Consider the following 57671-nt stretch of genomic DNA (forward strand, 5'->3'; position numbering starts at 1 on the left):
CCCCAAGCCGACCGGAGCATGCGACAAGGGCCCGGGCTACCGCACGCACAGCCTGTTCCAGGCGTTCTGGCAGATGCTCAACGGCCAGCGCTGCGAACCCACGCCTCCGTTCGCCTGCGTCTCGGTGGGCTGGGCGCCGGGCGTGACGCCCATGGTCGCGGCCACCGAGGCGCTGCTCTACGCGATGCGAGTCAACGCGCTCACGTACGAGCAGCTCACCGGCGCGATGGCCACCTACGTGTCGTGCAACTACGGCCAGGCCGCGTATGACGACTTCAACGCCGTGGCGTGTGCCCACGGGCTCCGCGACTGCGCCGCGCCGGCTCCAATGATCTGCGAAGCGTGTGGCAACGGCGTACGCGAGGGCAGCGAGACGTGCGATGGCACCGAGTGGCTGTACGCGAGTTGCGACGCGATGCCCGAGTACGTGGGCGGAACACTGAGCTGCGATCAGGACGCATGCCTCCTCGACGTCTCGGAGTGCACGATGCCCGCCCTCGATACCACCGCGGGGACCTTCGAGCCTCAGGAGTCCTCGACGAGCCCGGCCGACACCGAGACGGCCGGCGTGCATGTCGATCCCGACGGCTGCGACTGCCAAGCCACGGCCTCCCGCGGCGGCTGTCTCACCCTCTTGTCGTTGTTGCTGCTTGGCGCGAGGCGCCGAAGGAGAGCTGCATGACCCCTCGTTCACTCACCCCGATCCTCCTGGCGCTCGCCTCACCCGTCGGCTGCCAGTGCGCCGACGCAGACATCGTCGAGATCGACGCCGACGCATCCTCGGGCTCAGCTGGGGAGTCATCCTCCGCCTCGAGTAGCGGAAGCGACAGGACCACCGGCGATCCGTTCGACGCCTCGCGCTGGATCGATCGCTATCACTTCGAACATCCCTATCTCCCGTTCGGAGAGCGTGGCGATCCACTGGGGACGTATGTGCTCGTGAATTTCGAGGTATTCCCCGATGCCCGCGCATCGATGTTCTATGACGGGTGCGGGTTGAGCGAGGGCTTCACCATTGCCTATCGATGGTCACCTTCCGAGAATGGCTGGCTGAGCCTACGACCCGGTGAAGGCGAGACCACGTTGCGCTTCCTCAGCGACCATGACGTCGACACGCTTCGCGTCCGGTTGACCGAGCCCTGCCGAGAGCTGAGGTTCGAGGTCGACGGAGAGCTCAACCCCTCGTTCGCCTTCTTCCCCGGCGCATCGTGCTGGGTCGACCGCTGCACGACCCCCGGGATCATGCAGGTCGACTACTGCGACGGCGAGGAGCCCACGGAACCATGCGACTGACGGAGATTTGCACGACTCCGCGTCCGATCAGCTTCGCGAGCCCGGCTGGACCATCCGGCACAGAAGCTCGACGTCGAGCGGCTTGGCGAAGTGGCCGACGAATCCCGCGGACTCGGCCTGGGTGCGCACCTCCTCGGAGTCGAGGCTGCTCAGCGACAGCAGCACGGGGGGCGCCTCACCACGGCGGATGAGCTCCCTGGCCAGAGCGAAGCCGCTCGTGCCAGGCATCATCAGGTCGCACACCACGACCTCGAAGCGCTCCTCCTCGACCCGCGCGAGCGCGGCAGCGGCATCCGGGACGGCGACGATCTCGGCCCCCTCGCGGCGTAGCATCCGGGATGTCACGTCTCGCGTGTCGGCATCGTCGTCGACCACCAGGATCCGAACCCCCTGGAGCCGCCCCGGGGCCGGCTCCCGCGAGCCCGTGCTGCGCTCGTGGGGGGCGCAGTGGATCGGGAGCTCCACGCAGAACGTGCTGCCCCGGCCCGCACCCTCGCTGCGAACCCACACCCGGCCATCGTGCAGCTCGACGAGCGACTTGGTGATGGCCAACCCGAGACCGAGGCCACCATGGCGAGCCTCACGCTCCTTCGACTGGCGGAACGACTCGAACACATTGGGCAGGAGCTCGGGCTCGATGCCCACTCCGGTGTCCGCCACGGAGACTCTGGCCCAGGAGCCCCGCCGCCGGAGTCTCACCTGCACTCTCCCTCCCTTCGGCGTGAACTTGAGCGCGTTGCCGATGAGGTTGTGGAGCACCTGCTCGATCCGCGAGGCGTCGCCGAGGATCGTCACCGCACCGTCGGCGTCGACGGACAGCTCGATTCCATCGGCCTGCTCCACGACGGCGAGCCCCTCGACCACCGAGCGCACCAGCGTGCTCAGCTCGAGCTCCGCACGCTCGATGCGCAGCTTGCCCGAGGCGTGGCGCGCCACGTCGAGGATGTCGTCGAGCAGCTTGGTCTGGAGCCGCACGTTGCGCTCGATCGCATCGAGCGCCTTGCGGGTCATCGGGTCGAGCGAGGCCTCGTGCGCGCGCAGCAGTGCGGTCCACCCCGAGACGACGTGCAAGGGAGAGCGGAGATCGTGACTGACGGCGGCGAGGATGCGGTCCTTGGCGAGACTCTCGGCCTCCGCAAGCTTCCGCGCCGCACGAAGCGCCCGGATCCGCTCGCGCTCGCCGAGGTCGGTGACGACGATGTTGATTCGAAGATCGTGACCGTGGCCAGAGGCCGTCAGCGCGAGCTGAACGGGAATGGTGCGTCCCTGGGTATCGACGAGCTCGGAGGGCACGCGCACGCCATCACCGCCATGGAGCACGAGCGCCTGCTCGAAGGCAGCCTGCGCGTGCGGGACGACGAATTCTCGGAATGGCGTCCCCATCACGGCTCCGCGAGGGCGGCCGACCAGCTCGGCCAGGAAGCGGTTGCAGTACACCACGCTCCCCGAGCCGTCGAGCGACACGGCGCCCTCGCCCATGTGCTCGAGGAAGTGGCGGTACGGGAGGTCGACGCGCTCGAGCAGGAAGATGCGGTCGCGATCGTCATCGCCCGCCACCACGACCGCATCCACCAGCCCTCCTCGAATCGCGGCGATCGTGGCCTCGGCTTCTTCGAGGCGGGCGAGCAACGACTCGAGGCCACGGTCGAGCACGTCACCGGTGGGCTCGGAAGCAGCACTCATGACACACCGGGCGGAATTCTGGCGCTCGCACGTTCGATGGTCGAGGAAGACCGGGGCTCATGGCTTGCCCGGAGTCGAGCACGAGAGATCGAGTGCGACCAGCGCCTTGTCGGCGTTGGAGAGGTCGCCGATGATGCGCCGCATCGGCTCGGGGAGCTTCCGAACGAGCGTCGGGATCGCGACGATTTGGTGATCCCGGGCGAGCACCGGATCCTTGATCAGGTCCACGACCTCGATCTCGTACCGCCCCGGGAGGTACTGCTCGCAGAGCTGCTCGAGGTTCGCGAGCGCGGCCCGTGAGTTGGGCGAGTCGCCAGCGATGTACAGGCGCAGGTTCCACTTGTCGGTCGAGTCGTTGGTCGATCCGCCCTGGGTCTCGGTTGCGGTTGGCGTCATCACGATTCCTCACTGGGGACACGGTCGGCCTTGCGTGCCAATGCCATCCTCCGCCGGTCGGCCCGCGCCGCCTCGGCACGCTGTCGACTCTCCATGAGCTTGCGCTCGAGCTCGACGGTCTCGGCGGTGAGCTCGGCCTCGAGCCTCGCGAGCTGCTCGCGATGGAGGGCCTTGCGCCGCTCGAGCAGCCGCTGCACGTGCTCGCGCTCGAGCGCCTCACGGTGCGCCTCGTCACGCTCGCGCGCCTCCTGGGCGAGCCGTGCCGAGCCCGTCACCACCCCCTCGGGACCGACGTATACGTCGAGCAAGGAGACGCCGCCCGCGCCGATGACGAACTCTCGCACCTGGTTGGAGTGGGCCATCCCGCGGGACTTCAACACGTAGAGCCCACGATTGCGCTCGCCGTCAACCTCGATCGACTTGACGAGCAGCCACGTGTCCACCATCGACGAGACCTGCACCTCGGTCGCCTCGGGCGCCAGCTTCGGGGAGGTCAGGCTCGTGAGCAGCGCCGTGATGCCCGAGCCCTTCAATGCATCGATCAACCGCACGAGCATGTCGTGGGCGTCGGCGCTGGCCCCGGCATCGACGAACGTGCTGATCGGATCCAGCACGACCGCGCTCGGCTGGTGCTCGCGGACGAGACGGTGGATCACCACGAGGTGCGTCTCCAGCCCCCACGCCGTGGGGCGAGCGGCGGCGAAGCGCAGCAGCCCCGCAGCCTGGTGAGCGGCGAGCTCGATGCCGATGGTATGCATGTTGCGGAGGATCTGCGCGGGGGCCTCCTCGAACGACATGTAGAGCACGCGCTCGCCCTGCGAGCACGTGGCATCGACGAAGTGGGCGGCCAGCGTGCTCTTGCCCACTCCCGCCGTGCCCGACACCAGCACGGTGCTGCCACGGTAGTACCCCTGGCCGCCGAGCATCGCGTCGAGGCGAGCGACGCCGCTCGAGACCCGCTCATCGGAAACCTCATGAGCGAGCCCCGCGCCCGTGATTGGCAGCACGGTGATGCCGTCACGGTCGATGAGGAAGGGGTACTCGTTGGTGCCGTGCGTCGAGCCGCGATACTTCACGACGCGCAGGCGCCTCGTCGAGATCTGCTCGAGCACGCGGTGATCGAGGACGATGACGCAATCGGAGACGTACTCCTCGAGGCCATGCCGCGTGAGCCTGCCCTCGCCGCGCTCGGCGGTGATGATGGCGCTGACACCACGCTCCTTGAGCCAGGCGAACAGGCGCCGGAGCTCCGCACGTAGGATCCCGTAGTTGCTCAGCCCGCCCAACAGCACCTCGAGCGTGTCGATGACGACGCGCTTGGCCCCGACCGTGTCGATGGCGAGCCCGAGGCGGAGGAACAGGCCCTGGAGGTCGTACTCGCCGCTCTCGACGATCTCGTGGGGCTCGACGCGGATGTGGTCGATCGCCAGCAGCCCCCTGGCCTGGAGGTCGTCGAGCTCGATGCCGAGCGAGGCCACGTTGGCCGCGAGATCCTCCGGACGCTCCTCGAACGCGATGAACACCCCCGGCTCACCGTGAAGCAGCGCCCCGCGCACCAGGAACTGCATCCCAAACAAGGTCTTGCCGCAACCCGCCCCGCCGCAGACCAAGGTGGGTCGCCCGCTGGGCAGCCCACCGTCGAGAACCTCGTCGAGCCCATCGATTCCGGTCGGGACCTTGTCGAGCCCACGCTCCGACGGACCCCCGCCTGTCCACTTCGCCATGTGGCGGCGCAAGGTAGCACGCCGGATCCATGCCCCGAGGAGGCCGGACATCCGGTCGAGGTCGGCGTTTCCCTTCGCCTTCGCCCCGCGGTGCCGTAACCCTCACCGACGCCGACGCACCACGCCCACACCCGCCGCGAGCACCACCATCCACAGCGCCGTCGACCCGGCGCCTTGCGGATCCACCGAGCAGCTCGCCGCCGCCGGCTCCACGTCGGACACGGGCGGTGCCACCGGGGCCGGTCCCGCCACCGGAGCGGCCTGCGGCACCTCGCAGATCCGCTCGATCTGCTCGTAGCACGACTCCTCGAGCGCTTCCTCGCCGAGGCCCACCAGCGCGTCGACGTGCTCCTCTTCCTCGCTGCCCGCGAGGCAGTCGCAGATCGCCAGCCCCTCCGCATTGACCTCGCAGCTGCCCAGCTGAGGGTCGTCGCACTCGGCCGTGATCTTCCACGGCGCACACGACATCGTCCACGCGTCCCAGCACGCCCGCATCAGCTCGCTGTCGTCGACCGCCTGCAGCTCGTCGTTGCGCAGCTCGTGCTCGCCGTCGAGGCAGAAGCACTCGATGCGGCCGGTGTCACGGGTCGCCCGGCAGAAGCTGCCCTCGGGATGCTCGCAGACCGCTTGCCGCGCAGCCAGCGCGGTACCCGGCGCAAGCAGCACCGAAACGATGATCGTGGCGGCCAAACCGGTCGTGGCGATGATCCTGTCGAGCATTGGCGTCCCCTCGCGTGTTCGGAAGGTAAGACACCACAACACACGGTCTTACGGGTCGGGATCGAAAAAATGTCGGGAGGACGAACCTTTGATCCGCGCAAGGAACGCTTTCTCACCCCTGCGGATCACTCGGTCGACGCTTCGGCCATGCTCGCCATGGTGAAGCGCTCGGTCAACGATCCGTGCCCCTGTGGCAGCAACGCCAAGCTCAAGCACTGCTGCGGTCGGATCCACGGGGGCCGTCCCCCCTCACCTCCCGAGCTGGTGCGGGCTCGCTACACCGCATTCGTGCTCGGCAAGGTCCGCTTCATCATCGACACCACGCACCCCAGCGCACCGCACTGGAACGACGACCGCACGGCGTGGCGGGCCGAGCTCGTCGACTACTGCCGACGCGTGAGCTTCTCGGGCCTGCAGCTCCACGAGCACGAGCTCGACGAGGCCCGCGGCGAGGCCCACGTGACGTTCACGGTGGCGATGGAGCTCGACGGACGCGACGCGAGCTTTCGCGAGCGCAGCCGCTTCCTCGAGGACGGCAACCGCTGGCGCTACGTGGACGGCGAGCTCGATCCCTCGAGGTAGCAGGGACCGAGCTCGTGCCGCGCTCCTACTCGAGCTACGGGCAGGTGTAGCCCGTGACCTCGATGTCGTCGACGTTCCACTGCGAGACCGTGAACACGCCCGCGCTGCCGATGTTGAACCCGAAGCGGATCTGCATGTTGGGATTGGCATACGCGCTGATGTCGTAGACGATGTTGGTCCACGCCGCGTCCTGGACCCCCGGCGATCCCCCGCTCTGCCACACGGTCTGCCAGGTCGCCCCGTCGTACACGTCCACCCGATTTTGCATGTAGCGCGTGTAGTCGCTGTTGAGCCAGCGCCAGAAGCCGAGCTGCTGCGCCCCTGCGCCGTTGAACACGGGGCTGGTCAGGAAATAGAAGTCGTGGAGGCCGGCGGTCGAGGCATTGCCGCCGAGCACCACGCCGGCGACCCCGTTGTCGGCCGTGGGCGTGTGATCCGTGCCGGGATCGGGGTTGCCGTACGACTGACCCGCCGACGCCACCGCCGGCCCGATCGCCCACTCGGTCCCCAGGGTCCAGCCCGCCGAGTTGTCGGAGAAGTCCTCGGTGAAGAACACGCCGACCGGACACGGCACGCAGCCCGGCAGGCAGGCCACGCCGGTGTTGCCGTCGTCGCAGGTCTCGCCGGCGGTGAGGTTCAGCACCCCGTCGCCGCACGAGGACACGGTGCAGTTGCCGTTGCAGGCCGCCGACTCGCCGCCGTCGTCACACTGCTCGAGGGCGACCGCATTGACGTAGCCATCACCGCACACGGCGGTGGTGCAGTCCACGTCGCAGGCCGCCGACTCGCCCGCGGTGTCGCACTGCTCGGCAGCGCTCGGGTTGGTATAGCCGTCGCCGCACGACACCGGGGTGCAATCGCCGTCGCACGTCACGGTGTTGCCGCCCTCGTCGCAGACCTCCCCCGCGGTCACGTTGACCACCCCGTCGCCACACGCGGCCAGCGTGCAATCGACGTTGCACATCGCGGTCTCGCCTCCGCCGTCGCACTCCTCGCCCGAGAGCCCATTGGGGTAGGCATCGCCGCACTCGGCCGGGGTGCAGTCGAGATCGCAGACCGCCGTCTGCATGCCATCGTCGCAGATCTCGCCCGCCGCCTCGTTGAGCACCCCGTCCTGGCACTGCGCCGGGGTGCAATCGTCGTCGCAGGTGGCCGAGCCCCGCACGCCATCGTCGCACTGCTCGCCCGCGTTGGGGTTCTCCACCCCGTCGCCGCACTCGGCGTAGGTGCAGTCGTCGTCGCAGCCGGCCGAGAACCCGCCGTCGTCGCACTCCTCGCCGGCCTCCGCGTTGACGATGCCGTCGCCGCAGCCCACGGCCGTACAGTCCGCGTTGCAGGTGTCGCTTCGGCCCATGTCGTCGCAGGTCTCGCCTGCCATGCCGTTGACCACCCCGTCGCCGCACATGGCCGCGGTGCAGTCGGCGTTGCACTCGGGAGACTCGCCCCCGTCGTCGCACGCCTCGCCCGCGGCGGCGTTGACCACCCCGTCGCCGCACATGGCCGCGGTGCAATCGGCGTTGCAGCTGGCGGACTCTCCCGCGTCGTCACACGCCTCGTCGCCCTCGACCACCCCGTCGCCGCACTCGGCCGGACCACCGTCGCTGCTCGACTCCCCTGCGGTGTCGGTCGCTTCGGTGGCGGTCGCGGGTGGTTTCGTCACCGGTCCCGTGCTCTCGTCGGCGCCTCCCGAGCTGCTGTCCCCCTGGGACGCGGGGATCGTGTCCTCGATACAGCCCGGTAGAGCAAGGATCGCCGCGAGCACGGAGCCCGACACCCATGGAAAGTCAACTGTCCGCATGCACGGGATCGTCGCATGCTCGCGTCGCTCGAGGGAACCCGAAGGTTCCCGTGGAGCACCCCCGGAGCCTCTTGCTATCGTCCCGCTCGAGGATCTCCACCGTGCCGCTGACCTCCGCCCCCGATCTCCCGGGTTGGATCTCTGCCATGCTCCCCGTCCAACGCGGGGCCTACTTGCTCGAGCAAGGCCCCGACGCGGGCCGGCGCATCGCCTACATCGATCACGGCGAGCCCGACGCACCCGCGGTGGTGATGCTGCACGGCAATCCCACGTGGAGCTTCTTGTGGCGCAAGGTGATCGCCGCCCTCCCCCGCCGCCGCTGCGTGGCGCCCGATCTCCTGGGCCTGGGGCTGTCGTCGATCCTGCCCCGGCTGCACGACCACACGATCGATCGCCACGCGGACGCGCTGGTCGAGCTGCTCGATGCGCTCCGGCTGCCGCGCTACGTGCTGGTGGCACAGGACTGGGGCGGCCCGATGGCCACCGCGATCGGCGTGCGGCGGCCCGATCGCGTCGCCGGGATCGTGCTGGCCAACACCTCGGTGCTCTTGCCCTCGCACCCGCGCGGCACCGCGTTCCACCGCTTCTCGCGGATCCCCGTGATCTCCGACCTGGTGTTTCGCGGGCTCGGCTTTCCGCAGTCGCTGCTGTGGGCGGTGCAGGGCGATCGCCGATCGATGCTCCAGCGCAAGGTCGCCGCGGCCTACCGCTGGCCGCTGCGCAGCCGCGGGGATCGCATCGCTCCGCTCGCGCTCGCCCGCATGGTGCCCGATGGCCCCGACCACCCCTCGGTGGCTCCGCTGCGACGCGGTCAGGCGTGGTTGCAGGCATTCGAGGGACCGATGGCGCTGGTGTGGGGCACGCGAGATCCGATCCTCGCCCGTGCCCTGCCCCGACACGAGCGGGCCTTCCCGCGCGCGCCCGTGACCACCACCACCGCGGGGCACTTCCTGCAGGAGGAGGTGCCACGAGCGCTCGCTGCGGCCGTCGAGGACGTGCTCGCGCGCGGGTGAGCGCGCGTCGAGTCCGCCCGCCCACGCCCCACCGTCCTGCCGCCACGGCACGAACCAAGTGGTCGCGGTGACATCCTGTCATCCCGGCATTCGCCCCGAATCGCCGGATCTCCACCACATCGACGACAGGCCGCCGTGGCATTATCGTTGCAGCGCCCCCGCCGTCGCGGCCGCTCGGACCGAGCATCCAGTCCCTTCCGTCCTTCCCCTGCCAGCCGCGCGGCCGCGACGACCGTCATGCCCCTTCGCACTCCCAACCCTCGGTGGCCCTTCCCCGCGCTCGTGCTCGTGGGTGCGCTCGCGTGGCCGGGCGCGGCCCGGGCCGACTTCGAGATCACCTACGTGTTCGTCGACGAAGATGGCAATGCGCTCGTCAACGACAAGCTGAACGGCACCGAGATGAACAACTACGTCAATCGAGCCACCTGCCAGTGCGGCGAGCGGCTCGGGGCACGGGTGTTCCTCAACCAGACGGTCGGCACTCCATATCCCGGAAGCACGCAGGTACGCACCTACGTGGGGTTCAACTGCAACTCGGGCCAGGAGGGCGTGGGCATCGACCGCCCCTGCGTGTTGCTGCACGACGGCCAAGCCAACGACTACGACGATGGCGGCCGCGTCATCACCTTCGAGCAGATGTGGCTGTCGTCACGCTCGGAGACCACGAACACGCCTCCGGACGACGCCACGCCGATCCTGCCCTGCGGATCGTCGCAGGTCGGCAACGCCGGGATCTGGGTGTGCGTGGAGAGCAACGACGAGCCCGGCTGCCAGTCCGAGGAATTCGTGGTGCAGGCCGACACGAGCACCAACGGAGGAGGCACTACCACGCCCACCGATCCCACGATGGGCGGAGAATCGACCGGCAACAACGTACGCTTCGACTACGTCCCCCCACAGGACGAGTTCTCCGGGTTTACGGCCAGCCCCGGGGATACGCGGATCGTGATCTCCTGGGACAAGGACGAGGTGGCCGACACCGTCGGTTTCCGGGTGCTGTGCGCCGACATCGACGGCAATCCTCCGTTCACGAAGATCAGCGGGGTCCCCACCGGCCAGTCGCGAACCAACGGCAAGCTCTACTATGAGGCCGAGAGCCTGTGCCCGGACGAGGTGGTCTACGGCGGCGAGACGGACACGACGGGCAGCGGGACCTTCGGCGATACCGGGGACGTGGGCACCAGCACCGGCGACGGGCTCACCACCACCGGCGACGGGCTCACCACCACCGGCGACGGGCTCACCACCACGTCGGGAAGCGCGAGCACCACCTCGGGCGGCATGGGCACGACCGGGGGCGACCCGTTGGACTCCCCGCTCTCCTCCCTCGATTGGCGGTACGTCTGCTCCGAGCACATCTCGGGCACCGGGACCACCGCCGAGATCAGCGGACTCGAGAACGGCCAGACCTACGAGTTCCTCGTGGTCGCCTACGACGCGGCCGGCAATCCCAAGGTCGTCTCCGAAGTGCTCACGGCCACCCCCATCGAGACCCGTGACTTCTGGGAGCAGTGCGAGCAGCAGGGCGACCTGTGCGGGGACGGAGGCTTTTGCAGCTGCCGCACCGACGGGGGCTCGCCCCTGGCGGCATGGCTGGGCACGGGGCTCTTGCTCCTGGGCGTGGCGGCACGGCGTCGGAGGTGCGGATGAGCGGCTCGTTGCTGTGGCTCACGGCGCCCCTTTGGACCCTTGCGACCGCGTGGGCCCCTCCCCCGCCGCCCGACCCCGAGGACGACGACCTCGTGCTCGAGGACGAGCTCGTCGACGAGGATGCGGATGCGCCGACCACCGAGCTGTCGGACGACGAGCCCATCGATGATGGCGAGGGGGACGACGACGACCCCACCGAGGGGACCGCACCGCCGCCGCCGCCCGCCCCCAAACCCCCGGGGGTGATCCCGACCGAGGGCCCCACCAAGCCTCCGCCTTCGAGCGAGGCGCTTCGCCGCGACGACCCGCTGGCCCAGCCCGACCCCGAGCGCCGCGATCGGGCCGGTCGCACCGGATCGCCCCAGCGCTTCGCCCTGGAATTCAAGATGGGCCCGTACCTGCCCAACGTGGACCGCGAGTACTCCGGCTCCGGCCTTGGCCCCTACGCCACCGTCTTCGGCGAGACCGACGACACCGGCGCCGCGATCGACCAGCCCAAGGCCTTCCCCATGCCTGCGATCGCGTTCGACTGGCAGTTCCTCTATCTCGCGGGGCCGCTGGGGATCGGCACGCAGATCGGGCTGTTCCGCGACGGAGCCCAGGCCCTCATCGCCAACCCGGCGGAGGGCGAGAACCTGCGCAGCCTGGCCGACCGCACCACCTTCACCATGCTCCCGCTGTCGGTGCTGCTCTCGTACCGCTTCGAGCTGCTCGCCGATCGCCTGCGCGTGCCGCTGGTGCCCTACGGCAAGGCCGGCCTCGGCTACCACCTCTATTGGGTCAAGGCCGGGACCGGGAGCGTGGCCCGCAACAGCCAAGGCGAGGCCGGGCGCGGCGGCGTGCTGGGCTGGCAGCTCAATGCCGGCGGCATGCTACGGCTCGACTTCATCGAGCCCGGCACCGCCAAGAAGCTCGACATCGTCACCGGCATCAACCACACCTACGTGTTCGGCGAATTCCAGTACAGTCGCATCGACAACTTCGGGGTGGGTCGCTCGATCAGCCTGGGCGATGCGACGTGGTTTGTGGGGCTGGCCATCGAATTCTGACCAACCCCGCCGCGCCGCCCCTCGCCGCCTTGGCTACGAGCAGCCGCCACCGGAGCAGCTGGCCTTGCAGTTGCCCTCGGCGCACGACGTGCGCTTGCAGCCACCGCCGCTGCAGCTGAGCTCGCACCCCTTGGACCCGGCCGCGCAGATCTGGGTGCAGCCACCGCCGCTGCAGCTGAGGTCGCACTCCGCCCCGTCCTTGCACTCCTGGGTGCACCCCCCACCGCTGCACCGGGCCGAGCAGGACTGGCCGGCGTCGCACACCTGAGAGCAGCCCTCGTCGCTGCACTCGAGCGCCACCTTGCCGTCCGCCACCTCGACCTCGCCCCCGCCTCCCGCGACCTGGACCGATCCGCCGGCGCCGACCTGCACGCCGCTGCCGTTGGCACCCCCGACCTGCACGCCGTTGGCATCGACCTTCACCCCACCATCGGCGCCACCGACCTTCACTCCGTTCTCGGTGACCTCGACCCCGCCATCGGCACCACCGACCTTCACTCCGTTCTCGGTGACCTCGACCCCGCCATCGGCGCCACCGACTTTCACCCCGTCCTTGGTGACCTCGATGCCATCCTTGCCTCCGACCTTGACCTCGCCATCCTTGGCGTCACAAGCGATCGAGAGGACGAGCCCCAGTGCCAGCAGCAGCGTGCGTTGCATGGCCGGACTGTACCCGAAAACCCGTGCCGTCCAACCCCTGCGGTGAGCCGAGTCCGTCGAGGCGCCGACGTGCGAACATCGGGCGGTGTCCGGCCACGACACCGAAGAGTCCCCGACCCGCGTCTCGGCCCCCGGGGTGCCCTCCCCCGATCCCACGCTCCCCGATGCGGGCCCCACCGGGAAGCCCCGCGCGATTCCGCAGCGCTTCGACGACCGCTACGAGCTGCTGGGCGAGCTGGGCCGGGGCGGCATGGGGATGATCCAGACGTACCTCGACCAGCAGCTCGGCCGTCGGATCGCCCTCAAGACGCTCCACCCCCAGCTCCAGCTCGACGCCACCGCGCCCATGGGCGAGCCCATGGAGTCGAGCTTCGTCGATCGCTTCATCGACGAGGCACGGCTCCAGGCCCAGCTCGAGCATCCGTCGGTGGTGCCCGTGTACGAGCTGGGGGTCGACCCGCAGCAGCGGATCTACTTCACGATGAAGCGGGTCCGCGGCATCACCCTGCGCGCCGTGCTCGAGCAGCTGGCCCGATCCGACCGCGACACGGTGGCCCGGTGGACGCGACGTCGGCGGCTCAACGCGTTCACGCAGGTGTGCCTGGCCGTGCAATTCGCCCATGAGCACGGCGTGCTGCACCGCGACCTCAAGCCGGCCAACGTGATGCTGGGCGAGCACGGCGAGGTCTACGTGCTCGACTGGGGCATCGCCTCACGGCTCGTGCCGCTCGACGGCGCACGCCCGCGCCGCGACCGCGCCGGAACCCCGGGCTACATGCCCCCCGAGCAGGCGCGCGGTGACGTGCTGGGCCCCACCGCCGATGTCCATGCGCTGGGGGTGATGCTGCGCGAGCTGCTGACGCTCGAGCGTCCCGACGAGGAGCCATCCCCGCTCGCTCCCGACGCGATGCCACCCGAGCTGGCGGCGATCTGCGAGCGCGCCACGAACACCGCACCACGCGAGCGTCATCCGTCCGTGCAGGCCATGCTCGACGAGCTCGAGCGCTTCCTCGAGGGCGAGCGCGACTCGGAGCGACGCGCCACCATGGCCGAGCGTCACGCCGCGGCGGCCGAGGCGGCCGTCGAGCGGGCCGCCGGCGACGATCCGGGCAGTCCCGCCGCCCTTCGGGCCCGTCGCGAAGCCATGGCCGAGATCGGGCGCGCGCTCGCGTTGCAGCCCGAGCACCCGGCCGCGATGGCGAGCCTCTTGCGGCTCTTGTCCCATCCACCCACCCGCCTGCCGCCCGAGGCCGCCGAGGCGCTCGAGCAGCGCCGTGCCGCCACCCGGGCGTGGGCCGGAGGCGTGGCCTCGTGGGCCTACGGCAGCGTGCTCGGATACTGGCCGCTCTTGTGGTGGGCGGGCGTGCGCGAGCCGGTGCCGCTGTGCATCCTCAGCGTGCTGGCCGTGCTCTCGTCGCTCTTGGCGCGCCGCGTGGCCAAGCATCCCCGTCCGGGTCCCAACGACATCGTGCCGACCATGGTGGTCAGCAGCCTGCTCATGGGCAGCACCGCGGCGATCTTCGGCCCGCTGGTGCTCACCCCCACGCTGGTGGCCGTCAACGCCGCCCCCTACGCGCTGATCCTGCGGGGCTGGCATCGCTGGCTGACGGCGCTCGTCGGTGCCCTGGTGATCGTGGCCCCGCTCCTGTTGATGACGGTGGGGGCGTGGCCGGTGACCTATGCGCTCGGTCCCGAGGGCATGCTGGTGCGCCCCTACGGGCTCGAGCTCTCGGGACACGGGGCCATCACCCTCCTGATCGTCTCCAGCATCGCCGCCGTGCTCACGGCCATGGTGTCGGTGGCCAAGGTCCGCCACGACCTCGACCAGGCCCAGCGCGCGCTCGAGCTCTACGGCTGGCACTTCCGCCAGCTCTTGCCGTCCTCGCGATCCTCGGGCTGAGGCCCACGTGATCGGCGAGGCGGTCCGATGCTACGGTGGGGATCACCATGATCGCCTCTCCACGCGAGCTCTTGGGCCGTCCTCGCGAGAATCGCCGCGGGCGTCGCCGGCCTCCGGGTCCGCCCGCGCTGCCGTGGCTGGGCGCGATGCCATCGTTCGCCCCCGATCTCCTCGGCGCCATGGTCCGCTTTCGCGACCGCTACGGCGACGTGGTCCACATGCCCCTGCCGGGTGCGCACCACACCTATCTGCTCAATCACCCCGATGACGTACAGGCGGTGCTGGTCGGCGAGCACGCCCACGTGATGAAGGACGAGGTCACCCGCGACCTCTCGCGGATGTTGGGCCAGGGCCTGCTCACCAGCGAGGGCGAGACATGGAAGCGACACCGCAAGCTCGCCGCCCCTTCGTTCCAGCCCCGCACCATCGCCCGCTTCGGCGACACCATGGTGGAGCGCACCCGAAGGCTCCTCGACCAGCTCCCCGCCCGATCGGTCCGCGACGTCCATCGCGACATGATGCGCATCACCCTCGAGATCGTGCTCGACACCATGTTCGGGGCCGACACCGTGCGCGACATCGACACGGTGGGCGACCTGGTGAGCACGCTGCTCGAGGGCTACGCCGAGGTCGCCCTCACCTGGCGGGCGCTGCTGCCCCGGTTCATGCGCGCGCGGACCGAGGACCGCATCGATCGAGCGATCGAGCGCATCGACGCCATCCTCTACGAGCTCATCGCGGCTCGCCGCCAGGCCCCGGTGCCCGGCGACGCCTTGCTCGACCGCTTGCTCGCGGCCCAGGACGACGAGGGCCAGGGCATGACCGATCGCCAGCTCCGCGACGAGGTCGCCACCGTGTTCCTGGCCGGGCACGAGACCACCGCGCTCGCGCTCTCGTATGCGCTGCACCTCTTGGCCGCGCATCCCGAGGTTGCCGGACGCCTACGGACGGAGATCGACCAGGTGCTGGGCGAGCGCGCCGCAACGGTGGACGACGTGCCGCGGCTGCGGCTGTGCGACGCCGTGCTGCGCGAGTCGATGCGGCTCCATCCACCCGCGTATCTGGTGGGCCGCGAGCTGCTCGAGGAGCGCGAGATCGCCGGCTACCCCATGCCGGCCGGCAGCCAGGTGCTGATGGCCCAGTGGGTCGTGCACCGCGACCCCCGCTGGTACGAGGCCCCCGAGGTGTTCTGGCCCGATCGCTGGCTGCACGGCCAGGCCCAGCGCCTGCATCGCTTCGCCTACTTTCCGTTCGGGGGCGGGCCGAGGATCTGCGTGGGCAACCACTTCGCCATGCTCGAGGGCCTCCTGGTGCTCGCCACGCTGGTGCAGGCGATCGAGGTGCGACCACGGGTGCCCCCACACCCGCTGCGACCGTCGACCGCGGTCACGCTGCGACCGGTGGGCGGGGTCTGGCTCGACGTCCGGCGAAGGTAGGCCGGGCGGGCACGACGCAGGAGGGCCACCCGCCAGCCTGTGTCGAGCCCACGCAGCCTCGACCTTGGCCGAGACGCGGATTGCAGCGGACGCCGGGACCCCCGCGCACCATCCGCACTTCGCGGTCGACGTCATCGAGCCTCCGTGGCTAGGATTCGACCTCATACATGAGCCGTGACCGCATCACCCAACTCAGGATCTCGGGCCTGCGCGCCATCGAGGACCTGACTCTCGCGCTGCACGGACTCACGGTGCTCATCGGTGACAATGGTACGGGGAAGAGCTCGATCCTCGAGGCACTGGAGCTGCTTCGGCTGGCGGCCAAGCCCATCTCGTTCGTGCAGGACGTGGTGAGCAGGGGCCACGGGGGAATGCCGGCGCTGCTGCGACGCGGTGCGAACGAGCTGAAGCTCGGGGTGACGATCGAAGGCGCCGGCCCCCCCCTGGTCTACGAAATCGAGCTTGGCCTCGAGAGCAACGCTCAGGTACGACTGAGCGAGCGGCTCGGAGTGTACGACGAGTCCCCCGGCAAAGATCCGTCCATCTTGCTCCTCAGCAATCCCACGACCTTCCTGATCTCCAGCGGCGCGGGCCTCTCCAACACCGGTCGACGACCCGGGCCGGGTGAGCTAGCGCTCCCACGGCTCGGCGATGGCACGTCCCCGATGTTTCAACGTGCCATCGATGCACTCGAGGGAATCGAGATCCACGTTCCGTTCGAAACGCGACCAACGTGGCAGCAGCGGGAGTTCGACATCCGCAAGGGACCCCGATGGCCGTCGGAGGTCGAACCCACGGACCAACTACAACGCTACGCCCTCAACCTCCCAAACGCCTTTCAACAGCTCCGCAACCTCGGCGGCGAGGTCTGGGACCGCGTCATCGTGCGAGCGCGCCTCGGCCTTGGCGACGATGTGCGTGATTTTCGCCTCAGCCCATCTGGTCGCGGCAACATCGAGCTCGAGCTCGTGCTGGGCAGCGCGCCGGATCAGCCTCTACCCGCCGAGTACCTCTCGGAGGGGCAGCTCGCCTACCTCGCGTTCATCGCCCTCGTCGAGCTCGACGAACGACGCTCGGTCCTTGCGTTCGACGAGCCCGAGCTCCACCTCCACCCCGCTTTGCTCGCTCGCGTGATCTTCATGCTCGAGGACGCAGCCGAACGCGCACCCGTCATCCTGGCCACTCACTCCGATCGCCTGCTGGATGCCCTCGGGACCCCCGAGCGAAGCGTCGTGCTCTGCGACCTCGACGAGCACCGTACCGTACGCCTACGCCGTCCCAACGAAGACAAGCTTGCCGAGTGGCTGGAGGACTATCGCGGCTTGGGCAGCCTCCGTGCCGAAGGCTACGACACCTACGTCTTCGATTCGCCAGCAGAACCCGAGGAAGGCGAGTCATCGTGAGGATCACCGTGCTCTGGGAGGATCGGCGCGGCGTCCAGACCAAGGGCTTCGGTCCCCACGAATTGCTACTGGCATGCCTGGTCGACGACCTCGGCGCCGATCGCAACGCTCTGAAGGAATGCATCCAATCGCACCCCCGCAAGGGCAACGGCAGCCTTCGCAAGGCGCTCATCCACGAGATCGATCGATTTCCCGGACCAGTGATCGCAGTCGTCGATCGCGATCAACTCCACGATCTTTGGCCTCCAACACCGTCGCCTCCCACCTGCACTTCGGGCCTTGCGACGCGCTTTCGCCAAGACGCACCCGGCGACTACGACCTCGTGCTCTTCGAGCGCAACATGGAATCCCTCGTCGAAGCCGTCTGCGGAGTTCTTGGTCGGGCTCTGCCTCCATCGAAGCCCCGCCCCGATCAACGAGACCAACTACTGTTGCCCGCCGTCTGGGCCGCTCCGCCCGTCCGGCACGCAATCCGGGCCAACTGCCCTAGCTTCGACCGAATCGTGATCCGCATCGCCCGGCTCCTGCATCCCGAGTAGGCAGTCGCCCGGAGGGGCCGCTTCGCCCCCTGACCTACCCCGACAGCACCCCCATCAGCGCCAGCTCGATCTGCCGCCGCTCGATGCTCGCGTCGATCACCTCCACGATCACCCGATCCCCGACCTTGAGCTCGCGCTTGCTGCGAGTCCCCCGCAGCCGCGCGCCGAGCTCGTCGAGTTCCCAGCGCTCGCGCGCTTCCTTCTCGAGCCGCGCTCGCTTGACCATGCCGTCCACCGGCGGCGCATCGAGGGTCACGTAGACGCCCCCGGCCGAGACCCCGGAGATCGAGCCCTCGAAGCGATCGCCGATCCGATCGCGCATGAACGCCGCGGTGAACAGCGCCTTGGCGTCGCGCTCGGCCTGCACCGTGGCGCGCTCGCGATCGTTGGCGCGCTCGGCCTGCTCGCGGCTCTGCCTCACCGGCGGCATCCGGGGCACGGGCGCGGGTCCAGCCGGCCCGCGACGGCGGTTGAGCCACGCCTTGAGCACCCGGTGGTTGATGAGATCGGGATACCGCCGAATCGGGCTGGTGAAGTGCAGGTAGGCGGGGCTGGCCAGCGCGAAGTGCCCGATGTTGTGGGTGCTGTACTCGGCCTGGGCCAGGGTCCGCAGGCACAGCTGGTGGAGCGCTTCCCTCCGGGGATGCTCGGCGATCCGCTTGAGGAACCCGCGAAAGCCCTTGGGCGTGCGCAGCCGCTCGGGATCCACCTCGACCCCCAGGAGCCCTGCCACCGCCACGTAGCGCTCGATCCGCTCGTCCTCGGGCACGTCGTGCACGCGATAGACCACGGGCAGGCGGTGCTTGACGGCCAGCCGCGCCACCCCCTCGTTGGCCGCGACCATGAGCTCCTCGATGAGGTTGTAGGCGCGCGCCATCTCCGGGGTGGCCCGCGAGGCCTGTACGTCACGGATCCGACCGGGGTCGTCCTCGTCGAGCAGCACCTTGATCTCCGGTAGATCGAGCTCGAGCGCCCCTCGCCGCCGGCGCGCACGCTGCAGCCGATCGGCCGCCTCGCGCAGCACTGCGATTCGATTGCGCATCACCTGCGGGAGCTTGGCGTGCCCGGCCAGGTCGTCGGCCACCTGTCCGTAGGTCAGCCGCGCCTTGCTGTGGATCACGGCGGCCCGTACCTCGGCCTCGCCGACCTTGCCGGCCTCGTCGACCACGAAGCTGACCACCATCGCGAGGCGATCCTTGTGGGGCACCAGCGAGCAGATGTTGGCCGAGAGCGGCTCGGCCAGCATGGGGACCGCGCGGTCGGGCAGGTAGCAGGTGAAGCAGCGCAGCGTGGCCTCGTCGTCGAAGCAGTGGCCCTCGCGCACGTAGTGCGAGACGTCGGCCACCGCCACGTGCACGCGCATCGGGACGCGGCCGACCGAGCGCTTGCCCGCGCGCCCCAGCACCTCCACGCACACCGCGTCGTCGAAGTCGCGGGCGTCGGGGGGATCGATGGTCATGAAGTCGAGCGCGCGCAGATCCTCGCGGTTCTCGTGCTCGCGACGCAGCACCCGGGTCGGCACCTTGGCCGCCGCCGCCATCACGGGCGGGGGCAGCAAGGGGTCGATGCCATGCTCGATGAGGATCTTGGCCTCCTCGGTCGCGAGCGTCCCCGGCTCGCCGAGCGCCCGCTCGACCTGCACCGTGAGGTCGTCGCCCCAGGGCCCGGGATAGTCGATGATCCGGGCCACCACCACCTGGCCGATCCTCCCTTCCTTGGGCTCGCCCACCACGTCGGCCCGACCGAGCACGCGCGGGTCGTCGGGCTCGACGATCCACGGCTTGCCCTGCCGCCGCAGGATCCCGGTGATGCGGGTGCGGGCGCGCCGGGTCACCGAGCGCACCGTGCCCTCGGCCCCACGCGGGCCCGGCCACCACGCCACCACCGCCTCGTCGCCGTCCATCGCCCCGCCTCGTCCCGGCGGCGCGATGAAGATCGACCCCTCGCCATCGAGCCGCTCGCCAAAGGCAAACCCAGCCGGGTTGACCATCACGCGGCAGCTGGCCACCCGGGGCGTGCCATCGCGCGTGGCCATGGGCTCGGGCCGGGGCTCCGGCAGGGCCGGCGCCCCATCGAAGGCACGACCCGGTCGCTTGCGCTTGCCCGAGGACCCACGGGACGCCTGGCGTTTGTCGGCTCGCTTGCGACTCATCGGGGCGCACCCTGGCACGGCCGATCGACGCCGTCCACCCATGGCGCCCGAGCAGGCGCCGCTCGCTGTTCTTGGCGGGCCCCTTCGGAAGCGTCGCCTACCGGCGCCGCGGGCTATCTCAACCCCCGCAGCACCCCATCATCACACCCCACCACCAACGTGCCCCCCGGTGACAGCGCGACGGCCCCGTCGAGCTGGGCGGGCATCTCGAGGGTCCAGTACACATGACCCTCGAGGTCGAGGGCATAGAGCTGCTCGTCGCGGCTACCCACGAAGATCCGCCCGGCGGGATCGATCGTGGCGGGCGCATGGATCTCTGCGCCGGTCGGCAATCGCCAGCGCACGCCCCCATCGGGCTCGACCGCGTAGAGGATCCCGTCGTACGCCCCGAACACCACCACCCCATCCGAACCCACCGCCGCCCGAGCCCGGATCGGCGCGCCGACCTTGGCGCTCCAGGCAATCGTCCCATCGGGACGGATCGCATGCAGAGCCCCCTCGTCCACCCCCACGTAGATGGTTCCGTCGCGACCGAGCACCGGCGAACCATCGACGTCGGCCTTGAACGTCACCGACCACCGTCGCCGACCCTCGTGATCGAGCGCAACCACCTCCTTGCCCTGGTTTCCGAACACCACCCCCTCGGCCGTCACCAGCGGCGTGGTGGCCACGTGGGCTCCCGGTCCTTCCTCCTCCGGAGGGTAGTGCCACCGGATCGTCCCATCACCGGCCACCCGATAGAGACCATCGGCCCCGGCGTAGAGATCGCCGCCAGGGCCCAGGGACGGCCCCCCATCCACGTCGCACCGCACCCCCACCGGACCCGGGGCGCGCGTAGGCTCACATCCACCCAATCGGCGGCTCCAGGCGACGACGCCCGCCTTGGGATCCACGGCCCGCAACCGATCGTCGTCGGCACCGAAGTAGAGCCACCCACGCTCATCGGCGACCGCCGTGGACCAAATGATCCCATCCACCATGAGATCGAGCACGACCCGCCCCGCTTCGGGACCCTCCACGACGACTCCGACGAAGCGCCCGGCGTGGCTGCCGACATAGGCGACGACCCGCCCTTCCGGCTCGACCACGATCGTGGGAGTGGCGGAGATCACAGCCCCAAGGTCCACGGCCCACTGCTGGCGAGGCGCCACGGTGGGGCCGAGCCACTTGGACTCACTCCCCTTGGCCGCCTCCGGGCTCTCCGGCGACGCGGTTGGGGTGGCGGCGGCCCGCACCGGCGACATCCCATGGCCCTTGCACCGACCCTCGTGGCACTGCCCTCCATCACCACAGTCATCGTCGGTTCGGCACTCGTACTGCGCCATCGACGCCTCGGGGTGACACCCCGCCGTCCCGCCCAGGAGCCCCCCCAGGAGCCCCCCCAGGACCACGCCTCGGACCGCCTGGCGCACACCGCGGAGTCGAACGAGCCTCGTCACTTGCTTTGACATCACAAAATGTAGGTGGTAGGGGTACGAGAAGACTGCATGGCCGGGTCCTGCAGGAGAACCCCTGTATTTTCGGGGTGTTGGAGCGCCAGGTGCCGCTTGTGGCGCACGGCGCGCAAGTTCCGTTCCATCCCTTCCAGGTGCCGACCATGGCCGCAGCCGAGCCGCTTCGCGAAGAGCCCGCTCCCGTCGAGGAGATCTACTACCGCAAGGGTGACATCGACTTTTGCTTCCTCCTCAACCGCCGGCACCACAACCTTCGCGTCTTCGACTACAGGGTAGGCAACTACCAGCAGAAGCGCGACTTCTTCGACCGCATCGCGCGGTCGGAGGGCCTTCGCAAGGTGTTCACGGTCGTGGAGAAGCAGGACTCCAAGAGCTGGAGATCGGTGGGCTTCTCTCGCGAGGGAGCGATTCCCGGGTACTTCCGTACCGCCGACGCGTACGTCATGAGCCGGGTGTACACCGAAGACGGTGATCCCATCCAGGGTGGTGCGCCCAAGCTCAGCGGACCCTCCACCAGTTCGAAGGACAAGGATGCCGGCGCCACCAAGCCGCGGGGTCTCTCGTTCGATCTGGTCCGCGACCTGGCCCGCCTCGACGCAACCACGCAGCGCATCGCGATCGAGGCGCTCTACGCCCCGTTCCGCCGCGGCCAGTTCCACCCCGATCTCGGCCTCCACGGCAAGATGGGCAAGAAGGAGATCTGGCTCGGGGCCGAGACCGACAGCTCCTTTGGCCACGCCAAGGTCGACATCCTCACCCCGCCCGACAAGGACGCCGAGCTGCCCGCGCTGCGCTTCTGCCTGCGCACGCTGCTCGACGAGCTGCGCAAGCTCGACACCGCCAGCGTGTTCTCGCTGTGCGCCATCGACATGCCCCTGGTCAACCAGGTCTATGCCGACCTGGGCTTCAAGGTGACCGCACGGCTGACCGATCACCTGGTGCGCGGCGAAGAGTTCGTGGGCGCGCAGCTGTGGCATCGCCGCTTGAGCAACGCCAGCACGCCGCGCCTGCCCAGCTTCATCTAGGCCCCCCGCAACCTGCGAGCTGCGAGCCAGCGACTTCCTTGCCCCCCAAGGGGGGCTCATTGGCGTGCTTGCGAAGCGTGGCTCGTTCATCGCCCCGTAGCCCGCTGCGACTTTGAGGTACGGTCGTGCCGATGCGCGCCCTCGTCATCGGCGGAACCGGGCCCACCGGCCCGGCAATCGTCTCGGGGCTGCTCGAGCGCGGCTACGCGGTGACGATCCTTCACCGGGGAGTCCACGAGCATCCGGGCCTGCCCGAGGTCGAGCACATCCACGCCGACCCCCACTTTCGCGAGTCGATCGCGGAGGCGCTGAGCGAGCGCCAGTTCGATCTGGTCGTGGCGACCTACGGGCGCCTGCGACACGTCGCCCGCGCGGTCGTCGGTCGGACCGATCGACTCGTCGCCGTCAGCGGCTTCCCCTGCTACCGCGGCTATGCCGATCCCGAGGTCTGGAAGCCCGCGGGCATGCGCATCCCGAGCCTCGAGCACGCTCCCGTCGTCGAGACCGAAGACGAGGATCGCTTCTCCTACCTGGTCGCGCACGGAGAAGCCGCCGTGATGCGTGGTCACGCCAAGGGACGGTACGTCGGCACGGTGTTTCGCTACCCCTTCGTGTACGGGCCGCGGCAGCCGATCCCCCGCGAGTGGTGCATCATCCGCAGGATCCTCGACGGTCGGCGGCACCTGCTGCTGCCGGCCGGAGGGCTGTCGATCGTGAGCCGTGGGTTCGCCCTCAACCTGGCGCACGCGGTGCTGCTCGGGGTCGATCGGCCCGAGGTCGCCGGCGGACGGATCTACAACTGTGGAGACGAGCGGCAGCTCACGCTTGGCCAGTGGGTCGAGTCGATCGCGGCCGCCATGGGTCGCGAGCTCGAGATCCTCGAGCTCCCGTGCTCGCTCGTGGCCTGCGCCGCGCCGCTGCTCCCGCTCGACGGCCACCTGCACCATCGCCTGCTGTGCCTGTCGAGGCTGCGCACCGAGCTCGGCTATCGGGACGTCACGCCCGTCGAGGTCGCGCTCCCGGAGACGGTCCGCCACTACGTCGAGCATCGGCCCGAGCGCGGAGGTCCGATCGAGGCGCGCCTGCGGGACCCCTTCGACTACGAGGCCGAGGATCGCCTGGCCGCGCTCGCGCACGAGTGGCGCGAGCGCGTGCGTGCGGTCGGGCTCGTATGCGAGGGCGCGCACCATGCCTACGCTCACCCCACGCGCACGGGGCTCGGGCCCGATCACCGCGGGCGATGATCCCTCGGGATCAGGTCGGGTCAGGTCGGGTCAGGTCAGGTCGGGTCGGGTCGGGCCAGCCCAGGTAGCCCGGTAGGTCGGGAGGCAGGACGTCGGCGAGGCCCGCCAGCGCCCGCGCGACGGCCACGCGCTCGCCGGCCCAGATCCCGCGAAGATGCTCGCGCGCAAGCTCGCCGCCGTCGACCGGCTCCGCGAGCTCGCGCTGCGCTCGGGCATGGGTCTCATCCGCGTACAGCCACCGCACGATCGACTCGATCTGGTCGTCCACCGCCCCCCACGACCTCGCCGCAGGATCGGCTCGAATCCGCACCAGCCGCAGCAAGAGGTCCACGGTGTTGCGCAAGGTCGTGGGGAAGTCGCCCTCGAGCCCGCCTTCGCGCTCGATGATCTGGCGCTCGTCGAGCCCGAAGAACACGCCCCCGTCCGTGCGCTGCACCTCGCCACGGTGCAGGTCCCAGATGCGCGCGCCAGCCGTGGCACCGGCGTGTGCATCACCGCCACCGTAGAGGTGCAACGAGAGCACGGGGTGCCGTCCCGGGTTGCCCATCTGATGGACCAGGCCGTGGGCGACGGGGATGACCGCATCCGCGGCGACCGGCCCGCGCTCGATCGTCGACAGCCGACCGGCGCGCCAGCGAAACACGGCGTGCTCCAGGGGGCCGAACACGCGAACCGCCCCCCACTGGGCCGCGCCGTGATCGTGGATCGCCGACCGATCCCCCGGCAGCCAGCTCATCACCACCAGCTCGACCCCTGCCGCCTCGTGGATCATCCGGCGGCCGTAGGAGTGCCAGCTCGGGTGCTCGAAGTCCGTCCACGCGAGCAGGTCCTCGGCCGAGAGCGGCAGGCCCCGCAGGCACTCGGCCGCATCGGCGACCGAGGGCTCGCGCCAGTGGGTGAGCTCGCGAACGACCTGCTCGAGTCTCGGGCTCATCGCTCGCGCCCGTCGCTGGGGATCGATGCGTCCGGAGATTCCACCAGGTCGTCGTCGAAGACGAGCTGGATCAACACGACGTCGAGCCAGCGTCCGTTGCGAAACCCGACCGCGCGCTGCCGCCCGACGATCTCGTACCCGAGCCGCAGGTTGTAGTCGATGCACACGTGGTTGTCGGCCAACACCCGGCCCACGAGGTGTCGGTAGCCCCACTCGCGGCAGCGGGCGATCGTCGCCTTCTTGAGCCGCGTCCCGTAGCCCCGCCCGGTCTCGGCGCGGCGAAAGTACGCCGCGGTCTCGCAGCTGAAGCGGTAGCCGGCGCGGTCGCTGTAGCGCTTGACGAGGCCCCAGCCCAGCACCACGGCGTCGCGCTCGAGCACGAGGTAGCCCTCGCGGCGCTCGAACCCCTCCATCTGCTCGGTGATGTCGCGCGCCGACTTGGGCGAGTCGTCCATGGTCGCGTCGCCGACGGCCACGGACTCGTTGTAGATCTCGGCGATCGCGGCCGCGTCCGCCAGTGTCCCGGGACGAATGATGACCTCGGTCATGGGCGCCGCGCGTCGAAATCGCTCGCGGAAAGCGATCCTAGCGGGGGGCCATGGGCTCCACAAGACCTCAGTGCTTGATCATCACGTGCCGCACGGTCGTGTAGTCCTCCAGGCCGTACATCGACAGATCCTTGCCGTAGCCCGATTGCTTGAGGCCACCGTGGGGCATCTCGTTGACCAGCATGAAGTGGGTGTTGATCCACGTGCAGCCGTACTGCAAGGCCGCGGCCACCCGCATGGCCCGGCCCACGTCGCGGGTCCACACCGACGACGCCAGGCCGTAGGCCGAGTCGTTGGCCCAGCGGATGGCCTCGTCGGTGTCGTGGAAGCGCGTCACCGAGACCACCGGGCCAAAGACCTCCCTGCGCACGATCTCGTCGTCCTGCCGCGCCCCCGCGATGACCGTGGGCTGGTAGAAGAAGCCCGCGCCCTCCCCCGCAGTGCCCCCGGTCACGACCTCCATGTGGGCAGCCGCGGCCGCGCGGTCGACATAGCCGCGCACCCGCTCGCGGTGCTGCGCCGAGACCAGGGGCCCCATCTCCACGCCGTCCTCGTCCGGTCGGCCGACCACGATGCTCGACACCGCGCCGGCCAGGTCCGCCACCAGCCGCTCGTACACCTTGGCGCCCGCATAGATCCGGCACGCGGCCGTGCAATCCTGGCCCGCGTTGTAGTAGCCGAACGCACGGATGCCATCGACCACCTCGGCCATGTCGGCGTCGTCGAACACCAGGATCGGCGCCTTGCCGCCGAGCTCGAGGTGGGTACGGACCAGCGAGGTCGCGGCGATCTCGAGCATCTTCTGGCCCGTGGCCACGGAGCCGGTGAGCGACACCATGCGCACCTCGGGCCGCGCGACCAGCGGCGTGCCCACGCTCGGCCCGCGGCCGAACAGCACGTTGCACACCCCCGGCGGCAGGATGTCGGCCACCAGCTCGGCGAAGCGCACGGCCGTGAGCGGCGTGAGCTCCGAGGGCTTGAGCACCACGGTGTTGCCCGCGGCCAGGGCCGGCGCCAGCTTCCACGCCGCCATCATCAGCGGGTAGTTCCACGGAGCGATGGACGCGATCACGCCGATGGGGTCGCGGCGGATCATGCTGGTGAACCCGGGCATGTACTCGTTGGTCGCCGAGCCGGTCATGCACCGGGCCGCACCCGCGTAGAAGCGCAGCACGTCGACCACGGCCGGGATCTCGTCGGCGAGCACCGCCCCCCGGGGCTTGCCGCAGTTGCGTGACTCGAGCGCGGCCAATTCCTCCGCGTGGGCCTGCACGCGGTCGGCCATGCGCAGGAGCACCTCGCTGCGCTCGCGCGGGGGGGTGCGCGACCAGCCGGCGAAGGCACGCTGCGCGGCCTCGGTCGCGGCCGCGATCTGGCCCTCGTCGGCCTCGGCCATGGAGGCGATCGCCTGGCCCGTGGCCGGGTCGACGATCTCCAGGGTCTGCCCCTGGCCGGCGACCGACTGGCCGTCGATGAACATCGTGGTGACGATCTCGCTGGGCATGATCTGCGTGCTCCTTCTCGAGTTGGGTCGACTCGACTCCGATCACTTGCCGCTGCCGGCCGTGCTCTCGGTGCCGCGCGTGAAATGGTAGGCCAGCAGGATGGGGGCCAGGGTGAGCACCATGACGAACACCGCCACCACGTTGGTGACCGGCCGGTTGCGCGGCCTGACCAGCTCGTTGAGCATCCAGATCGGCACCGTCTGCTCGTGGCCCGAGGTGAAGGTGGTGACGATGATCTCGTCGAAGGACAGCGCGAACGCCAGCATGCCCCCGGCCAGGATCGCGGTGGCGATGTTGGGCAGCACCACGTAGCGGAAGGTCTGGAAGCCGTCGGCGCCGAGATCCATCGACGCCTCGATCATGGAGTGCGAGGTGCGGCGCAGCCGGGCGATGGCGTTGTTGTACACCACCACCACGCAGAAGGTGGCGTGCCCCACGACCACGGTCCAGATGCTGAACGGGATCTCCATGATGGCCAGCGCCGAGCGCAGCGCGATGCCGGTGACGATGCCGGGCAAGGCGATGGGCAGGATGAACAGCAGCGTGATGCTCTGCTTGCCGAAGAAGCGGCTGCGATGGAGCGCGGCCGCGGCCATCGTGCCGAGCACCAGGGCCATGCCCGTCGCAATGCTCGCGACCTCGAGCGACAGCCGCAGCGCCTGCCACACGTCGTCGCGCTCCCACGCCGCGGAGAACCAGCGCAGGGTGAAGCCGGGGATGGGGAAGCGGTAGGTCTTGTCGTCGGTGGAGAACGCGTAGGCGACGATGAGCACGATCGGCAGGTGCAGGAACAACAGGCCCGCGGCCGCGGCCACGCGTAGCCCGAGCGGGCTCTTGCCGCGGCCGGCTCTCGCGTCGGGCTCAGAGGGCATCGAAGGCTCCCAGGCGCTTGGCGATGGCGAGGTAGATCGCCATGATGACGACGGGTAGCACCGAGAACGCGGCGGCCAGCGGGATATTGCCCGAGGCGCCCTGCAGCACGTAGACCGCCTGGCCGATGAAGAAGCCCGAGGTGCCCACGAGGTACGGGATCATGAAGTCGCCCAGCGTCAGCGAGAACGTGAAGATCGAGCCCGCGACCACGCCGGGCAGGGCCAGCGGCAGGATCACCGTGCGGAACGTCTGCAGCGGGGTCGCGCCCAGGTCGGACGAGGCCTGCACCAGCGACTCTGGGACGCGCTCGAGCGCGGCGTGGATCGGCAGCACCATGAACGGCAGCCACATGTACGTGAACACCAGGAACATGCCGAAGTACGAGGTCGACAGGGTCTGGCCCCCGATCACCGGCGCCTCGAGCATGGCCTCGAGCAGCCACAGCAGGTCCAGCTTGGTCATGAGCCAGGTGATCACGCCTTCCTTGGCCAGGATGATCTTCCACGCGTACACGCGCACCAGGTAGTTGGCCCAAAGCGGCAGCATGATGCCGAGGTAGAACAGCGCCTTCCACTTGCCGCGGGCGTGGCGGGCCATGAAGTGGGCGATCGGAAACGCCAGGAATCGCACACGCCACGGTGACCGCGGCGGCCATGTAGAGCGTGCGCTCCACGATGTCGACGTTGGCCGGCGAGGAGACGAGGCTGTCCCAGGTGTCGAGGGTGAGCTCGGGGACCACCGAGCCGCTGAACTCGTCGAGGGCGTAGAAGCTCTGCACGAGCAGGGCGATGAGCGCTCCGAGGTACACGATGCCGAACCACAGGAGCGGCGGGGCCAGCAGCAGCGAGAGATAGAACCAACGGCGCCGGTAGAGGAAGTCGGACGCGGCACCGCGCACTCGCTGCCACGGGCCCGGCGGCGGCAGGTCGAGCGGCTTCATGCGTGCGCCTCGGCCGGGCCGTCCGGGCCCGCATCTCGGGGGCCATTGCGGGGATCGGGGTCGGGGCCGGGGCCGGGGTCGAGACCGGAATCGGCAGGCTCGAGCTCATGGATCGCGGCCGCGGGCACGTGCACGGTAACCGCCTGCCCGGGCTCGGCCTGCGCCTCGGTGCTCGGGCAGACGAGGCAGAGCTTGGCGTCGGCCACGGCGAGGTCGTAGCGGCTGGTGGCGCCGTGGTACTGCCGGGCGAGGACCGTGCCCGACAGGGTCACGTCACGATCACCGCCGTCGCCGAAGCGGACGCGTTCCGGACGCACGGACACGGTCTTGCTCGAGTGCCCCAGCGCCGCGGCGAGCGGCCCCGTGCACACGTTCGACGTCCCCACGAAGGTGGCGATGAACGCGGTCCGGGGGCGCTCGTAGAGGCCATCGGGCGTGTCGAGCTGCTCGATGCGCCCGCGGTTGACCACGGCCACGCGATCGCTCATGCCCAGCGCCTCGTGCTGGTCGTGGGTCACGTAGACGAACGTGATGCCGAGCTTGCGCTGCAGCGACTTGAGCTCGAGCTGCATCTCCTCGCGCAGCTTGAGGTCGAGCGCGCCCAGCGGCTCGTCGAGCAGCAGCACGCGCGGTTGATTGATCAGCGCGCGGGCCAGGGCCACCCGCTGCCGCTGGCCGCCCGAGAGCTCCGCCGGTCGCCGCTTGGCCATGTCGGGCAGCTGCACCGTGGCCAGCATCTGCCGCGCCCGATCCTCGCGCTCGCGACGCGGTACCCGGCGCACGCGCAGCCCGTAGGCCACGTTGTCGAGCACGGACATGTGGGGGAAGAGCGCGTAGTCCTGGAACACCGTGTTGACCGGTCGGCGATACGGGGGCGTGCGCGACACGTCGTCCCCGTGCAGCAGGATCGCGCCCGAGTCACACAGCTCGAAGCCGGCGATCAAGCGCAAGCACGTGGTCTTGCCCGAGCCGGAGGGTCCGAGCATCGAGAAGAACTCGCCCTCCTCCACGCGGAAGCTGATGTCGTCGACCGCACGCACCTTGCCGAAGGTGCGCGTGACCCCGCGAAGCTCGACGGCAGCACTCATGGTGGCGGGCGCGTGGCGCTCTAGCCTCCCTCGGGGGGCACCACGACGCCGGTTTGCTGGAGGTGGTCGAGGGGGGGCATGACTAGCCCCCCCTCGGGGGGCACCGCGACGCCGGTTTGCTGGACGGGGGTGCGGGGGGGCATGACTAGTTCCCGCCCATGATGGCGATGTAGTCGGTGCTCCAGGTGGCGTACGGTACGCAGCCGTCGGGGTGGCTTGCGCAGGTCTTGACCGGCGTGCGCCAGAACCTGATCTCGTCGAACTTCTCGAAGCCCTGCTTCTTGCAGCCGTCGGGGCCGAGCAGCTCGTTGCCCTCGCACGCCTTGGGCACCGCGGGCAGCGAGCCGAACCACGCGGCCAGATCGCCCTGGACCTTGGGAGCGAGCGACCACTCCATCCACGCGTAGGCGCACACCGGGTGCTCGGCGTCGGCGTGCAGCATGGTGGTGTCGGCCCAGCCGGTGGCGCCCTCCTTGGGGATGACGTACGCGATCGGCTGGTTGCTGGCCACGAGCGTGTTGACCTGGAACGGCCAGGAGCTCGACGCCACCACGCCCTCGTTGGTGAAGTCCTGGGTCTGGAGCGTGGCGTCGTGCCAGTAGCGGTGCGTCAGCGTCTTTTGCTGCCGCAGCAGCGCCAGTGCCTCGTCGTACTGCGCCTGGCTGAGCTCGTACGGATCCTTGATGCCGAGCTCGGGCCTCTTGCCCATGAGGTAGAGCGCAGCGTCGGCGATGTAGATCGGGCCGTCGAACGCCTGCACCCGGCCCTTGTTGGGCTTGCCGTCGGACAGGTCCATGGGCTCGAACACCACCGCCCAGGAATCGGGCGGCGTGGTGAACACCTGGGTGTTGTACATGAGCACGTTGGGGCCCCACTGGTAGGGGACGCCGTAGTGCACGCCATCGACCGTGTGCCAGGGCGCGTTCTGCAGGCGCTCGTCGACGGTCGCGTACGAGGGGATCTTGGTGATGTCCACGGGCTGCACCTTCTTGCCCGCCACCAGGCGCAGCGACGCATCACCCGACGCGGTCACCAGATCGATGCCGCCCTGGTTCATGAGCGCCACCATCTCGTCGCTCGAGCCCGCGGTCTTGACGTTGACCTTGCAGCCGGTCTTCTTCTCGAACTCGGTCACCCAGTCGTACTTCGCGTCGGTCTGCCCGCGCTCGATGTAGCCGGGCCACGCAAGGATCGTCAGGCTCCCCTCGGCGGGCGCGTCCGCCGGAGGTGGTGCCGCCTTGGGGGTCTCCTTGGTGTCGGCCTTGCCCCCGTCCTTGCCACATGCAGCGAGCGGAACGATGAGCGAGAGGAACAGCGCGAGGCGGTGCGCTTGGGTGAGCATGAGGTCTCCTGGGAGCACGGGGGTGGATGGGGTGAGGACCCGAGCCGGCGCCCGGCCGTACACTAGCCGGTCCGCGCGCGTGCTCCCATCCCGAAAATCACGGGGCGCCGGGACGTGGTTCGCGAGCGGGATGACGCACACGGCCGCCGCGCCGGCGGGGAGCAACGCGGTAGGTGCCTGCGATCCTGGAGTTGGGAGCTGGGAACTAGGAGCTGGGAACTGGGAGCTGGAGCGCCCTCACCCGGGTGCCCCGCCGAGCTTGCTGCGTACGCGGGCGAGGTTCTTGCCGAACAGCGGCTGGTGGGGCTGCAGCTCGCTGGCGCGCTGGAAGTGGCGGGCGGCCTCGGGCAGCTCGCCGCGCTGCTCGAGCACGATGCCGAGGTTGTTGTGCGCCTCGGCCGAGGCCTCGTCGAGCGCCAGCGCCTCGAGATAGCTGGCGATCGCCCCGTCGTCGTCGCCCTGCTTGCGCAGCGCGTTGGCCAGGACGAGGTGGGTGCGCGCGTTCGTGGGCTCGACCTCGGCCGCGCGCCGCAGCAGCGCCACCGCCCGCGGCAGCTTGCCCTCCCCCATCATCACGATCCCCAGCTCGACGTTGGCCTGGACGTGATCGGGATCGAGCCGCAGCGCCTGCTCGTAGGCGGCGATCGCCGCCTGCCCCTGTCCGAGCAGCTGGTGGAAGGCGCCGAGATTGGCGTGCGCATCGGCATCGTCGGGGTGCTGCTGCACCGCGCGCTGCTGGAGCGCCAGCTGCCCCCGCAACCAGTGCCGCCGAAAGTCCTCGTCGAGCGCGGGCAGGCTCCGCGGGTCGTCGGGCTCGACCTCGAGGATGAGCTCGGCCATCTCGTCGGTCGACGACGACCCGTAGGTCACGTGCCTGGGCGGCGCGCTGGGGTTGTGAGGGTTGTGGGCCGAGTTGTCGAAGCTCCAGTCCATGTGGATCGTGCTGCCCGCGGGCAGCCGCACCGGACGCACGAAGCGATACTCGTCCTGCCAGTCGAAGTCCCAGTCGTCGATGGTGACGAGCGAGCGCTTGCTGCCGTCGGGCAGGGCGGCCCAGGCCTCGATGCGCTTGCCGAGGTAGTGCGCGTGCGGATAGACGCTGCGCACGGCCACGTTGGTCGGCACGGTGTACTGGTCGCGCACGTGCACGTCGGTGGCACCGGGCGGCAAGTCGATCTCGCCGCTCGACAGCTCCATCGACAGCGCGGGCATCGTGGGCGGACGCGAGGAAAAGTGCAGTCCGATCTCGGCCGTGACCGGCTCGACCTTGCCCGAGGGTCGCAGGTGCAGCTGCAGCACGAGGTCCGAGCCGCCGAACAGGCGAAACGAGCGCGCGTCGGAGCCTGGATCGGGGCGCTTGCCGGGCGTCCAGCCCAGGAAGCGCCCGTCGGGCATGCCCGCGCCCGCGAACACCATGCCGTCGAAGCCCGGGGCCGGATCCTCCGCGTCCTCGAGGCGCACGCCCCCGGTCAGGTCGACCCGCAGCACGCCGTGGTGCACCACCTTGGGATCGCCGGGGCGGATCTCCACCGCCTTGACGAAGCGAAGCGGCGGATCCCTGGGCACCGGGATCACGAAGTTGCGATAGACGTCCCCTCCGTCGGCGGGCAGCATGAACGGCTCGCCGGTGCGCAGCACCAGGTCGGGCTCGCCGAGCTGCCAGCCGGTGGCGGGCGGCGGGGGTTTGGGCGCCTGCGCGAGCTCCCCCGCCACCGCCCCCTGCTCGACCCAGCGGGCGAGCGTACCCCGCTGCACCTCCGACAAGCGACGTGCGCCCACGAATTCGCCGGACCCCGGCGCGGGCAGCCACGGTGGCATGAAGCCGCTGCGGGTCACCTCGGCGATCTGCTGCGCATGATCGCGAACGTCGTCGTAGCTCTCGAAGGCAAACGGAGCCGAGCCGCCCTCGTGATGGCAGGGCGTGCAGTGCTCGTAGACGAGCGGAGCCACGTGCTCGGCGAAGCTCGGTGCCTCCGGCACGGTGGGCGCGGCGACCGGAGCCGGCTCGTTGCTCGCCTTCGCCTCCTTCGAGGCCGGCGGCGTGGGATCGGACGTGCAGGCCCAGGGCAGCAGGCACAGCGCGAGGCGTCGGCGTCTCATCGCAGGTCCGAGATGTAGCATCCGATCGCGGGGCCACCGGGGGGTGCGGGCCTACGGCCCGCCAGGACCGCCTCGACCGCGTCCTTCACGTCGTGCACCGACGCCTCGGCGCGCACCTTGCCGAACTCCACCGCGCGATCGTCGATGCGTCCGTGGTAGGCCGGCGCCTCGGCCCCGGGCTCGAACACCGCGGCCTCGGGGGTCACCCGCACGCGGGCCCGGGCGACCAGCTGGTGCTCCGGATCGCGGACGGTGGGCAATGCCAGCGAGTAGTCGGCCTGGTGCGCGGCGATGGCCGCGGGATCATCGTCGGGATCGGGATAGACCAGCCACGCGTCCACGCCCTGCGCCCGCCAGGCCTCGGCCAGCGCTCGAATGGTCGGCGCATGGCGATTGGCGACGGGGCAGTGGGTGGAGACGAACAGCAGCACCGTGGCCGGCGACGAGCCGGCGAGCGGATCGACCGGCTCGCCCCCCAGATCGACGACGGCCTCGACGACGGCCTCGGCTGGAGCCTCGGCTGGAGCCTCGACTGGAGCCTCCACCGGAGCCGGACTCACCGAGGCGACCGGCTCGTCCGTCTGCCCCGGGGGCTCGGCGCAGGCGCTCGAGACCCCCAGGATCCCGAGCCAAGGCCCGATCGCGAAGCGCCGCATGCCGACCAGCCTACCGCATCCGGTCGCGGCGGTCGGCCGCCCCTGCCCTGCGGCTCACCCGGGCGGATTGATCACCAGATCGAGCCCCGAGCCGGTCATGTCCGAGTAGGTGTAGGGCTGCACGAGCCCTCCGACCTGCAGCACCACGTCGTAGGAGTCGGGATCCACCTTGTACGCGGTGCTCGTGCCCTGATCCACCACCCACACGAAGCCGTCGCGATCGATGCTCGTGCCCACCGGAGTGCCGCAGCCCGGCAAGGGGATCGCATCGTCGATGAGCGAGTCGCTCACCGCGTCGACCAGCGACAGGCGGCACGGGGAGTTGCCGGCGATCCAGGCCCGCCCCTCGCGGTCGATCTGGATCCCGCGATAGCGAGCCCCCGAGGTCGCCGCGGTCACGAACGTGCCGCTGCCCACGTCGAGGCGATACACGTAGTTGGTGCCCTCGTTGTAGGTCACCACCCAGGGGTCGCCGTCCTTGTCGACCGTCATGCCGTAGTTGTCACCGGCCGGCACGTTGTACACGGTCACGTCGAGGGTCACCGAGTCCACGTGGATGAGGTTGTCCTGCCCGCCGCGCGTGGCCACCCAGAAGTCGCCCTCGGCATTGACCGCGCCGCCGTAGGTCCGGCCGCCCCCGCCCACGGTCATGGCCGTGTCGAGGATCGCCCCGGTGTCGCCGTCGAGCCGGCGGAACTCGATGTCGTTGCCGTTCCCGCGCCACGACACCCACACCCGCGGGTTGGGGATGGTGTTGGTGCAGGTCTCGGGATCGATCTCGCCGCCCTCCCACGCCACCGCCCGCGGCCCGCGGTCGTAGCCCGACGACGGCAGCGGGGTGGTCCACAGCACGCACTCGTCCTGTCCGTAGGCGAGCACGTCGCTCGGTCCGGTCGAGGTCTGGATCCCGGGGATCCCGTTGCTCTCCACGCAGTGCGACGTCTCGGCCGCGATCTTGGTCAGGCTGCCCGCATCGCCGCGGTTGGCCACCGCGACGTCGCCGTACTGGTTGACCGACGTTCGCGAGGGGCTGTTGCTCCCGGTCGAGGTCTGATAGCGCCCCAGCTCCACTCCGGTCTCGGTGTCGATCTTGCTGACCGTGCCCTGCGGAGAGTTGCCGATCCAGATGTACGAGAAGGCACCGCCGCCGCCCTCGACCTCCCCGGCGTTGCACCCCATGGGCTCCGGCTGTGCCCCGAGATCGAACTTCGGACCCTGCCCGTCGCCGCTGCCGTCGTCCTGGCCGCCCTGGCTCGAGCCATCGCCCGAACCACCCATGGTTCCGGCGCCCTCGTCCTCGCCCTCGCCCTCGGTCGCGAGCCCACCGTCGAGCGACAGCACCCCCATGCCGCCCTGACCGTCGCCACGGCCATCGTTGTCCGCCCCGCAACCCCCGAGCACGCCCACGAGCGCCGCCGCCCACCCGATTCGTCCCGTCGCCATGCCCCTTGGACACCAGGTCGGGGTCGCATCTCCGACTACAAAGTCGGTAATTTACGGACCTCATCCCGTTCGTGGCCTGGGTTACCGAGGTCGAGCACGGCAAAGAGGCGACCCCAACCCGGCCCAGTCTGGGCGCCAAGCCTCGAGGCGGGTCGCGGTATGCTTGGAGGACCCCCAAGATGACCGACGACGCAAACCGCCACGGCCGGAAGCCACGGGCGCGATTGCGCGCCATCCATCCGCTCGGTGTCCGCTTCGCCCTCGAAGTCGGCGACCGACCGACGGTGATTGGCCGCCTCACCGGCGGGGACGACACGCCGTCCCTTCGACACGGCACGGTGTCGAGACGCCACTTCGAGCTCCATTGGAACGATCCCCGTGGGTGCCACGTGGGCCACGACCTTGGCAGCCACAACGGTTCGCGCGTGGACGGCCAGAGCACCGGACCCGCGGGCTCCGAGCTGCGCGACGGCTCGGTGCTGCAGCTCGGCGACGTGAGCCTGGTCTACGAGGTGCTGCCCCCCGACGCCCCCGCGACCCCGCCGTCGCTCGTCGCTCGCACTCCTCTGGTCGATCCCGGCCTGGAGCTGCCGACCCGCCCGCGCGGGCCTTCGAGCGCCTCGGCCGACGCACGCATCGGCGAGTGGCTGCCCAATCCTCCCTTGCCCGGCGACGCGCCGGCCAGCGAGGCCTTGCGCCGCACGGTACAGCGCGTGGCCACCGAGTCGCTGCCCGTGCTGCTGCACGGTGAGCGGGGCGCCGGCAAGCAACGCGTGGCGCACGAGCTCCATCGGCTCAGCGGTCGCAGCGGAGCGCTGGTGGTGGTGCCCTGCTCGAGGCTCGAGCCGGACCGCCCAAGTCACCCCGACCCCGCCGATCACATCGAAGCGCTGCTCACCTCGGCCACCGACGGCACCTTGTTCCTCGACGGCGTGGACGGGCTGCCGGCGCCGGCGTGGACCGCACTTCGGCGTGCGCTCGCGCAGCAAGGCCTCGAGCCCGGGTCGAGCCCGTGCTCGGTGCGGCTGGTCGCGTCCATCCCCGACGGCTGCACGCTCGACCCCGAGCGACGCGAGGCCCTGGCCGGCATCGAGCTGCGCGTGCCTCCGCTTCGCGAGCGCCGAGGCGACTTGTTGGTGTGGCTCGAGCAGCTCTACACCCACTGGCTGCAGCAGCGCCCCGACGAGCCGATCGAGACGCTCACGCTCTCCCCCGAAGCCGTCGAGCGCGTGCTCCTGCACCCGTGGCACGACAACCTGCGCGAGCTCGATCGCCTCGTGCACGAGCTCGCCTCGGACCCCGACCTACCGCGCCCGATCCCCCTGCCTCGTCTGCCCGCGTGGCTGCTTCGCAGCAGCGCGGCCACGACGATGCCGGTGGCCGGACCACCCAAGGAAGGATGATCTCCCCGGAGCCGATCTCGAGGGTCCATCCGAGACACGATCGGGACACACCCCAGAAAACGCGCATGAGCCCCTCCATTGCTTGAGAAAATCGTGCACCGGCTTACGCGCTGATCTTCCGCATCCGTGCATTTTCTGCTCGGAGCTTTTCAAGGCCCGATTGATTGCGGTAATAGGCAAGCTTCCGCGGGCCGCGACGAGCCTGCGAACCCCACGAGAAACCACGCCATGAAGATCGCAAACATCCTGCTGTTGTCCGTCTCCGTCGCTGCTCTCGCCGCGTGCGGCAAGAGCCAGCCCGACACCGCCAACCCGGCCGAGGCCACCCCGGCCGCGGAGGAGCCCGCCGCGGAGGAGCCCGCCGCCGAAGAGGCTGCCGAGGAGCCCGCCGAGGAAGAGGCCGCCGAGGAGCCCGCCGCCGAAGAGGCTGCGGCCGAGTAGCTCGAGGGCGCCCACCGGCGCTCCCCGTCGACGTGACGGGAACGAAGGCGTGCCCGCGTTTCGCAGGCACGCCTTCTTCATTGGTTCGTCACTGGCTCGTCGGGCGCAGGCTCCGGGCCGGAACCCCACGCAGGATCACCCGCCGCGTCGACGTCGACGTCGGACGAGCCCCCAAAGTCCCAGCAACCACCAAGCGCCGGGCTCGGGGCGGTCGACCCGACAGCCGCCGGACTCCTGGTCCTCGCCGAAGGTCGTGGGCAGGGCTGGATCCACGCCCGAGGTCGCATCGCCAGCGCTCGACGGACCCGTGCCGCCGCCCCCGGTATCGCCGGGGAAGGTGGGATCACCGATGCTCTCGTCCGCCGGAGGCGGAGGGCCATCGGGGTCGATCCCCGTGCTCGCATCCACCCCGGGCTCGCTCGTGCTCGCGCTCGCGTCCGAGGTGGACTCCGGCGGCGGCTCCCCGGTGGAGCCCTCGCCCGGCAGCGGCAGCACGCATGCGCCCTGCGCCTGCGTGAGCTCGATGTCGTCGCCGTAGTAGAAGCGCAGGATCCCGAGGTAGTCGTAGCCGTTGTTGTTCTCGAGGCAGCGAGCCCCCCACTGCGACATGCAGCCGCGGTTCTGACCGTAGCCGTTGTCGCCGGGCTGGTGGATGAAGCCGAGCGCCGTCTGCTCGACGTTCGTGCCGCTCTGGCCCTCGTTGTAGGTGACCCAGCCCTCGGTGCTCCCCGACACCCCCACGCACGCCGGCGGCGAGGTGTTGTTGTCGCCGGCCACGTAGAAGCCATAGGTCAGCGTGCCGTTGTAGTTCAGGTAGAGCCCGGAGGTCTCCTGCACGGCCTGATAGTGGATGGGCTGCGGCGTGGCCCCGCAGCTGTAGACCTGGCACCCCTGGCTGTCGCAGATCGAGCCGGAGGTCTCCACGCTGTAGTAGGCCACCGAGCGCGCCGAGATGGCCTGGGCCTTGAGCGCCTCGAGGTTGGCCCCGCCGTTCTCGCACTGGATCACGTGCGGCAGGTAGTCGTCCTCCATGTCGAGCAGACCCTGTCCCTCGACCTGCACCATGCAGTGGGCCCCGGGCAGGGGCGCGGGGACCCGGCTCACCTCCACCGGACCCTGCAGCGGCAGCTCCCCGTCGCGCGGCTCGATCTGGGGTCCCTCTCGCTCCACGCTCTGCGCCGTACAGCCCGCGGTCGCCCATGCGCCACCCAGCGCGCCCACGAGCACCACGGCCCGAGCCCTCGACTGCTTGATCGCTGCCCCCCCTGGCTTCATCGCCACCATCCCCTTCGCCATGCCAGGGTACGGCCAGGCCAAGGCTCCTCGCAAGCACTCGCGCGCGCCCCTTCGGCCGCGGACGCGCCATCCATCCGTTGGCGAGGGACGGACGGGTAGCCGCACTCACACCGGGTGCGGACGGTGTCCCCGTGTCAGAGGTCGGCTCGTCGCACGCCCACCAGCCAGTGCTCGAGCGCGTCGACGTGCGCCGGCTCCTCGGGCAGCGGCGAGGCCTCGCGCGCCTCGTCGAGCCGGGCGAACACGCGATCGATCGTGGGACCGAGCGCGGTGGCCAGCGCGGGCGGCAAGGGCTCGCGCTCGCCCTGCTGCTTGATCTCCACCAGCGCGGGCACGATCGACACCCCGTAGTCGTCGCACAGCCGCGTGAGGTCGGGCTCGCACTCGCCCGTCTGCAACAGGTGCGTGCCGGTCAGCGCCGTGCGCAGCACGTAGAGCGCCTTCTTGGCCGAGGCTCCCCTGGCAGCGGCCGCCTCCTCCATCGCCTTGCGCTGCGACCAGGCGAAGCCGCGGTAGTGGTGGTGGACCTTGCGCGACAGGTTCTTGCGCGTGAGCTCGGCGAGCGCGGGGCGCCACGACGAGTCGCGCAGCGGGGCCGTGGCCAGCACGCGCTCGATCATGTTGCCGTCGCCCCGCAAGATCCCCCGCACCGCCACCTGCAGCTCGTTGGACGTGTAGTCGATCTCCACGCCCTCGATCACCTCGAGCCGGTTGCGCGTGGGGTTGGGCAGCGACAGCCCCAAGAGCGCCTCGGTACGCTCGACGTGGATCGCCTTGAGATCGAGATCGCTGTCGGGCGACGGGAACCCGTAGGCGTGGGCCCCGGACAGGTGCACCACCAGGTGCCGGCGAGCCTCGCCTTCCTGGTCGAGCACGCGCTCGGCAATGGCCAACTGATGGGGATCGGTGATGGGCTTCATGGTTCGGGCTCGGTCTCGGTCTCGGGCTCGGTCTGCAGCTCGGGCGCTGGAGGTGGCGGTGCGTCGCGACCCAGCGGTCCCGGCTCGCGGGCGAGCCACCGGCGTGCCGCCTCTTGCCGCACCCGGCGGAGCAGCGCGTCGGCGGCCACGTAGTCGGGATGCTCGGGCAGCGGCGAGCCCTCGCGCGCCTCGTCGAGCCGGGCCGCGACCTCCTCGGTCCACGACAGCGCCGTGCGCAGGGGGACCTGCCCGCTCTTGATGGCCAGCAGGCGCTGGCGCAGCTCCCCCTCCACCTCGATGAGGGGTACGCCCGTGCGCAGCCACTGCACCGCTCCGCTGACGATCCGCAGCAGGTTGTACGCGTTCTTGGGCCGCAGCTCGCGGGGGAGCTCGAGCTCGAAACCGCTCCCGGACCCATCTCCACACCGGACGCGCCCGGCCAGCTCGGCGAGCCCGGCGAAGGAATTGGCCGGCAGCAGGCCCTGGTCGTAGAGCGAGCGATAGAGCTGCTTGAGATACTCGCGCGCCCGTCCGCGATCGGTGCGGGGCTCTCCCTCCACCGTCGCCTCGGCGGCCAGCCGATCGGCCACCGCATCGAGGGTCAGGCCGGGCTCGGCCGCGAGCCACTCCAGCACGCGGGCCCGATGCTCGGCCAGGCGCAACGACTGGCGCAGACGCTTGGCCTGCGCCAGCGCATAGCGGCCAAAGGCCCCGTAGATCTGCTGCGACACGAAGCACGTCCGGGCCTCGAGCAAGGCCTGGCCCAGCGGGTCGAGCACCCTCACCCCCGGGACGAACAGCATCTCGAGGGTGTTGGGATCGGCCCGCAGCGCCTGCCGGATCGCCCGCTCCACTTCCCACCACGTGCTGCTGCCATCGGCGCTCGAGAGCACCATGGGTGGCGTGCCGAGCCCCTCGCGCCATCCGAACGGCAGCACGAACACCCCGCGCACGTCGTGGTCCGAGCCCTCGTGCGACAGCCCCCAGGCGCGCGAGCCCACCGTCGCCTCGAGCACCGCGCACGGGCGCAAGGCCGCCTCGTCACGCGCTCGCGCCACCGCAAAGCGCAGCTGCCCCGCCTTGGCCGGCCGCAGCTCCTCGCGCGCATACACGTGCTCGCCTCGTCCCACGATGCGCACCCGCAAGCGCCCGTCGGGCCGCAGCTCGATCACCGTGCCCACCGAGCCCGCCGGGATCGGCCGTGGGCCTTCGTCCTTGGCGGCCGGAGCCGGCCCCGGCACCCGCTCCACCGTGGTCGTCACCTGGGTGCCGTGGGGCAGCGGCACGGTGCGCGGGTCCATGCCGCGAAGGCCCTCGATCCGAACGTCCCGAACGTGGTCGACCATCGCTCACCCCACCGGGACCACGGCGTCCTGGATCAACCCCGTCAAGCAGCGGATCGCGGGGCTGAAGTCGTCGTCGCAGATCGACTCCACACAGCAGCGGATCCGCGTCTCGTCGATCTCCGAGGTCATGGGATCATCGGGGGTGTTCAGACTCTCGCACACGTCACGGATCCGCACCGGCGGAATCGCCTGCCCCGTGTACACGTCCGTGGCGGGATCGTAGCCGGTACAGCCGGGACCAATGCCGAACTCGAACTGCTTGCGCACGGCTCGCGTGCCGTCGTTCCACTCGTCCGGCAAGATGTCGCCGCCCGCCGGCACGTCGGGGTCGCGCCACTGGCGATACACCAGCGCCTCCAGCCCGCCGGCGATCGGCTGGTGCGGCGGCACGGGGGCATGATCGGTGACCTCGGGGACGCCGAGCACCCCGAGCATGATCACCTCGCGCCCCTGCCCTCGCAGCGACTGCAACAGGCCCTTGTAGCGACCGGTGGGGTGGAGCACCGCCTGTGCATCGCTCACGCCCACCGCCCCCTCGACGCCCTTGTTGGTGGCCGCGCACCCGGCATACACCCCCGTGTCGGGCTCGAGGCCATCGCACACCACCCCCGCGTTCCAGCAGATCGCCGAGCTCGGCAGCTTCTGGCCCGAGATCGGATCGATCTCCATGAACGTGGGCTCGTCCATGATCGAGAAGTCCCGGACCGAGCAGTCCGCCTCGTCGGTGATGATCGCGATGGCGAGCAGCGCCCCGTCGCGCAGGAACGGCTCGTCGATGAACGCCCACGCGGGGTCGTCACAGCCGGCGGGGTCGTTCCAGCACGCGCTGGGGTTGAGCGCCTGCAGCATGCTCTCGAGCGGCGCCTCGTAGCCGCAGCCGTCGATGCCCTGCGGGCCCAGGCACGCCAGCGCGTCGGCGGGGCTGCCCCCCATCACGTTGCTGCCGTCGGGATCGAAGTGGATGAACTGATCGGTGGGCTCCGCGGGCGCGATGGGATCGCAGACCTCGAGGCACGCCTCCTCGATCACCAGCGGCTCGTCCCCATAGCCGGTGAAGCGCTCGAGCCGATCGACGCACGCCGTGTGCACGGGCGAGCCCTTGGCCGGCACGTAGTCCGGCTTGTTCCACGAGCCGTGGCACTGTGGATTGTCGAAGTCGCTGGTGGTCACCATGATGTTGACGTCGGCGCCCACCGGGTTGCCGTGGCGATCCTCGAGCGTCTGCAGCTGCTCGATCAACATCGGGAAGTTCTTGGCGAGGTTCAGCTGCTCCTCGCCCATCGTTCCCGAGTTGTCGATCACGAACAGCAGGTCGATCCGGTTGCTGCACACGCCGGTGTCGGGGTCGCTGCAGGGCAGCGTCACCGGGTCGGTGTCGCCGGTGCTGGCGGTGTCGAGCGAGCTGGTCGAGCCCTCGGGCGGCCCGGTGAGGTCGACCCCATCCACGCTGGTGCTGGCCGAACCCGAGCCCAGGATCTCGATGGGCGGCGCACAACCGCACCCCGGCCCGAGCGCGACCACGGCCTGCGCAACGAGCGCGGGCCTCCCGTGCCCTCCCTGTCGTTTCCCCAAAAACACTTGAGCCGATCCGGGGTCCAGCCGCGATCATAGAACAGGTGCCGGCCTTGGCCCACGTGCTCCCGCTGACCCGCGTCGCCCACAGCGACGAGGAACTGGTCGCCCGCGTCCTGCGCGGAGACACGGTGGCGTTCCGCGATCTCTACGGGCGACACGGCCGCTACGTGGCCGGGGTGATCTACCGCGTGATGGGCGACGACGCCGAGCTCGAGGACATCGTGCAGGACACGTTCGTCCGCGCGGCCGAGCGCCTCCACACCCTGCGCACGCCGGCGCAGGTCCGGCCGTGGCTGGTCACCATCGCGGTGCGGCTGACCCAGAGCCGCCTGGCACGCCGCCGCCGCCGTAGCTTCATCCGTCATCAGCTCACCGGCGCGGTGGCGACCGTGTCCGATCCACGCGATCGAGCCCCGGCCGACGAGCTGTACTCGGCCCTTGACCAGGTGCCCGACAAGCTGCGCGTGCCGTGGATCCTGCATCGGATCGAAGGACAGCGGCTCGAGGAAGTCGCGCAGGCCTGCGGGGTCTCGCTGGCCACGGTCAAGCGCCGGATTGCCGATGCGCAGGTCCGACTCGATCGCCGCCTGGGGGGGACGCCATGACCGACCACGGCCACGACCCGTCGCTCACGCCATCGCCGACGCCATCGCCGACGCCATCGCCGACGATGGAAGCGGCACGGCGAGCCGCCCAGGCGCCCGTGCCCTGGGACGACCTTCGACAGCGTCGCGTGCTCGATCGAGTGCAAGCCTCCGTCGCCGCCCGCGCGGAGGTCCGACGCCGCCGCCGGCTCGGCTCGGTGCTCGCCGGGGTGAGCGCAGCCGCGGCCGCGGTGCTGCTCTCGATCGCCTGGCCGAGCGACCCCGTCGAGGAACCGATCGCGGTGGCCTCCAGCGCGGCCCCCGATGCCGTGTCCGTGGTCCCCCTGCCCTCGATTCCCTACGCCACGTGGCCGCAATTGCGGCTGCCCGACGACTCGGTGGCCGAGCTGCGCTTCGACGCCCGCGTGGACGTGGACGTGCAGCGGGACGACTTGGTGCGCTTGCTTCAGCACCGCGGCGAGGTCCGCTACGAGGTCGCTCCCGATCGCTCGCGCTCGTTCGTGGTGGATGCAGCGGGCGTCGAGGTGCGGGTCGTGGGCACGGTGTTCACGGTGACCCTCGACGAGTCGCTCGACGGCCGACCCCAGCGGGTCGAGATCGCCGTCGAGCGAGGGCTGGTCGAGGTCGACAGCGGCGCTCGCGTGGCCGAGCTCGGCCCGGGCGATCATCTGAGCGTCGACGTGAACGAGCACGTGGCCGCGCGAGCGCTCGCCGACGACGAGCCCGAGCGCCCCTCGCGAGCGGCACGGCCCTCCGTGAGTACCAGCGGCAGCACCGGCCCTTCGGTCGACGCCCTGCTGTCGAAGGCCGATGCGGCCCGAGCCAGCGGAGACTTGCCGGCCGCCGCCGCGGCGCTGTCCGAGCTGGTGCGCAGGTACTCGTCCGATCCTCGGGCCTACAGCGCCTACTTCCAGCTCGGCAAGGTCGAGCGTGCGCGCGGCCGTCATGCGGCAGCGGCGGCTGCGTTCGACAAGTGCTGGAAGCGAGCGCCCCAGGGCCCGCTGGCCGAGGATGCCAGCGCCGAGGCCGCGGTGTCGTGGAAGGCCGCCGGACGTGCCGATCGAGCCCGAGCCGCCGCCGAGGCCTACCTGGCCCGTCATCGAGCGGGAACGCACCAGGACCGCATGCGCGCCCTGCTGGCCGAGCTGCCTTGAGCCGGGCCGCGCGTGGCTGCCACGATGCCCGAGTGCGCAGTCGGACGACGGCGACGACGCTCGCGTGGCTGGTGGCCGCCTCGCTCGGCGCGTCGTCGGCCCACGCCGCCGCGACGCCCGAGCCCGCCGCGCGCGTGATCGTGCGCAACGAGGGATGCGAGGGCTTGGTCCAGGACGAGGTCGGCCGCCTGCTGGACATCGAGCTGGCCATGGTCACCAGCGAGATCCGCTCGGGCCCTCCGCTCGAGGTCGCCCTGCGCTGCGAGGCCGAGCAGCTCACGATCGCGGTGGTCGATCCGCTGACCCACAAGCGTCTCGAGCGAGACATCCCCGCCCCCGAGCCCGAGCCCGGCCGCGAGCGCGTGGTCGCCCTCGCCATCAGCCAGCTGTTCGCAGCCTCGTGGCTCGAGCTGCTGTCGGCGACCGAGCCCCCGCCCCCGCCCCCCGATGTGACGAAGCCCCCGCCCGATCGCGCGGCCGTGGACGCAGCCCGGCGCGTGGCCGAGCGCAGCACCGAGGTCGAGCGCCTGCCTCCGCGTCCATCGATCGAGCTCCTCGCCGGCGTGGGCGCCCGCGGCCGCGCCCTCGAGGGCGACGGACGCTTCGCCGCCGGACGCACCGAGCTGCTGGTGCGTGGCTGGCCCGATCCCGGCGTGGGCTGGGCCGCGCTGCTCGGGTGGGACGTCGGGCAGAGCAGCCGCAGCCAGGGCCTGGTGCGTGGCCATGCGCTGACCCTCGGCGGCGGCATGGCATGGATCACCGCCCGGCGCCGCTCCGGCGTGGGCGGCCACGTGCTGCTGGCCGGAGGCGTGGCGCGCATCCGGGGGATCTCGCGCGAGCCCGGGATCCCCGCGACGAGCAGTACCGGGCTCACCGCCGAGGCCTCCACCGGGCTCGGTCCACGGATCCGCTACGGCCGGCTGCGCATCGATCTCGACGCCGAGATCGGCGCGATGCTCCGCGCGCCCGTGGGCACCGTGAACGAAGGGACCGAGCCCCCCATGAGCATGGGCGGGCTGTGGGCGGGCCTGGTGCTGCGACTGGGCGGCGCGCTGCGCTGACGCGGGTGTGGCCCGCGTGTTCGGGTGTGAGCCAGCCCCCTGCCCCTCCGGTCGGCTCCCCCACGACAAAAACGCCCCACGAGCGCAACCTCGCGGAAGCTCGCCCGTCACCCAGGCCAAGAGCTCCAACGAGGAACCATCGCCCATGACTCGCATCTCGTCCCGTCGCTGGCTGAGCCTTCCGCTGCTGGCCGCCCTGGCGCTGCCGGGCTGCGGCGGCAAGCTCAAGCAGTTCGTGCACTTCGAGGGTCAGATCACCAAGTCCAAGATGAACGCCGATGGCTCGGTGACCACGACCACCGAGACCTACGACGACTGGGACGAGATGAAGGAGGCCCTGGCCGCCTCGGCCAAGGAGCTGCGCGCGACCACCAAGGAGCTCATCAGCACGCTCGTCGACGTGCCTCCCCCGGGTGAGGTCAAGCTCGGAGATCTCTCGCCCGAGTTCTCGGCCTACGAGGGCAAGGCCGCGTTCGACTTCGTGGGCAAGCTCGTGGGTCGGGTCGAGGGCGACGGCACGGTCGAGGGCGAGGGCGGCTTCACCTACGTCCAGATCGGCGTCCCCACCTACGACGAGTTCTTCAAGGCCTCGGCCGAGTTCCACGCGTTCGTGGTGCAGACCCGCGAGTCGGTGCTCAAGCTGCGCGCGCTGGCCCAGGCCCGGATCCAGGCCACCATGAACGGCCGCGTCGACGCCAAGATGAGCCTGGGCGACGTGGTCGCGCTGGCGCTGAAGCAAGCGCCCGACGCGGGCGGCAGCGTGGGCGGCAAGGCCAAGGGGGCCCTCGGCGGCGCGTTCGAGTCGGGCGAGGGCGTGCCCGACGACCTGGTCGAGATGCGCGACCTGGCCCTGTCGATCGGCCGCTCGGCGCCTCAATTCGTCGAGAAGACCCAGCGCCTGATCCAGACCGGCCGCCAGCTCGTGACCGGAGCGCCCAGCTCGATCACCAACCCCAAGACCGTCTTGCACATCGATCTCATCGTCAAGGGCCTCGAGGACAGCGTCCGGGTGATCGGCGACAGCGGCAAGATGCTCGGCGACCTGGCCAAGCAGCTCGCGACGCTCAAGAAGCAATAGCGGGTCCCACGGCGTCTCGGACCACGCCTGCCAATGCTGGTTGCGCAAACGGCGCAGCTTGACTCCCTCGCAGATGGCCTTAGGGTGCGGCCGCTTTCCGCGGACGACGGCTGACCGGCCCCCTGGGCTCGCCGTCGACGCGAGCTGACCTTGGGAGGAACGCGCCCGTGTCCGACGCCACCAACGATTCCGCCACTGCATCGGGAACCCACGAGTTCAAGGCCGAGGTCGCCGCCGTGCTGCGGCTGGTGACCAACTCGCTCTACACCAACCGCGAGATCTTCCTGCGGGAGCTGGTCTCCAACGCCTCCGATGCGCTCGACAAGGCCCGCTTCGTCGCGCTCGTCGACAAGGACCTGCGCGACCAGGAGCTGACGCCCCACATCCAGATCATCGCCGACCAGGCGCGGGGCGTGCTGGTGATCGAGGACGTGGGCATCGGCATGAGCGAGCAGGAGGCCACGCAGAACCTCGGCACCATCGCGCACTCGGGCACCCTGCGCTTCCTCGAGCAAGCGGCGACCGAGCAAGCCGAGGGCAAGCGCCCCGACCTCGATCTCATCGGCCAGTTCGGCGTGGGCTTCTACAGCGCCTTCATGGTGGCCGATCGCATCGACGTCCACAGCCTCTCGGCGCGGCCCGGGCACGAGCCGATCCACTGGAGCAGCGACGGCACCTCGTTCTCCATCGGACCCTCGGCGCGCAAGCTCCGGGGCACCCGCATCGAGCTGCACCTCAAGGACGACGCCAAGGAGTTCCTCGATCGCTGGCGCATCGAGGGCATCGTCAAGCGCTACAGCAACTTCGTGCTCTACCCCATCAAGCTGCAGCGCGTCGACGACAAGGGCGTCAACGACGGCGACAACCGCCAGATCAACGCCGCGTCGGCGTTCTGGACCCGCAGCGCCAAGGACGTCTCCGACGACGACTACAAGGAGTTCTACACCCACGTGATGGGCGGCTTCGTGCTGCCCGGCGACGAGCCGCTCGCGCGGCTGCACCTGTCGCTCGACGCCCCGATCCAGTTCAAGGCCGTGCTCTACGTGCCGGGCCGGCGCCCGCCGGACCTGTTCAACGAGGACGCCAAGGCGCTGCAGCTCTATGCGCGGCGGGTGCTGGTGATGGAGAGCTGCGACAAGCTCCTGCCCACGTACCTGCGGTTCGTGCGAGGCGTGGTCGACTCTGAGGACCTGCCGCTCAACGTCTCGCGCGAGATGCTGCAGGAGCACCAGTCGCTGGCCGCGATCCGCCGTCAGCTCACCCGCAAGGTGCTCAAGCTGCTCGAGGACACGGCCACCGACGAGCCCGAGAACTACGCGAGGCTGTGGGAGGAGTTCGGGGTCTTCATCAAGGAGGGCCTGCACACCGACAACGCCCACCGCGAGCAGATCACGGGGCTGCTTCGCTTCGCCAGCACCGGCAGCGACGGCAAGCTGGTCTCCCTGCACGAGTACGTCGAGGCGATGCCGGAGGGCCAGGAGGCGATCTACTACATCACGGGGGACTCGACGGCGGCACTGGCCCGCAGCCCCCACCTCGAGGCCGTGCGGGCCCGCGGCTACGCGGTGCTCCTGATGACCGATGCGGTCGACGAGTGGGTGGTGCAGGACCTGCGCGAGCACGAGGGCAAGCCGCTGCGCAGCGTGACCCAGGGCGGCGACCTCGGGCTGTCCAAGGACGCCAACGAGACCAAGGACGGAGACGAGCCGTCGGCCGAGGCCTCCGACATCGATCCGCTGCTGCGCGTGGCCAAGCAGGTGCTCGGCGACCGGGTCAAGGAGGTGCGTGCCTCCTCGCGCCTCACCGACAGCACCGCGTGCCTGGTCGACGACGAGGGCGGGCTGTCGCGCAACATGGAGCGGATCCTGCGGATGGCCAACCGCGACGTGCCCACCCGGCCGCGGATCCTCGAGCTCAATCCCGGACACGCGTTCGTTCGCGCCGCCAACGAGCTGGCCGCCGCCTCGCTCGAGGCTGCCCCGGAGGCAGGCTCGGAGCCCCCGCAGCCGCTGCGTACGTGGGTCGAGCTGCTGCACGACCAGGCCAACCTCGCCGAGGGCACCGTGGCCGATCCGGCGGGGGTGGTACTGCGGATCCAGAGCCTGCTGGATCGCGTGGCGGGCCTGCGCACGGAAGAGCCGACCCCGTGAGCGCTCGCCTCGGCGTGTTGCTGGTGAACCTCGGGACCCCCGACGCACCCCGCCCCCCCGAGGTGCGTCGCTACTTGCGGGAATTCCTCTCCGACCCGCGGGTGCTCGACATCAACCCGGTGACGCGGTGGCTGCTGCTCAACCTGGTCATCCTGCCGCTGCGGCCACAGCGTAGCGCACGGGCCTACACCAAGGTCTGGAGCGAGCAAGGCTCGCCCTTGCTGGTCCACGGCCGCTCCCTGCGAGCGGCGCTGGCCGAGCGCCTGCCCACGCTGCCCGTGGTGCTGGCCATGCGCTATGGCACCCCCTCGATCGCAGCCGCCCTCGACCAGCTCCGCGCCGATGGATGTGATCACGTGGTGGTGCTGCCCTTGTTCCCGCAGTACGCCAGCAGCTCCACCGGCTCGGCGGTCGAGGCCGTCTACCGCGAGGCCGGTCGGCGCTGGAACACGCCGATGATCACCGTGGTGCCCCCGTTCTTCGACGACCTGCGCTTCGTGGAGGCGTTCGCCCAGGTCGGCCAGCCCGTGCTCGACGAGCTGCGGCCCGATCACGTGCTGATGTCGTTCCACGGCCTGCCCGAGCGCCACATGCACAAGAGCGACGAGAGCGGCGGGCACTGCCTGCGCAGCGACGATTGCTGCCGCAAGATCACCGATGCCAACCGCAACTGCTACCGGGCCCAGTGCTTCGCCACCGCACGGGCCCTGGCCGGACGCCTAGGGCTGTCGGAGGGCGACTGGAGCGTGGCCTTCCAGTCCCGGCTGGGGCGGGATCCGTGGATCAAGCCCTACACCGACGAGCGCCTCGTCGAGCTCGCCCGCGGGGGCACGAAGCGACTGGCCGTGTTCTGCCCCGCGTTCGTGGCCGACTGCCTCGAGACCCTCGAGGAGATCGGCATGCGGGCCGACGAGGACTTCCGCGCGGCGGGAGGAGAGCGGCTGATGCTCGTCCCCTCGCTCAATGCCCACCCCACATGGGTCGATGCCGTGGCGGGGATGATCGAGGAGGCCCTGCCCCACGGAGTTCGGCGCCGGCTGGCGGCCGAGCGCGAGGCGGCGCGGGAATGAATTTTTAGATCGGGCCCGGGATCGGTGCGTACCCCCGTCCCGCGCTGGCCGTGGTGCCAGCGGGAGCCCAAGCATGCGTTCATCCCTCCTCGGTCTCGTGATCCTGTCGGCGGGCCTCGCCGGCTGTGCCAGCCACCGCGCCGCCACGACCCCACCGTCGGCCCCCCTCGCCCTCGCCGCCCCGGCCGATCCGGGTCAGCGCGCAGAGGCTCCCGACGCGGATGGGCGAGGCACCCCGGGCTCCCCCGATCGCACCGCCGAGGCCCGCGACGGCCGCTGGATCAGCGCCGCGACCTCGAGCGACTTCATGCTCGTGGGCGCCCAGGACGAGGCATTCGGGGTGTGGATCGACGTGCCCAGGGGCGCATCCCCCGGTCACGTGCCCACCGCGATGTCGCTGACGATCGACACCTCGGGCTCCATGCAGGGCGACAAGATCGAGCACGCGCGCGAGGCCGCACGGCGGATCGTGAGCGAGCTTCACGACGGCGACGTGCTCTCGATCGTGACGTTCGCCAGCGGCAGCCGCGTGCGCGTGGCCCCCACCGTGATCGACGCCCGCACGCGCCGACACGCCCTGGCCGTGATCGACGAGCTGTCGGCCGACGGTGGCACCGCGATGTTCGAGGGCCTCAAGGTGGCCGAGTCGCAGCTGTGGGGCACCCCCGACACCCACCTGGTTCGCCGCATGGTGGTGATCTCCGATGGGATCGCGACCGAGGGCCCGTCCTCGCCCGACGAGCTGGCGCGCGTGGCCGAGGTGGGCCTGCAGCGGGGGATCCAGGTGACCGCGATCGGCGTGGGCCTCGACTACGACGAGAGCACCCTCAACGCCCTGGCCATTCGCACCAGCGGACGCCTCTACCACGTCGAGCACAGCGAGCAGCTGCCCAAGATCGTGGCCCAGGAGGTCGCCCTGCTCGAGGCCACGGCCGCCACCGACGTGGAGGTGGAGCTGGTGGCCGCCCCGGGCGTGGAGATCATCGGCACCGACAGCGCGCAGACGCGGTGGTCGGGGGGCAACCTCGTGGTGCCGGTGGGCACGATGTTCGAGGGCCAGCAGCGCGAGCTGCTGGTGCGCGCGCGGGTCGACGGCGCGACCGAGGGCACCAAGGTGCTCGCCAGCGTGCGCATGCACTTCCGCGACCCCGCGCAGGACGGGCTGCAGCGCGTGCAGGAGACGGTGCTGCGCGCCACGGTGACCCGTGACCCCTCGCTGGTGCTCGCGCACGTCAACAGCCGCACCCAGACCCTGCTCGCGATGCGCGAGGCCTCGATGATGGCCCAGCAGGCCTCGCTGCGGGCCAACGACGGCGACCTCGACCGCGCCGACGAGGAGCTCGCCCGCGCCGAGCAGCGCCTGCACCAGCAGGCCGCGCTCGCGTCCACCAAGGAGGAGAAGGAGCAGGTCATGCGCTCGGCCGAGAAGCTCGGCAACACCCGCAAGGACCTGGCCAAGGCCAAGAAGGCGCCCGCCGCCGCGCGGGCCAAGGCCAGCCGCAAGGCCGCGCTGGATCTGAACGACGCGGCGATGGACGCGTTCGGGTACTGATCGCCGCATGCACGGCCCCGCGGCTCGCAGCCGCAGGCGAGCCCCCGTGGTACCTCGAGAGGGCCCGGGGGCTCGCCCGCATGCGGCCACGAGCGGCGACGGCAGTGGCGGCGATCGAGCACGATCGAGCGCACGCGCTCACGTTCGGCACGCCCTGGCTCGCGGCTGGGGGCCGGGCTCGACGCGGCACCATCCTTGCAGTCGTCCGAGGTCCGAGAACGACCATGGGTACCAACGACGAAAAGGACATCAACAAGCTCAACTCCTTCCTTCGCGGAGAGATCTCCGCCGTGGAGGCCTATGACCAGTGCATCGAGGCGATGAAGGATGCCACCGTCGTGGCGCAGCTACGCAAGCTCAAGGCCTCGCACGAGTACCGAGTCGGCCAGCTCACGCAGCGGATCCAGGCGCTGGGCGGTCAGCCGGCCAAGGGCTCGGGCGCCTGGGGATCCATCGTCAAGCTGGTCGAGGGCGGCGCCAAGGCGTTCGGCGAGTCGGCCGCGATCTCGGCGCTCGAAGAGGGTGAGGACCACGGCAAGAAGGACTACGCCGACCTCAGCGACCTGAGCATGGCGAGCCGAGACTTCGTCAACCGGGTGCTGGTGCCCGAGCAGCAGCGAACCCACGACATCCTCAGCCAGCTCCAGCACCGGGTGTAGACGGGCCGCCGCATCGGGGGTTTGACCGGGCCGCGACGCGCCCCCGATACTGACGACCATGACAGGGAGCGGTCCTCGACCGAGACGGCACGCAGCGCTGGCGCTCCTGGCCCTGGCCTCGACGCTGTCGGCGGGCACGGCCCTGGCGGCACCGATCGAGCGCGTCGATCAGCGCGGGCAGTACTGGGTGTTCGACGACGTCGACGGCTCGGTCGAGGCCGCCTACTGGTTCGACCGCGAGGGCTTCCTCGACGGCTACCAGCAGGTCGAGGACGGGTTCCTCGCCGTGCACCCCGACGACAGCCAGTTCCTCGTGGTCTACACCACGTGGTCGCTGCCCGCCGGAATCGGCGCGTTCTTCCAGTCGGTGGCCAACGACGTGCACGGGATCGGCTACGAGCACATCGCGCTCGAGGATGCCGTGATCCCCGAGCCGTACTTCGACGACACCCCCAATTCCCAGGTCGAGGGCTTCTTGCACCTGAACCGCTGGACGCAGTACCTGGGCGACGATCCCGGCGGAACCAACGACCTGACGATCTCGCTCATCTTCGGGCAGGAGCTGGGGCACGCGTGGGGCTCGTTCGTGTACTTCAGCCAGGACGGCGGCCCGGGCGAGCTGGGCCTGTTGGGCCGGGCCCATGCCCACTGGTCGTTCTACATGGACACCGGAGGCTCGCCGATGCAGGGACACACCTGGGTCGACAATGGCGACGGCACGTTCACCGCCCACCCGACCGACCTCTACGTGTTCAGCGACCTCGATCTCTACCTGATGGGGCTCTTGCCCGCGCAGGACGTGGCCCCGTGGTTCATCATCGAGGATCCCACCGACTGCGTGGACGCGGCCTCGGGCGACGGGGTGTGTGCGCCGGTGGATGCGTTCCAGTTCGAAGCCCCCACGTACACCGTGACGGGCACGCGGCGGGACGTGAGCCTCGACGACGTGCTGGCGGTCGAGGGGCCGCGGATGCCCGCGTGGCCCGACGCGCCGAGTGAATTCGACGTGTCGTTCCTGCTGATCAAGCGACCCGACGAGGCGCTGTCGTACGAGCAGCTCGCGGCGCTCGATGGGATCGTGGCGCGCTCGATCGAGCTGTTCGAGCTGCAGACGCGCGGGCTGGGCCGGGTGGTGAATCGCACGCAGAGCGACGATCCACCCCCGCCGCCGCCCGAGGAGGGCACCAGCAGCGGCGGGCTCGATGACACGGCCGGCAGCGGGCCCACCGAGGCGTCGACGAGCGGGGACACGGGCGGGACCTCGGGCCAGGGCGCCCACGACGATGGCGACGGAGGCTGCGGCTGCCGCAGCGAGCCGGCCTCCGATCGCGGCCCCGCGCTTGGCCTGTTGGGGTTGCTGGCGCTGGTCACCCGACGACGACGTCGCCGGGCGGCGCCGTAGGATCGCCCGCGCGCAAGGACTACGCCACCAGGCCCGGCTCGGCCGCCGCGACCCAGGTCGTGCCGGTCGGCTCGTCCGGCTCCGCGGCTCCGAGCACGATTCCGGCCCGCAATAGCGCCTCGGCCAGCGCCTCGGGCCCGGGCCGCATCAGGGTCGCCACATAGCGGTACCCGATGTCCTCGAGCTCTTCCTCCGGCTCGGCGTGCAGCAGCATGCCATCGGGACGCCACCATAGCGTGCGGTAGCCGTGGAAGGCCCGGAGCTGGTGGACGAGATCGGCGACGGACGGCAGCTGGCCCATGCGCGGACCCTGGCAGGTCGGGCCGATCGGGGGCAAGAAATCGACGAAGCCGACCGCTCAGCCACGTACTCCGGAGCGCTCGATCACCTCGGCCATGCGCCGGGCCGCCTCGAGCATCCGTGGCCCCGGACGGCCCGTGAAGCGCTCGTCGAGCGCATGCACCCGACCCGCGCGGGCCGCGGGCAGCGCCTCGAGGCCGCGCCGCCCCACGAGGTTGCCCGGGTCGAGCTTGGCCTCGTCCACCCCACACCACGACACGAAGCACAGCTCCGGGGCAGCACGAACGAGCTCCTCCGGCTCGATGCACACGCTGGCCCCCGGGCGATCGCCGAACACGTTCACGCCTCCGGCGAGCTCGATGAGCTCCCGAGCGTAGGTGTCACGCCCGGGCGAGAACATCGGCCGCGGCCACCACTCGAGGTAGATCCGCACGGGCTCGCGGGGCTGGCCCCGGCGGAGCGCCGCGACCTCCGCTTGCATCCGGGCCACCACCTCCTCCGCGCGGCCCCCAAGGCCCAGCCGCGCCCCCACGCGGCGGAGATCCTCGAGCACGTCGGCCACGCTGCGCGGGGCCAGCACGACCTGGGGGATCGCTCGGGCACGCAGGCCGGTGACGATGCGCTCCATGCCGGGGACGCTGAGCGAGCTGACCACCAGCTCGGGCCGCAGCGCCGCCACGCGATCGAGGTCGGGCCCGAGATCGGGCCCGAGGCGCGGGAGCCCGGCGGCGGCCGGCGGGTGATCGGTGGAGTCCTCGCAGGCGAGCACGCGGTCGAAGGCACCGAGGGCGTCGACCAGCTCGGCGTTGCTCGGCGCGAGGGTCACCAGCGTCGAGGCGGGGGCCGAAGGGAGCGGATCCCCGAGCGACTCGACGTCGAAGGGGCCCTCGTGGAGCACATGGCCGTCCTCGGTGCGCAGGCTCAGCTCGAAGCAGCCGCGCGCGGCCAGCCAGCAGCGGGCCGCATGCGGCACGTCGGGATCATCGGCCACCCGTGCGTCGACGAGCTGCTCCGACCGCCGAAACCACGCCCGCCCCGGCCTGCCCTCGCCCGCGACCGGTCGCAGCACGAAGCGCTCGTCGTGCGCGGTGCCTCCCGGGGTCGCGGGATCCAGCACCGCCACGTGGCGGCGCGTCTGCCAGCGGAGCTCGGGCTTTCGCATGCTCGCAGGAGCATAGCCCGTCGCTCCGGATTCGTGGCGTCCGCCTCACTCCCGACTCGGCCTGCTCGCGATCGCGCCGCGCACGGCGGCCAGCAGCGTGGCCTTGTCGTAGGGCTTCTCGACGAATCCCGCCAGCGTCTGGTCGGCGAAGCCGCCGATGATCTCCTGCTCGCCATGGCCGCTGCACAGCACCACCGGCACCCGTCCGTCGATGAGCCGCAGCTCCCGGAGCATCTGCTCGCCTCCCATGCGGGGCATGGTCAGGTCGAGCACGATGCACGCGATCTGATCGCGGTGCTCGCGGAACTGCTCCAGGCCATCGACCCCATCGCAGGCGGTCAAGACCTCGAAGCCGGCCCGCTTGATGATCTGCTTGCCCACCGTGCGCACGATCGTGTCGTCGTCGACCAGCAGCACGATGCCTGGGCGGCTGTCCTCGACCGGCGCGGGGACCTCTGCCGCGCCCGCGCCCGCGTGGACCCTCAAGCGGTCGCACAGGTCGGCGGCCCGCCGCGCCGCGAGCTCGATGTCCGCGAGGGACTCACGCGAGGTCGACCCCGCGGGCAGCTCGTCTCGGACCATCTCCGCATTGGCGAGGATTCCAACCAGCAGGTCGTTGAACTCGCGGGCGATGCCAGCGGCGAGCGCCCGCAGGCTCTCGAGCGCCAGCGCCTCCGGGCTCCTGGGCTCCGGCCCACGGCGCTCCTCCTCGGCGAGGCGTCGCTCGTGCGCGGCGACGGCCAGCTCTTCGAGCGGCTGCTTGGTCTGGTCCACGGCGTGGTCCTCGCGCGCTTGCGCGATGCGACGATCATAGAGGGTTCCACGCGGCACGGCGACCGCGAAGCACCAGACCGCGCAGCACCGGGTTTGCTCCTCAGGTGATGCGCTCGCCAGGCCGGCTGGTCTGGGGATCGAGCAGCGGCAGCGTCAGCGAGGGCTCGTCGCCCGCCACCAGCACCATGCCCTCGCTGGTGCCAAACGGCATCTTGCGCGGCGCGAGATTGGCCACCACCATCACGTGCTTGCCCACGAGCGCGGCCGGCTCGGAGAAGCTCCTGGCAATCCCGCTGAACACGGTGCGCTGCCCCAGCGGGCCGAGATCCAGGGTGAAGCGCAGCAGCTTCTTGCTGCCCTCGACCGTCTCGCACGCGAGCACTCGGGCCACCCGGAGATCGATCGGCGTGAATCGATCGAAGGCGACGGTCGGCTCGAGCGCGGGCACCTCGTAGTCGGGGACGGCCGCGGCCTCGGCGGGGCCCTCGGCCGCGGCGGCCGCGGCGGCCGCGTTGGCCTCGTTGCCCATCGTCTCCTTGCTCGCCTCGAGGATCGCCTCGATCGCCGCGGGCTTGATCCGCTCGGCCAGCGTCTCGTACTCGCCGATCGCATGACCATGGGGCAGCGGCTGCCCGCTCTCGAACGACAGCGGCGTGGGCAGCCGCAAGAACCGCTCCACGGCGGCCGCCCACCCCGGCAGCACCGGCTTGAGCATGGCGGCCACCACCTGCGTGGCGTAGACCCCCGCCGAGCAGATCGCGTGGGCGCGCCCCGGGTCGGTGGCTGCCAGCTTCCACGGCGCGCCCTCGGTGAGGTAGAGGTTGAAGTCCTCCGCCACCTCCATGGCCAGGCGCACCGCCTTGCTCGATTCGAACTCGCGGTAGAGCCCGGACGCCTGCGCCAGGCGCTCCTGGGCTCGAGCCACCAGCGGCGCGGCGTCCTCCGGCAGCGCCGCCACCGTGCCGCCCAGGCGCGAGGTGATGAACTTGACGCTGCGGCTGGCGAGGTTGGCCGCCTTGTTCACCAGGTCGGCGTTGATGCGCGCCACGAAGTCGTCGAAGCTGAGATCGATGTCTTCTTGGTTGCCGCCGAGCTTGGCCGCGAAGTAGTAGCGCAGGTACTCGGCCGGGAGGTGATCGAGGTAGGTGCGCGCGAGCACGAACGTGCCCCGCGACTTGGACATCTTCTCGCCGTTGATGGTGAGCCAGCCGTGCACGTGCACGCGCGAGGGGATGGTGTAGCCGGCCGCGTGGAGCATGGCCGGCCAGAACAGGCAGTGGAAGTAGACGATGTCCTTGCCGATCACGTGGACGATCTCGGTGTCGTCCGGCGTCGTCTTCCAGTAGGCATCGAAGCACTGGCCGGGCCCTGCGTGCCGATCCGCGCACCACTTGTCGGTGGCGGCGATGTATCCGATCGGCGCGTCGAACCACACGTAGAAGAACTTGCCGGGATGCCCGGGGATCGCAAAGCCGAAGTACGGGGCGTCGCGGCTGATGTCCCAGTCGCGCAGCCCGTCGTCGACCCAGCGCATCACGTAGTTGCGCACCGAGTCCTGCAGCACGGTGTGGCCGCCCTCGGCGCGGTCGCGCAGCCACTGGCGCAGGAACTCCTCGTGCCGGGAGAGCGGCACGAACAGGTGCTCGGACGAGCGCAGCACCGGGGCGGTGCCACACACCACGCAGCGAGGCTCGTGGAGCTCGGTGGGCGCGTAGGTGCTGCCGCACTTCTCGCAGTTGTCGCCGTACTGATCGGGCGACTCGCACTTGGGGCAGGTGCCCTTGACGAAGCGATCGGGCAGGAACATCTGGTCGTGCGGGCAGTAGAGCTGCTCCACGTCGCGCGAGACCACGTCGCCGCGCGCCTCCATGGCGGTGAAGATCGCCTCGGCGTGCCGGCGGTTCTCCTCGCTGTGGGTGGTGTGGAAGATGTCGTAGCCGATCGAGAACTCGTCGAAGTCGCGACGATGCTCGTCGTAGGCGCGAGCCACCAGCGCCTCGGGGGTGATCCCCTCGCGGCGGGCCCGGGTCTCGATCGGGGTCCCGTGCGCGTCGTCGGCCCACATGAACACGCAGTCGTCGCCCGCCTGCTTGCGCGCGCGCACGTAGACATCGGTCTGGATGAACTCGAGCATGTGCCCGAGGTGGACGGCGCCGTTGGCGTAGGGCAGAGCGGCAGTGACCAGGACCCGCTTGGACATGGTGAGCGATGCTTACCACGCCTCGGGGTCAGCCGCCCTCGGACGGAGCGGCCCTGGTCCCGGTGCGATGGGCCACGTAGGCGTCGATGACCGCGTCGAACATCCAGCCCCCCAGGATTTCCCGACCGCGGTGGTTCAAGTGCTTGAGGTCCCCCGAGGCCAGCGGAGGCTTCTTCTTGCGCCACTCCACCATCGAGCCGGCCCCGCCCATCGCGGTGAAGCTGTCGAAGAACGCACAGCCGGTCTTCTCCGCGACCTCGCGCTGGGCGGCCACGATGAGCTCCACGTGCTCGGCCTTGATGTCGAACTCGAGCGACTTGGCCCGGTCGATCATCGCCGTGATGAGGCACGACATCTCGGGCTTGCCCGCGCG

At 70.5% G+C, this 57671-nt stretch carries 50 protein-coding genes (1 of these 50 running past the window's edge); 22 read left to right on the forward strand and 28 right to left on the reverse strand.

Features of this window, described 5'->3' with window-relative positions:
* Both OEB96_RS22230 and OEB96_RS22235 read left to right on the forward strand, forming a co-directional pair.
* Positions 1-682, forward strand: a 682-nt coding sequence (locus OEB96_RS22230) for a hypothetical protein (protein WP_323137425.1), incomplete at its 5' end; no start/stop codon positions are given.
* The gene (locus OEB96_RS22235) at positions 679-1293 is read left to right on the forward strand and encodes a hypothetical protein (RefSeq protein WP_266218579.1); all 615 of its coding nucleotides are present in this window, start codon (positions 679-681) and stop codon (positions 1291-1293) included. The genes OEB96_RS22230 and OEB96_RS22235, both read left to right, overlap by 4 nt.
* 27 nt (positions 1294-1320) lie before the next feature.
* Here the strand turns inward: OEB96_RS22235 and OEB96_RS22240 are convergent, their stop codons facing one another.
* The 4 genes from OEB96_RS22240 to OEB96_RS22255 all read right to left on the reverse strand — a co-directional run bounded on the left by OEB96_RS22240 (position 1321) and on the right by OEB96_RS22255 (position 5816).
* On the reverse strand, positions 1321-2976 hold the full coding sequence (locus OEB96_RS22240; RefSeq protein WP_266218581.1) for an ATP-binding protein: 1656 nt from the start codon (positions 2974-2976) through the stop codon (positions 1321-1323).
* 57 nt (positions 2977-3033) lie between these two features.
* Positions 3034-3372: a circadian clock KaiB family protein gene (locus OEB96_RS22245; protein WP_266218583.1), complete on the reverse strand. Its 339-nt coding sequence runs from the start codon at positions 3370-3372 to the stop codon at positions 3034-3036.
* Entirely contained in the window at positions 3372-5096 is a 1725-nt protein-coding gene (gene kaiC, locus OEB96_RS22250) for a circadian clock protein KaiC (RefSeq protein ID WP_266218585.1), read from the reverse strand. The genes OEB96_RS22245 and kaiC overlap by 1 nt, the downstream gene beginning before the upstream one ends.
* 102 nt (positions 5097-5198) lie before the next feature.
* Positions 5199-5816, reverse strand: a complete 618-nt coding sequence (locus OEB96_RS22255) for an MYXO-CTERM sorting domain-containing protein (protein WP_266218587.1) — start codon at positions 5814-5816, stop codon at positions 5199-5201.
* Positions 5817-5963: 147 nt separating this feature from the next.
* Here OEB96_RS22255 and OEB96_RS22260 point away from each other — a divergent pair, with 147 nt between their 5' ends.
* The gene (locus OEB96_RS22260) at positions 5964-6398 is read left to right on the forward strand and encodes a YchJ family protein (protein WP_266218589.1); all 435 of its coding nucleotides are present in this window, start codon (positions 5964-5966) and stop codon (positions 6396-6398) included.
* 34 nt (positions 6399-6432) lie between these two features.
* Here the strand turns inward: OEB96_RS22260 and OEB96_RS22265 are convergent, their stop codons facing one another.
* Positions 6433-8196 (reverse strand): hypothetical protein, encoded by a 1764-nt coding sequence (locus OEB96_RS22265; RefSeq protein WP_266218590.1) that lies wholly within the window; start codon positions 8194-8196, stop codon positions 6433-6435.
* A gap of 146 nt (positions 8197-8342) precedes the next feature.
* Here OEB96_RS22265 and OEB96_RS22270 point away from each other — a divergent pair, with 146 nt between their 5' ends.
* From OEB96_RS22270 to OEB96_RS22280, 3 genes are all read left to right on the forward strand, one after another.
* Positions 8343-9209 carry an alpha/beta fold hydrolase gene (locus OEB96_RS22270; RefSeq protein ID WP_266218592.1) on the forward strand — a complete coding sequence of 289 codons (867 nt, stop codon included), beginning with the start codon at positions 8343-8345 and terminating at the stop codon, positions 9207-9209.
* A gap of 237 nt (positions 9210-9446) precedes the next feature.
* On the forward strand, positions 9447-10859 hold the full coding sequence (locus OEB96_RS22275; protein ID WP_266218594.1) for an MYXO-CTERM sorting domain-containing protein: 1413 nt from the start codon (positions 9447-9449) through the stop codon (positions 10857-10859).
* Positions 10856-11908 carry an MXAN_2562 family outer membrane beta-barrel protein gene (locus OEB96_RS22280; protein ID WP_266218595.1) on the forward strand — a complete coding sequence of 351 codons (1053 nt, stop codon included), beginning with the start codon at positions 10856-10858 and terminating at the stop codon, positions 11906-11908. Before OEB96_RS22275 ends, OEB96_RS22280 begins: the two co-directional genes overlap by 4 nt.
* A gap of 33 nt (positions 11909-11941) precedes the next feature.
* On the opposite strand, the gene OEB96_RS22285 is transcribed toward OEB96_RS22280, so the two are convergent.
* Positions 11942-12568, reverse strand: a complete 627-nt coding sequence (locus OEB96_RS22285; RefSeq protein WP_266218597.1) for a hypothetical protein — start codon at positions 12566-12568, stop codon at positions 11942-11944.
* An 85-nt stretch (positions 12569-12653) separates the two neighbouring features.
* Here OEB96_RS22285 and OEB96_RS22290 point away from each other — a divergent pair, with 85 nt between their 5' ends.
* From OEB96_RS22290 to OEB96_RS22300, 3 genes are all read left to right on the forward strand, one after another.
* On the forward strand, positions 12654-14468 hold the full coding sequence (locus OEB96_RS22290; protein ID WP_266218598.1) for a serine/threonine-protein kinase: 1815 nt from the start codon (positions 12654-12656) through the stop codon (positions 14466-14468).
* 47 nt (positions 14469-14515) lie between these two features.
* Positions 14516-15904, forward strand: a complete 1389-nt coding sequence (locus tag OEB96_RS22295) for a cytochrome P450 (protein WP_266218600.1) — start codon at positions 14516-14518, stop codon at positions 15902-15904.
* Between the two features lie 167 nt (positions 15905-16071).
* Positions 16072-17307, forward strand: coding sequence for an AAA family ATPase (locus tag OEB96_RS22300; RefSeq protein WP_266218602.1), 1236 nt, complete (start codon positions 16072-16074; stop codon positions 17305-17307).
* Positions 17308-17372: 65 nt separating this feature from the next.
* On the opposite strand, the gene OEB96_RS22305 is transcribed toward OEB96_RS22300, so the two are convergent.
* From OEB96_RS22305 to OEB96_RS22315, 3 genes are all read right to left on the reverse strand, one after another.
* Positions 17373-17540: a hypothetical protein gene (locus tag OEB96_RS22305; protein ID WP_266218604.1), complete on the reverse strand. Its 168-nt coding sequence runs from the start codon at positions 17538-17540 to the stop codon at positions 17373-17375.
* A 340-nt stretch (positions 17541-17880) separates the two neighbouring features.
* On the reverse strand, positions 17881-19998 hold the full coding sequence (locus tag OEB96_RS22310; protein ID WP_266218605.1) for a ribonuclease R family protein: 2118 nt from the start codon (positions 19996-19998) through the stop codon (positions 17881-17883).
* A gap of 113 nt (positions 19999-20111) precedes the next feature.
* Positions 20112-21449, reverse strand: a complete 1338-nt coding sequence (locus OEB96_RS22315; protein WP_266218607.1) for a PQQ-binding-like beta-propeller repeat protein — start codon at positions 21447-21449, stop codon at positions 20112-20114.
* Between the two features lie 146 nt (positions 21450-21595).
* On the opposite strand from OEB96_RS22315, the gene OEB96_RS22320 reads away from it, so the two are divergent.
* Positions 21596-22477: a hypothetical protein gene (locus OEB96_RS22320; protein WP_266218608.1), complete on the forward strand. Its 882-nt coding sequence runs from the start codon at positions 21596-21598 to the stop codon at positions 22475-22477.
* A 131-nt stretch (positions 22478-22608) separates the two neighbouring features.
* Positions 22609-23721, forward strand: a complete 1113-nt coding sequence (locus OEB96_RS22325) for an NAD-dependent epimerase/dehydratase family protein (RefSeq protein WP_266218610.1) — start codon at positions 22609-22611, stop codon at positions 23719-23721.
* A 10-nt stretch (positions 23722-23731) separates the two neighbouring features.
* Here OEB96_RS22325 and OEB96_RS22330 read toward each other — a convergent pair whose 3' ends face one another.
* From OEB96_RS22330 to OEB96_RS22375, 10 genes are all read right to left on the reverse strand, one after another.
* A complete protein-coding gene (locus tag OEB96_RS22330) occupies positions 23732-24655 on the reverse strand; it encodes a cysteine dioxygenase (protein WP_266218612.1) in 924 nt (307 codons plus the stop codon).
* A complete protein-coding gene (locus OEB96_RS22335; protein ID WP_266218614.1) occupies positions 24652-25203 on the reverse strand; it encodes a GNAT family N-acetyltransferase in 552 nt (183 codons plus the stop codon). Before OEB96_RS22335 ends, OEB96_RS22330 begins: the two co-directional genes overlap by 4 nt.
* Before the next feature lie 67 nt (positions 25204-25270).
* Positions 25271-26707, reverse strand: a complete 1437-nt coding sequence (locus OEB96_RS22340) for a gamma-aminobutyraldehyde dehydrogenase (RefSeq protein ID WP_266218615.1) — start codon at positions 26705-26707, stop codon at positions 25271-25273.
* Between the two features lie 42 nt (positions 26708-26749).
* Complete coding sequence (locus OEB96_RS22345) at positions 26750-27580, reverse strand: ABC transporter permease (RefSeq protein ID WP_266218617.1); 831 nt, start codon at positions 27578-27580, stop codon at positions 26750-26752.
* The gene (locus tag OEB96_RS22350; RefSeq protein ID WP_266218618.1) at positions 27570-28178 is read right to left on the reverse strand and encodes an ABC transporter permease; all 609 of its coding nucleotides are present in this window, start codon (positions 28176-28178) and stop codon (positions 27570-27572) included. The genes OEB96_RS22345 and OEB96_RS22350 overlap by 11 nt, the downstream gene beginning before the upstream one ends.
* 339 nt (positions 28179-28517) lie before the next feature.
* Entirely contained in the window at positions 28518-29609 is a 1092-nt protein-coding gene (locus OEB96_RS22355) for an ABC transporter ATP-binding protein (RefSeq protein ID WP_266218620.1), read from the reverse strand.
* Between the two features lie 145 nt (positions 29610-29754).
* A complete protein-coding gene (locus tag OEB96_RS22360) occupies positions 29755-30951 on the reverse strand; it encodes an ABC transporter substrate-binding protein (protein ID WP_266218621.1) in 1197 nt (398 codons plus the stop codon).
* Between the two features lie 237 nt (positions 30952-31188).
* A complete protein-coding gene (locus OEB96_RS22365; RefSeq protein ID WP_266218623.1) occupies positions 31189-33051 on the reverse strand; it encodes a tetratricopeptide repeat protein in 1863 nt (620 codons plus the stop codon).
* Positions 33048-33707, reverse strand: coding sequence for a redoxin domain-containing protein (locus OEB96_RS22370; protein WP_266218625.1), 660 nt, complete (start codon positions 33705-33707; stop codon positions 33048-33050). The genes OEB96_RS22365 and OEB96_RS22370 overlap by 4 nt, the downstream gene beginning before the upstream one ends.
* A gap of 54 nt (positions 33708-33761) precedes the next feature.
* Positions 33762-35150 (reverse strand): Vgb family protein, encoded by a 1389-nt coding sequence (locus tag OEB96_RS22375; RefSeq protein ID WP_266218627.1) that lies wholly within the window; start codon positions 35148-35150, stop codon positions 33762-33764.
* A 179-nt stretch (positions 35151-35329) separates the two neighbouring features.
* Between OEB96_RS22375 and OEB96_RS22380 the strand changes: the two genes are divergently transcribed.
* Positions 35330-36553 (forward strand): sigma 54-interacting transcriptional regulator, encoded by a 1224-nt coding sequence (locus OEB96_RS22380; RefSeq protein ID WP_266218628.1) that lies wholly within the window; start codon positions 35330-35332, stop codon positions 36551-36553.
* A 228-nt stretch (positions 36554-36781) separates the two neighbouring features.
* The gene (locus tag OEB96_RS22385; protein ID WP_266218630.1) at positions 36782-36994 is read left to right on the forward strand and encodes a hypothetical protein; all 213 of its coding nucleotides are present in this window, start codon (positions 36782-36784) and stop codon (positions 36992-36994) included.
* Between the two features lie 135 nt (positions 36995-37129).
* Here OEB96_RS22385 and OEB96_RS22390 read toward each other — a convergent pair whose 3' ends face one another.
* The 4 genes from OEB96_RS22390 to OEB96_RS22405 form a co-directional block, all read right to left on the reverse strand.
* Entirely contained in the window at positions 37130-38269 is a 1140-nt protein-coding gene (locus OEB96_RS22390; RefSeq protein ID WP_266218632.1) for a SpoIID/LytB domain-containing protein, read from the reverse strand.
* Positions 38270-38424: 155 nt separating this feature from the next.
* Positions 38425-39210 (reverse strand): nucleotidyltransferase domain-containing protein, encoded by a 786-nt coding sequence (locus OEB96_RS22395; protein ID WP_266218633.1) that lies wholly within the window; start codon positions 39208-39210, stop codon positions 38425-38427.
* Complete coding sequence (locus tag OEB96_RS22400) at positions 39207-40556, reverse strand: DNA polymerase beta superfamily protein (protein WP_266218635.1); 1350 nt, start codon at positions 40554-40556, stop codon at positions 39207-39209. The genes OEB96_RS22395 and OEB96_RS22400 overlap by 4 nt, the downstream gene beginning before the upstream one ends.
* Positions 40557-40559: 3 nt before the next feature.
* Entirely contained in the window at positions 40560-42077 is a 1518-nt protein-coding gene (locus tag OEB96_RS22405; protein WP_266218637.1) for a vWA domain-containing protein, read from the reverse strand.
* A 95-nt stretch (positions 42078-42172) separates the two neighbouring features.
* On the opposite strand from OEB96_RS22405, the gene OEB96_RS22410 reads away from it, so the two are divergent.
* The 9 genes from OEB96_RS22410 to OEB96_RS22450 all read left to right on the forward strand — a co-directional run bounded on the left by OEB96_RS22410 (position 42173) and on the right by OEB96_RS22450 (position 52862).
* Positions 42173-42736 carry an RNA polymerase sigma factor gene (locus OEB96_RS22410; protein WP_266218638.1) on the forward strand — a complete coding sequence of 188 codons (564 nt, stop codon included), beginning with the start codon at positions 42173-42175 and terminating at the stop codon, positions 42734-42736.
* Between the two features lie 65 nt (positions 42737-42801).
* Positions 42802-43890, forward strand: a complete 1089-nt coding sequence (locus OEB96_RS22415; RefSeq protein ID WP_266218639.1) for a tetratricopeptide repeat protein — start codon at positions 42802-42804, stop codon at positions 43888-43890.
* Positions 43891-43922: 32 nt separating this feature from the next.
* Complete coding sequence (locus OEB96_RS22420) at positions 43923-44951, forward strand: hypothetical protein (RefSeq protein ID WP_266218641.1); 1029 nt, start codon at positions 43923-43925, stop codon at positions 44949-44951.
* A 145-nt stretch (positions 44952-45096) separates the two neighbouring features.
* Positions 45097-46029: a hypothetical protein gene (locus tag OEB96_RS22425; protein WP_266218643.1), complete on the forward strand. Its 933-nt coding sequence runs from the start codon at positions 45097-45099 to the stop codon at positions 46027-46029.
* Between the two features lie 167 nt (positions 46030-46196).
* A complete protein-coding gene (htpG, locus tag OEB96_RS22430; protein WP_266218644.1) occupies positions 46197-48179 on the forward strand; it encodes a molecular chaperone HtpG in 1983 nt (660 codons plus the stop codon).
* Positions 48176-49249 carry a ferrochelatase gene (gene hemH / locus OEB96_RS22435; RefSeq protein ID WP_266218646.1) on the forward strand — a complete coding sequence of 358 codons (1074 nt, stop codon included), beginning with the start codon at positions 48176-48178 and terminating at the stop codon, positions 49247-49249. Before htpG ends, hemH begins: the two co-directional genes overlap by 4 nt.
* A gap of 73 nt (positions 49250-49322) precedes the next feature.
* On the forward strand, positions 49323-50801 hold the full coding sequence (locus OEB96_RS22440) for a vWA domain-containing protein (RefSeq protein WP_266218648.1): 1479 nt from the start codon (positions 49323-49325) through the stop codon (positions 50799-50801).
* A gap of 224 nt (positions 50802-51025) precedes the next feature.
* Complete coding sequence (locus OEB96_RS22445) at positions 51026-51460, forward strand: DUF2383 domain-containing protein (RefSeq protein WP_266218650.1); 435 nt, start codon at positions 51026-51028, stop codon at positions 51458-51460.
* A 58-nt stretch (positions 51461-51518) separates the two neighbouring features.
* The gene (locus OEB96_RS22450) at positions 51519-52862 is read left to right on the forward strand and encodes an MYXO-CTERM sorting domain-containing protein (protein ID WP_266218651.1); all 1344 of its coding nucleotides are present in this window, start codon (positions 51519-51521) and stop codon (positions 52860-52862) included.
* Positions 52863-52881: 19 nt separating this feature from the next.
* On the opposite strand, the gene OEB96_RS22455 is transcribed toward OEB96_RS22450, so the two are convergent.
* The 5 genes in view from OEB96_RS22455 to OEB96_RS22475 are tightly spaced (at most 57 nt apart) and all read right to left on the reverse strand, a layout consistent with a single transcriptional unit that may run on beyond the window.
* Positions 52882-53163: a hypothetical protein gene (locus tag OEB96_RS22455; protein ID WP_266218653.1), complete on the reverse strand. Its 282-nt coding sequence runs from the start codon at positions 53161-53163 to the stop codon at positions 52882-52884.
* A gap of 57 nt (positions 53164-53220) precedes the next feature.
* On the reverse strand, positions 53221-54324 hold the full coding sequence (locus OEB96_RS22460; protein WP_266218654.1) for a helical backbone metal receptor: 1104 nt from the start codon (positions 54322-54324) through the stop codon (positions 53221-53223).
* 45 nt (positions 54325-54369) lie between these two features.
* The gene (locus tag OEB96_RS22465) at positions 54370-55155 is read right to left on the reverse strand and encodes a response regulator (protein ID WP_266218656.1); all 786 of its coding nucleotides are present in this window, start codon (positions 55153-55155) and stop codon (positions 54370-54372) included.
* A 43-nt stretch (positions 55156-55198) separates the two neighbouring features.
* Entirely contained in the window at positions 55199-57298 is a 2100-nt protein-coding gene (gene metG / locus OEB96_RS22470; protein ID WP_266218658.1) for a methionine--tRNA ligase, read from the reverse strand.
* Between the two features lie 28 nt (positions 57299-57326).
* On the reverse strand, positions 57327-57671 hold the 3' end of the coding sequence (locus tag OEB96_RS22475) for a GDSL-type esterase/lipase family protein (RefSeq protein ID WP_266218660.1). 1074 nt of this gene lie beyond the right edge of the window; only the last 345 of its 1419 coding nucleotides appear in the window; its start codon lies off the right edge, out of view — the gene reads right to left on this strand; its stop codon occupies positions 57327-57329.

The sequence above is a fragment of the Paraliomyxa miuraensis genome (assembly GCF_026337845.1).
Lineage (GTDB): Bacteria > Myxococcota_A > Polyangia > Nannocystales > Nannocystaceae > Paraliomyxa > Paraliomyxa miuraensis.

Coding starts and splice junctions, on each gene's coding strand:
- OEB96_RS22235 (WP_266218579.1), top strand. CDS start 679: ATGACCCCTCGTTCACTCACCCCGATCCTCCTGGCGCTCGCCTCACCC.
- OEB96_RS22240 (WP_266218581.1), bottom strand. CDS start 2,976: ATGAGTGCTGCTTCCGAGCCCACCGGTGACGTGCTCGACCGTGGCCTC.
- OEB96_RS22245 (WP_266218583.1), bottom strand. CDS start 3,372: ATGACGCCAACCGCAACCGAGACCCAGGGCGGATCGACCAACGACTCG.
- kaiC (WP_266218585.1), bottom strand. CDS start 5,096: ATGGCGAAGTGGACAGGCGGGGGTCCGTCGGAGCGTGGGCTCGACAAG.
- OEB96_RS22255 (WP_266218587.1), bottom strand. CDS start 5,816: ATGCTCGACAGGATCATCGCCACGACCGGTTTGGCCGCCACGATCATC.
- OEB96_RS22260 (WP_266218589.1), top strand. CDS start 5,964: ATGCTCGCCATGGTGAAGCGCTCGGTCAACGATCCGTGCCCCTGTGGC.
- OEB96_RS22265 (WP_266218590.1), bottom strand. CDS start 8,196: ATGCGGACAGTTGACTTTCCATGGGTGTCGGGCTCCGTGCTCGCGGCG.
- OEB96_RS22270 (WP_266218592.1), top strand. CDS start 8,343: ATGCTCCCCGTCCAACGCGGGGCCTACTTGCTCGAGCAAGGCCCCGAC.
- OEB96_RS22275 (WP_266218594.1), top strand. CDS start 9,447: ATGCCCCTTCGCACTCCCAACCCTCGGTGGCCCTTCCCCGCGCTCGTG.
- OEB96_RS22280 (WP_266218595.1), top strand. CDS start 10,856: ATGAGCGGCTCGTTGCTGTGGCTCACGGCGCCCCTTTGGACCCTTGCG.
- OEB96_RS22285 (WP_266218597.1), bottom strand. CDS start 12,568: ATGCAACGCACGCTGCTGCTGGCACTGGGGCTCGTCCTCTCGATCGCT.
- OEB96_RS22295 (WP_266218600.1), top strand. CDS start 14,516: ATGATCGCCTCTCCACGCGAGCTCTTGGGCCGTCCTCGCGAGAATCGC.
- OEB96_RS22300 (WP_266218602.1), top strand. CDS start 16,072: ATGAGCCGTGACCGCATCACCCAACTCAGGATCTCGGGCCTGCGCGCC.
- OEB96_RS22310 (WP_266218605.1), bottom strand. CDS start 19,998: ATGAGTCGCAAGCGAGCCGACAAACGCCAGGCGTCCCGTGGGTCCTCG.
- OEB96_RS22315 (WP_266218607.1), bottom strand. CDS start 21,449: ATGTCAAAGCAAGTGACGAGGCTCGTTCGACTCCGCGGTGTGCGCCAG.
- OEB96_RS22320 (WP_266218608.1), top strand. CDS start 21,596: ATGGCCGCAGCCGAGCCGCTTCGCGAAGAGCCCGCTCCCGTCGAGGAG.
- OEB96_RS22325 (WP_266218610.1), top strand. CDS start 22,609: ATGCGCGCCCTCGTCATCGGCGGAACCGGGCCCACCGGCCCGGCAATC.
- OEB96_RS22330 (WP_266218612.1), bottom strand. CDS start 24,655: ATGAGCCCGAGACTCGAGCAGGTCGTTCGCGAGCTCACCCACTGGCGC.
- OEB96_RS22335 (WP_266218614.1), bottom strand. CDS start 25,203: ATGACCGAGGTCATCATTCGTCCCGGGACACTGGCGGACGCGGCCGCG.
- OEB96_RS22340 (WP_266218615.1), bottom strand. CDS start 26,707: ATGCCCAGCGAGATCGTCACCACGATGTTCATCGACGGCCAGTCGGTC.
- OEB96_RS22345 (WP_266218617.1), bottom strand. CDS start 27,580: ATGCCCTCTGAGCCCGACGCGAGAGCCGGCCGCGGCAAGAGCCCGCTC.
- OEB96_RS22350 (WP_266218618.1), bottom strand. CDS start 28,178: ATGGCCCGCCACGCCCGCGGCAAGTGGAAGGCGCTGTTCTACCTCGGC.
- OEB96_RS22355 (WP_266218620.1), bottom strand. CDS start 29,609: ATGAGTGCTGCCGTCGAGCTTCGCGGGGTCACGCGCACCTTCGGCAAG.
- OEB96_RS22360 (WP_266218621.1), bottom strand. CDS start 30,951: ATGCTCACCCAAGCGCACCGCCTCGCGCTGTTCCTCTCGCTCATCGTT.
- OEB96_RS22365 (WP_266218623.1), bottom strand. CDS start 33,051: ATGAGACGCCGACGCCTCGCGCTGTGCCTGCTGCCCTGGGCCTGCACG.
- OEB96_RS22370 (WP_266218625.1), bottom strand. CDS start 33,707: ATGCGGCGCTTCGCGATCGGGCCTTGGCTCGGGATCCTGGGGGTCTCG.
- OEB96_RS22375 (WP_266218627.1), bottom strand. CDS start 35,150: ATGGCGACGGGACGAATCGGGTGGGCGGCGGCGCTCGTGGGCGTGCTC.
- OEB96_RS22380 (WP_266218628.1), top strand. CDS start 35,330: ATGACCGACGACGCAAACCGCCACGGCCGGAAGCCACGGGCGCGATTG.
- OEB96_RS22385 (WP_266218630.1), top strand. CDS start 36,782: ATGAAGATCGCAAACATCCTGCTGTTGTCCGTCTCCGTCGCTGCTCTC.
- OEB96_RS22390 (WP_266218632.1), bottom strand. CDS start 38,269: ATGAAGCCAGGGGGGGCAGCGATCAAGCAGTCGAGGGCTCGGGCCGTG.
- OEB96_RS22395 (WP_266218633.1), bottom strand. CDS start 39,210: ATGAAGCCCATCACCGATCCCCATCAGTTGGCCATTGCCGAGCGCGTG.
- OEB96_RS22400 (WP_266218635.1), bottom strand. CDS start 40,556: ATGGTCGACCACGTTCGGGACGTTCGGATCGAGGGCCTTCGCGGCATG.
- OEB96_RS22415 (WP_266218639.1), top strand. CDS start 42,802: ATGGAAGCGGCACGGCGAGCCGCCCAGGCGCCCGTGCCCTGGGACGAC.
- OEB96_RS22425 (WP_266218643.1), top strand. CDS start 45,097: ATGACTCGCATCTCGTCCCGTCGCTGGCTGAGCCTTCCGCTGCTGGCC.
- OEB96_RS22440 (WP_266218648.1), top strand. CDS start 49,323: ATGCGTTCATCCCTCCTCGGTCTCGTGATCCTGTCGGCGGGCCTCGCC.
- OEB96_RS22445 (WP_266218650.1), top strand. CDS start 51,026: ATGGGTACCAACGACGAAAAGGACATCAACAAGCTCAACTCCTTCCTT.
- OEB96_RS22450 (WP_266218651.1), top strand. CDS start 51,519: ATGACAGGGAGCGGTCCTCGACCGAGACGGCACGCAGCGCTGGCGCTC.
- OEB96_RS22455 (WP_266218653.1), bottom strand. CDS start 53,163: ATGGGCCAGCTGCCGTCCGTCGCCGATCTCGTCCACCAGCTCCGGGCC.
- OEB96_RS22460 (WP_266218654.1), bottom strand. CDS start 54,324: ATGCGAAAGCCCGAGCTCCGCTGGCAGACGCGCCGCCACGTGGCGGTG.
- metG (WP_266218658.1), bottom strand. CDS start 57,298: ATGTCCAAGCGGGTCCTGGTCACTGCCGCTCTGCCCTACGCCAACGGC.